Annotated in this window: 62 protein-coding genes (1 of these 62 cut by a window edge); 34 read left to right on the top strand and 28 right to left on the bottom strand. The window is 61.9% G+C overall.

Translation table 11 applies throughout. From position 1 onward, the window contains the following. Positions 1–976 carry the 5' portion of an amidase gene (locus BLS57_RS15475; protein ID WP_093743623.1) on the bottom strand. Its footprint begins 359 nt before the window's first position, so 976 of the gene's 1,335 nt are visible here — the first part of the coding sequence; the start codon lies at positions 974–976; its stop codon lies beyond the left edge, outside the window. Between the two features lie 85 nt (positions 977–1,061). Here BLS57_RS15475 and BLS57_RS15470 point away from each other — a divergent pair, with 85 nt between their 5' ends. Next, positions 1,062–2,288: a UbiH/UbiF/VisC/COQ6 family ubiquinone biosynthesis hydroxylase gene (locus BLS57_RS15470; protein ID WP_093743622.1), complete on the top strand. Its 1,227-nt coding sequence runs from the start codon at positions 1,062–1,064 to the stop codon at positions 2,286–2,288. A gap of 1 nt (position 2,289) precedes the next feature. On the opposite strand, the gene BLS57_RS15465 is transcribed toward BLS57_RS15470, so the two are convergent. The 5 genes from BLS57_RS15465 to BLS57_RS15445 form a co-directional block, all read right to left on the bottom strand. Next, entirely contained in the window at positions 2,290–2,481 is a 192-nt protein-coding gene (locus tag BLS57_RS15465) for a Trm112 family protein (RefSeq protein ID WP_093743621.1), read from the bottom strand. Further along, the gene (locus tag BLS57_RS15460; protein ID WP_093743620.1) at positions 2,478–3,122 is read right to left on the bottom strand and encodes an LON peptidase substrate-binding domain-containing protein; all 645 of its coding nucleotides are present in this window, start codon (positions 3,120–3,122) and stop codon (positions 2,478–2,480) included. The genes BLS57_RS15465 and BLS57_RS15460 overlap by 4 nt, the downstream gene beginning before the upstream one ends. A 27-nt stretch (positions 3,123–3,149) precedes the next feature. Then, positions 3,150–4,070: a thioredoxin gene (gene trxA / locus BLS57_RS15455; protein ID WP_093743619.1), complete on the bottom strand. Its 921-nt coding sequence runs from the start codon at positions 4,068–4,070 to the stop codon at positions 3,150–3,152. A 54-nt stretch (positions 4,071–4,124) separates the two neighbouring features. Beyond that, entirely contained in the window at positions 4,125–4,913 is a 789-nt protein-coding gene (locus tag BLS57_RS15450; RefSeq protein WP_093743618.1) for an exodeoxyribonuclease III, read from the bottom strand. A 428-nt stretch (positions 4,914–5,341) separates the two neighbouring features. Then, positions 5,342–6,028, bottom strand: coding sequence for a response regulator transcription factor (locus BLS57_RS15445; RefSeq protein WP_093743617.1), 687 nt, complete (start codon positions 6,026–6,028; stop codon positions 5,342–5,344). Positions 6,029–6,190: 162 nt separating this feature from the next. Between BLS57_RS15445 and ribA the strand changes: the two genes are divergently transcribed. Both ribA and BLS57_RS15435 read left to right on the top strand, forming a co-directional pair. Further along, positions 6,191–7,282: a GTP cyclohydrolase II gene (ribA, locus tag BLS57_RS15440; protein WP_093743616.1), complete on the top strand. Its 1,092-nt coding sequence runs from the start codon at positions 6,191–6,193 to the stop codon at positions 7,280–7,282. Further along, complete coding sequence (locus BLS57_RS15435; protein WP_093743615.1) at positions 7,279–7,773, top strand: L,D-transpeptidase family protein; 495 nt, start codon at positions 7,279–7,281, stop codon at positions 7,771–7,773. The genes ribA and BLS57_RS15435 overlap by 4 nt, the downstream gene beginning before the upstream one ends. On the opposite strand, the gene BLS57_RS15430 is transcribed toward BLS57_RS15435, so the two are convergent. Together BLS57_RS15430 and BLS57_RS15425 are read right to left on the bottom strand one after the other, a co-directional pair. Continuing rightward, on the bottom strand, positions 7,763–8,416 hold the full coding sequence (locus tag BLS57_RS15430) for a YggS family pyridoxal phosphate-dependent enzyme (protein WP_093743614.1): 654 nt from the start codon (positions 8,414–8,416) through the stop codon (positions 7,763–7,765). The genes BLS57_RS15435 and BLS57_RS15430 overlap by 11 nt on opposite strands. Before the next feature lie 102 nt (positions 8,417–8,518). After that, entirely contained in the window at positions 8,519–9,439 is a 921-nt protein-coding gene (locus BLS57_RS15425; RefSeq protein WP_093743613.1) for a porin, read from the bottom strand. A 278-nt stretch (positions 9,440–9,717) separates the two neighbouring features. On the opposite strand from BLS57_RS15425, the gene BLS57_RS15420 reads away from it, so the two are divergent. The 5 genes from BLS57_RS15420 to BLS57_RS15400 all read left to right on the top strand — a co-directional run bounded on the left by BLS57_RS15420 (position 9,718) and on the right by BLS57_RS15400 (position 15,042). Continuing rightward, on the top strand, positions 9,718–10,212 hold the full coding sequence (locus BLS57_RS15420) for a DUF3576 domain-containing protein (protein ID WP_093743612.1): 495 nt from the start codon (positions 9,718–9,720) through the stop codon (positions 10,210–10,212). An 82-nt stretch (positions 10,213–10,294) separates the two neighbouring features. After that, positions 10,295–12,949: a leucine--tRNA ligase gene (leuS, locus tag BLS57_RS15415; protein WP_093743611.1), complete on the top strand. Its 2,655-nt coding sequence runs from the start codon at positions 10,295–10,297 to the stop codon at positions 12,947–12,949. Beyond that, positions 12,936–13,436: an LPS assembly lipoprotein LptE gene (lptE, locus tag BLS57_RS15410; protein ID WP_093743610.1), complete on the top strand. Its 501-nt coding sequence runs from the start codon at positions 12,936–12,938 to the stop codon at positions 13,434–13,436. The genes leuS and lptE overlap by 14 nt, the downstream gene beginning before the upstream one ends. Further along, positions 13,433–14,431: a DNA polymerase III subunit delta gene (holA, locus tag BLS57_RS15405; protein ID WP_093743609.1), complete on the top strand. Its 999-nt coding sequence runs from the start codon at positions 13,433–13,435 to the stop codon at positions 14,429–14,431. Before lptE ends, holA begins: the two co-directional genes overlap by 4 nt. Positions 14,432–14,448: 17 nt before the next feature. Next, a complete protein-coding gene (locus BLS57_RS15400) occupies positions 14,449–15,042 on the top strand; it encodes a glutathione S-transferase family protein (protein ID WP_093743608.1) in 594 nt (197 codons plus the stop codon). On the opposite strand, the gene BLS57_RS15395 is transcribed toward BLS57_RS15400, so the two are convergent. From BLS57_RS15395 to BLS57_RS15385, 3 genes are read right to left on the bottom strand one after another with little or no spacing between them, the layout of a single operon-like run. After that, complete coding sequence (locus BLS57_RS15395) at positions 15,039–16,217, bottom strand: TIGR03862 family flavoprotein (RefSeq protein WP_093743607.1); 1,179 nt, start codon at positions 16,215–16,217, stop codon at positions 15,039–15,041. The two genes, BLS57_RS15400 and BLS57_RS15395, sit on opposite strands and share 4 nt — an antisense overlap. Next, positions 16,214–16,858: an enoyl-CoA hydratase/isomerase family protein gene (locus tag BLS57_RS15390; protein ID WP_093743606.1), complete on the bottom strand. Its 645-nt coding sequence runs from the start codon at positions 16,856–16,858 to the stop codon at positions 16,214–16,216. The genes BLS57_RS15395 and BLS57_RS15390 overlap by 4 nt, the downstream gene beginning before the upstream one ends. Further along, positions 16,855–17,604 (bottom strand): SDR family oxidoreductase, encoded by a 750-nt coding sequence (locus BLS57_RS15385; RefSeq protein ID WP_093743605.1) that lies wholly within the window; start codon positions 17,602–17,604, stop codon positions 16,855–16,857. The genes BLS57_RS15390 and BLS57_RS15385 overlap by 4 nt, the downstream gene beginning before the upstream one ends. A gap of 145 nt (positions 17,605–17,749) precedes the next feature. Here BLS57_RS15385 and BLS57_RS15380 point away from each other — a divergent pair, with 145 nt between their 5' ends. The 6 genes from BLS57_RS15380 to lpxK all read left to right on the top strand — a co-directional run bounded on the left by BLS57_RS15380 (position 17,750) and on the right by lpxK (position 24,048). Then, positions 17,750–19,279: a hypothetical protein gene (locus BLS57_RS15380; RefSeq protein WP_093743604.1), complete on the top strand. Its 1,530-nt coding sequence runs from the start codon at positions 17,750–17,752 to the stop codon at positions 19,277–19,279. Positions 19,280–19,401: 122 nt separating this feature from the next. Then, entirely contained in the window at positions 19,402–20,748 is a 1,347-nt protein-coding gene (locus BLS57_RS15375; RefSeq protein WP_093743603.1) for a TldD/PmbA family protein, read from the top strand. Further along, a complete protein-coding gene (locus BLS57_RS15370) occupies positions 20,735–21,517 on the top strand; it encodes a 3'(2'),5'-bisphosphate nucleotidase CysQ (RefSeq protein WP_093743602.1) in 783 nt (260 codons plus the stop codon). Before BLS57_RS15375 ends, BLS57_RS15370 begins: the two co-directional genes overlap by 14 nt. A 63-nt stretch (positions 21,518–21,580) precedes the next feature. Beyond that, entirely contained in the window at positions 21,581–21,823 is a 243-nt protein-coding gene (locus BLS57_RS15365) for a DUF4170 domain-containing protein (RefSeq protein WP_093743601.1), read from the top strand. A gap of 6 nt (positions 21,824–21,829) precedes the next feature. Beyond that, positions 21,830–23,062, top strand: coding sequence for a 3-deoxy-D-manno-octulosonic acid transferase (locus tag BLS57_RS15360; RefSeq protein WP_093743600.1), 1,233 nt, complete (start codon positions 21,830–21,832; stop codon positions 23,060–23,062). After that, positions 23,062–24,048, top strand: a complete 987-nt coding sequence (lpxK, locus tag BLS57_RS15355) for a tetraacyldisaccharide 4'-kinase (protein ID WP_208597586.1) — start codon at positions 23,062–23,064, stop codon at positions 24,046–24,048. The genes BLS57_RS15360 and lpxK overlap by 1 nt, the downstream gene beginning before the upstream one ends. Here the strand turns inward: lpxK and BLS57_RS15350 are convergent. The 3 genes from BLS57_RS15350 to BLS57_RS15340 are packed head-to-tail and all read right to left on the bottom strand — an operon-like array spanning position 24,045 to position 26,396. Continuing rightward, complete coding sequence (locus tag BLS57_RS15350; RefSeq protein WP_093743599.1) at positions 24,045–25,163, bottom strand: CaiB/BaiF CoA transferase family protein; 1,119 nt, start codon at positions 25,161–25,163, stop codon at positions 24,045–24,047. The genes lpxK and BLS57_RS15350 overlap by 4 nt on opposite strands. Continuing rightward, the gene (locus tag BLS57_RS15345) at positions 25,163–25,849 is read right to left on the bottom strand and encodes a DsbA family protein (protein WP_093743598.1); all 687 of its coding nucleotides are present in this window, start codon (positions 25,847–25,849) and stop codon (positions 25,163–25,165) included. The genes BLS57_RS15350 and BLS57_RS15345 overlap by 1 nt, the downstream gene beginning before the upstream one ends. A 37-nt stretch (positions 25,850–25,886) precedes the next feature. After that, positions 25,887–26,396: a DUF721 domain-containing protein gene (locus BLS57_RS15340; protein WP_093743597.1), complete on the bottom strand. Its 510-nt coding sequence runs from the start codon at positions 26,394–26,396 to the stop codon at positions 25,887–25,889. Between the two features lie 83 nt (positions 26,397–26,479). On the opposite strand from BLS57_RS15340, the gene BLS57_RS15335 reads away from it, so the two are divergent. The 3 genes from BLS57_RS15335 to BLS57_RS15325 all read left to right on the top strand — a co-directional run bounded on the left by BLS57_RS15335 (position 26,480) and on the right by BLS57_RS15325 (position 29,254). Beyond that, entirely contained in the window at positions 26,480–27,544 is a 1,065-nt protein-coding gene (locus BLS57_RS15335; RefSeq protein ID WP_093743596.1) for an A/G-specific adenine glycosylase, read from the top strand. Positions 27,545–27,610: 66 nt separating this feature from the next. After that, the gene (locus tag BLS57_RS15330; RefSeq protein WP_093743595.1) at positions 27,611–28,759 is read left to right on the top strand and encodes an alkane 1-monooxygenase; all 1,149 of its coding nucleotides are present in this window, start codon (positions 27,611–27,613) and stop codon (positions 28,757–28,759) included. 69 nt (positions 28,760–28,828) lie between these two features. Then, positions 28,829–29,254: a response regulator gene (locus tag BLS57_RS15325; protein WP_093743594.1), complete on the top strand. Its 426-nt coding sequence runs from the start codon at positions 28,829–28,831 to the stop codon at positions 29,252–29,254. A gap of 58 nt (positions 29,255–29,312) precedes the next feature. Here the strand turns inward: BLS57_RS15325 and BLS57_RS15320 are convergent, their stop codons facing one another. From BLS57_RS15320 to BLS57_RS15300, 4 genes are all read right to left on the bottom strand, one after another. Continuing rightward, complete coding sequence (locus BLS57_RS15320; RefSeq protein ID WP_093743593.1) at positions 29,313–30,044, bottom strand: class I SAM-dependent methyltransferase; 732 nt, start codon at positions 30,042–30,044, stop codon at positions 29,313–29,315. Between the two features lie 509 nt (positions 30,045–30,553). Next, entirely contained in the window at positions 30,554–31,654 is a 1,101-nt protein-coding gene (locus BLS57_RS15310; RefSeq protein ID WP_093743591.1) for a site-specific DNA-methyltransferase, read from the bottom strand. Positions 31,655–31,741: 87 nt separating this feature from the next. Then, positions 31,742–32,371, bottom strand: coding sequence for a ribonuclease HII (locus BLS57_RS15305; RefSeq protein WP_093743691.1), 630 nt, complete (start codon positions 32,369–32,371; stop codon positions 31,742–31,744). Positions 32,372–32,495: 124 nt separating this feature from the next. After that, on the bottom strand, positions 32,496–33,056 hold the full coding sequence (locus BLS57_RS15300) for a hypothetical protein (protein WP_093743590.1): 561 nt from the start codon (positions 33,054–33,056) through the stop codon (positions 32,496–32,498). Between the two features lie 203 nt (positions 33,057–33,259). On the opposite strand from BLS57_RS15300, the gene BLS57_RS15295 reads away from it, so the two are divergent. From BLS57_RS15295 to BLS57_RS15285, 3 genes are all read left to right on the top strand, one after another. Beyond that, positions 33,260–33,553, top strand: a complete 294-nt coding sequence (locus tag BLS57_RS15295) for a hypothetical protein (RefSeq protein ID WP_093743589.1) — start codon at positions 33,260–33,262, stop codon at positions 33,551–33,553. 1 nt (position 33,554) lies between these two features. Next, positions 33,555–34,229 carry a hypothetical protein gene (locus BLS57_RS15290; protein ID WP_093743588.1) on the top strand — a complete coding sequence of 225 codons (675 nt, stop codon included), beginning with the start codon at positions 33,555–33,557 and terminating at the stop codon, positions 34,227–34,229. A gap of 108 nt (positions 34,230–34,337) precedes the next feature. Next, positions 34,338–35,360 (top strand): aspartate-semialdehyde dehydrogenase, encoded by a 1,023-nt coding sequence (locus BLS57_RS15285; protein ID WP_093743587.1) that lies wholly within the window; start codon positions 34,338–34,340, stop codon positions 35,358–35,360. A 139-nt stretch (positions 35,361–35,499) separates the two neighbouring features. Here BLS57_RS15285 and BLS57_RS15280 read toward each other — a convergent pair whose 3' ends face one another. Both BLS57_RS15280 and BLS57_RS15275 read right to left on the bottom strand, forming a co-directional pair. Continuing rightward, a complete protein-coding gene (locus BLS57_RS15280) occupies positions 35,500–35,841 on the bottom strand; it encodes a VOC family protein (protein WP_093743586.1) in 342 nt (113 codons plus the stop codon). Between the two features lie 147 nt (positions 35,842–35,988). Next, on the bottom strand, positions 35,989–36,639 hold the full coding sequence (locus BLS57_RS15275; RefSeq protein WP_093743585.1) for a carbonic anhydrase: 651 nt from the start codon (positions 36,637–36,639) through the stop codon (positions 35,989–35,991). A 153-nt stretch (positions 36,640–36,792) separates the two neighbouring features. Here BLS57_RS15275 and BLS57_RS15270 point away from each other — a divergent pair, with 153 nt between their 5' ends. The 3 genes from BLS57_RS15270 (at position 36,793) to BLS57_RS15260 (ending at position 39,399) form a co-directional block, all read left to right on the top strand. Beyond that, complete coding sequence (locus BLS57_RS15270) at positions 36,793–37,170, top strand: hypothetical protein (RefSeq protein WP_093743584.1); 378 nt, start codon at positions 36,793–36,795, stop codon at positions 37,168–37,170. A 64-nt stretch (positions 37,171–37,234) separates the two neighbouring features. Next, positions 37,235–38,617, top strand: coding sequence for a leucyl aminopeptidase family protein (locus BLS57_RS15265; RefSeq protein ID WP_093743583.1), 1,383 nt, complete (start codon positions 37,235–37,237; stop codon positions 38,615–38,617). Then, a complete protein-coding gene (locus BLS57_RS15260; protein ID WP_093743582.1) occupies positions 38,614–39,399 on the top strand; it encodes a C40 family peptidase in 786 nt (261 codons plus the stop codon). The genes BLS57_RS15265 and BLS57_RS15260 overlap by 4 nt, the downstream gene beginning before the upstream one ends. On the opposite strand, the gene BLS57_RS15255 is transcribed toward BLS57_RS15260, so the two are convergent. Continuing rightward, positions 39,396–39,743 (bottom strand): DUF2794 domain-containing protein, encoded by a 348-nt coding sequence (locus tag BLS57_RS15255; protein WP_093743581.1) that lies wholly within the window; start codon positions 39,741–39,743, stop codon positions 39,396–39,398. The genes BLS57_RS15260 and BLS57_RS15255 overlap by 4 nt on opposite strands. Before the next feature lie 129 nt (positions 39,744–39,872). On the opposite strand from BLS57_RS15255, the gene paaI reads away from it, so the two are divergent. Continuing rightward, positions 39,873–40,310: a hydroxyphenylacetyl-CoA thioesterase PaaI gene (gene paaI / locus BLS57_RS15250; protein WP_093743580.1), complete on the top strand. Its 438-nt coding sequence runs from the start codon at positions 39,873–39,875 to the stop codon at positions 40,308–40,310. Continuing rightward, positions 40,310–41,620: a phenylacetate--CoA ligase PaaK gene (paaK, locus tag BLS57_RS15245; RefSeq protein WP_093743579.1), complete on the top strand. Its 1,311-nt coding sequence runs from the start codon at positions 40,310–40,312 to the stop codon at positions 41,618–41,620. The genes paaI and paaK overlap by 1 nt, the downstream gene beginning before the upstream one ends. On the opposite strand, the gene BLS57_RS15240 is transcribed toward paaK, so the two are convergent. Next, positions 41,617–42,111 carry an I78 family peptidase inhibitor gene (locus BLS57_RS15240; protein WP_167356442.1) on the bottom strand — a complete coding sequence of 165 codons (495 nt, stop codon included), beginning with the start codon at positions 42,109–42,111 and terminating at the stop codon, positions 41,617–41,619. The two genes, paaK and BLS57_RS15240, sit on opposite strands and share 4 nt — an antisense overlap. 171 nt (positions 42,112–42,282) lie before the next feature. Here BLS57_RS15240 and mbfA point away from each other — a divergent pair, with 171 nt between their 5' ends. From mbfA to BLS57_RS15210, 6 genes are read left to right on the top strand one after another with little or no spacing between them, the layout of a single operon-like run. Beyond that, on the top strand, positions 42,283–43,257 hold the full coding sequence (gene mbfA / locus BLS57_RS15235; RefSeq protein ID WP_093743577.1) for an iron exporter MbfA: 975 nt from the start codon (positions 42,283–42,285) through the stop codon (positions 43,255–43,257). Between the two features lie 49 nt (positions 43,258–43,306). Then, positions 43,307–44,236 carry an AEC family transporter gene (locus BLS57_RS15230; protein WP_093743576.1) on the top strand — a complete coding sequence of 310 codons (930 nt, stop codon included), beginning with the start codon at positions 43,307–43,309 and terminating at the stop codon, positions 44,234–44,236. 28 nt (positions 44,237–44,264) lie between these two features. Further along, positions 44,265–45,098, top strand: a complete 834-nt coding sequence (gene fghA, locus BLS57_RS15225; RefSeq protein ID WP_093743575.1) for an S-formylglutathione hydrolase — start codon at positions 44,265–44,267, stop codon at positions 45,096–45,098. Between the two features lie 3 nt (positions 45,099–45,101). Next, the gene (locus BLS57_RS15220) at positions 45,102–45,554 is read left to right on the top strand and encodes a YaiI/YqxD family protein (RefSeq protein ID WP_093743574.1); all 453 of its coding nucleotides are present in this window, start codon (positions 45,102–45,104) and stop codon (positions 45,552–45,554) included. A gap of 24 nt (positions 45,555–45,578) precedes the next feature. Continuing rightward, positions 45,579–46,199, top strand: a complete 621-nt coding sequence (locus BLS57_RS15215; RefSeq protein WP_093743573.1) for an HAD-IA family hydrolase — start codon at positions 45,579–45,581, stop codon at positions 46,197–46,199. Next, positions 46,196–47,113, top strand: a complete 918-nt coding sequence (locus tag BLS57_RS15210) for an ornithine cyclodeaminase family protein (RefSeq protein WP_093743572.1) — start codon at positions 46,196–46,198, stop codon at positions 47,111–47,113. Before BLS57_RS15215 ends, BLS57_RS15210 begins: the two co-directional genes overlap by 4 nt. Here BLS57_RS15210 and BLS57_RS15205 read toward each other — a convergent pair. Next, entirely contained in the window at positions 47,110–48,351 is a 1,242-nt protein-coding gene (locus BLS57_RS15205) for an MFS transporter (protein WP_093743571.1), read from the bottom strand. The two genes, BLS57_RS15210 and BLS57_RS15205, sit on opposite strands and share 4 nt — an antisense overlap. 139 nt (positions 48,352–48,490) lie before the next feature. On the opposite strand from BLS57_RS15205, the gene BLS57_RS15200 reads away from it, so the two are divergent. After that, positions 48,491–48,922, top strand: coding sequence for an Lrp/AsnC family transcriptional regulator (locus BLS57_RS15200; protein ID WP_093743570.1), 432 nt, complete (start codon positions 48,491–48,493; stop codon positions 48,920–48,922). A gap of 3 nt (positions 48,923–48,925) precedes the next feature. Here the strand turns inward: BLS57_RS15200 and BLS57_RS15195 are convergent, their stop codons facing one another. The 4 genes from BLS57_RS15195 to BLS57_RS15180 are packed head-to-tail and all read right to left on the bottom strand — an operon-like array spanning position 48,926 to position 51,889. Next, positions 48,926–49,879 carry an OmpA family protein gene (locus BLS57_RS15195; protein ID WP_093743569.1) on the bottom strand — a complete coding sequence of 318 codons (954 nt, stop codon included), beginning with the start codon at positions 49,877–49,879 and terminating at the stop codon, positions 48,926–48,928. Continuing rightward, complete coding sequence (locus tag BLS57_RS15190) at positions 49,876–50,445, bottom strand: peroxidase-related enzyme (protein WP_093743568.1); 570 nt, start codon at positions 50,443–50,445, stop codon at positions 49,876–49,878. Before BLS57_RS15190 ends, BLS57_RS15195 begins: the two co-directional genes overlap by 4 nt. An 11-nt stretch (positions 50,446–50,456) precedes the next feature. Next, a complete protein-coding gene (locus tag BLS57_RS15185; RefSeq protein ID WP_093743567.1) occupies positions 50,457–51,173 on the bottom strand; it encodes a GNAT family N-acetyltransferase in 717 nt (238 codons plus the stop codon). Continuing rightward, entirely contained in the window at positions 51,170–51,889 is a 720-nt protein-coding gene (locus BLS57_RS15180; protein WP_093743566.1) for a competence/damage-inducible protein A, read from the bottom strand. The genes BLS57_RS15185 and BLS57_RS15180 overlap by 4 nt, the downstream gene beginning before the upstream one ends. Before the next feature lie 47 nt (positions 51,890–51,936). Here BLS57_RS15180 and sfsA point away from each other — a divergent pair, with 47 nt between their 5' ends. Further along, positions 51,937–52,644 carry a DNA/RNA nuclease SfsA gene (gene sfsA / locus BLS57_RS15175; RefSeq protein WP_093743565.1) on the top strand — a complete coding sequence of 236 codons (708 nt, stop codon included), beginning with the start codon at positions 51,937–51,939 and terminating at the stop codon, positions 52,642–52,644. A 51-nt stretch (positions 52,645–52,695) separates the two neighbouring features. After that, on the top strand, positions 52,696–53,526 hold the full coding sequence (map, locus tag BLS57_RS15170; RefSeq protein ID WP_093743564.1) for a type I methionyl aminopeptidase: 831 nt from the start codon (positions 52,696–52,698) through the stop codon (positions 53,524–53,526). A 12-nt stretch (positions 53,527–53,538) separates the two neighbouring features. On the opposite strand, the gene BLS57_RS15165 is transcribed toward map, so the two are convergent. Further along, a partial coding sequence (locus BLS57_RS15165) for a transposase (RefSeq protein ID WP_208597585.1) occupies positions 53,539–53,833 on the bottom strand: 295 nt, incomplete at its 5' end.

The raw sequence follows: 53,833 nt of genomic DNA, 5'->3' as shown, positions 1-53,833 counted from the left end.
CGAGGATTTCGTTGAACATTGCATCAGGGTTGGCGTCGATCACATCGCGCCAGAGGCCATAAGCCTCCGTCGTATAAAGGCAGGAGCTAAGCGGCATTGCCTCGTCGACTTCGGGCACTTCGATGTAGTCCACCGTAGCCCCCGCCTCCTTTAAATGCTCTACGGCTGCGTCGAAAGCAGCTTTTGGCTCGTCGGTGAGGTCGTCCATCACAACGTTGGTCAACACCGCGAAGTGGCAGCCCTCCAGTTCGCTTTCCTGCAGATCGGCAGGTTTCTCGCCCTCAAGCAGCGCGAGCAACAGCGCTGCATCTTCCACCGAACGGCAGAGCGGTCCGACCGTGTCGAATTTCGCCGCCAGTGGCACCGTCCCCGCAAGAGACACCCGCCCTGCTGTCGTTTTCAGGCCTACCAGATCATTCCACGCCGCCGGGATCCGCACCGAGCCGCCGGTGTCAGACCCGATGGCTGCCGCTGCCAGTCCGAAGGCCACCGAGGCGGCAGCACCAGAGGAGGAGCCGCCCGAAACGCTGTCCGGCTCATTGATGCAAGGCGGTGTCGCGGTGCTCGGGTTATGACCAAGGCCCGAGAAAGCCAATTCGCTCATATGGGTCTTGCCCAAGCAAACGAGCCCCATCGCGGTCGCATTGGCCAAAACTTCGGCGTCACGCTCTGGCACCCGGCCTTCGAGCAGTTTGGTCCCGGCCTCGGTGGCCGTGCCTGCGGTATCAAAAAGGTCTTTCCAGGAAATCGGGACCCCATCGAGCAGCGACAGGCGCTGTCCGTCGCGGGCACGTTCCGCCGCCGCGGCCGCTTCGGCGCGGGCGCGGTCGGGGGTGACGCGGGCATAGATACGGTCGCGCATCGGATGCGCCTCGATCGCATCGAGGTATGTATCGCAGAGCGTCACCGGGTTGATGTCCCCCGCCGCGATCCCGCGTCCGAGGTCCGCCGCCGTCATTTCCAACCATTCGCGCATGTCGTACCCCTTGCCGCTGTTTGTCGCGAACCTAGCGACCGTTCGGCGCATGGACAATCCCTGCGGACGGGTCATATCTAGGACCATGGAATTCGACCACGATATCGCGATCATCGGCGGCGGGCTGAACGGCCCTGCTCTCGCCTTGGCCCTGTCCCGCGCGGGGCTGCGGGTGGCTTTGATTGATGCGCTGCCTGCGCAGAGGTTTGAGGATGCCGCGTTCGACGGACGCGCCTATGCGCTGGCGCTGACCTCGGTGCGGCTGATGGAAGGCATTGGCATCTGGCCCGAGATCGCGGATGTCGCCCAGCCGATGCTCGAGATCAAGGTGACCGACGGGCGGGCAGGCGAAGGCCCGTCTCCTATGTTTATGCATTTCGACCATGCCGAGATCGAAGAAGGTCCGATGGGTCACATGGTCGAAGACCGCCATCTGCGCCGCGCTTTGCTGGATGCGGTAAAGGCCGATCCGGCGGTTACGGTATTAAACGAGACACGCGTCACGGCTCAAACGGTGGCGCCCACCGGCATTACCCTCACGCTCGATGGTGGCAAAACACTGCGTGCGCGCTTGGCAGTCGGCGCCGACGGACGCGGCAGCGGCACGGCTGAACGCGCTGGCATCAAGCGGATTTCGTGGTCCTATGCGCAGACTGCGCTGGTCTGTGTGGTCAACCACGAAAAACCGCACCACGGTATCGCGCATCAGTTCTTTATGCCCCCCGGCCCGCTGGCAATCCTGCCGCTGACGGGCAATCGTTCGCTGATTGTCTGGAGCGAGAGCACCGCTAATGCTGCGGCGATCAACGCCCTGCCCGACGCCGAATACCTCGAAGTCCTGCGCCCGCGTTTTGGCAGCTTCTTGGGCGATATTTCCCTGACCGGCGCGCGCTACAGCTACCCTCTTGGCTTGTCGCTGGCCCATTCCATGACCGCCCCGCGCGTCGCGCTGCTCGGCGATGCCGCACATGGGGTGCATCCGATTGCGGGCCAAGGGCTGAACGCGGGGCTGCGAGATGTGGCCGCCTTGGCAGAGGTTATTGCAGACGCCGTGCGTCGTGGCGAAGACCCCGGCAACGATGCCGTGCTGGCGCGCTACCAGGAATGGCGGAGGTTCGACAATGCGAGCCTCGCGCTGGCGACCGACAGTTTCAACCGGCTGTTTTCGAATGACAACGCGTTGGTTCGGCTGGCCCGCGACGTGGGCATGGCTGCCGTGAACGCCCTACCCGGCTTGCGCCGTAGCTTTATTCGTGAGGCTGCAGGTCTGACGGGAGAGCTGCCGCGCTTGATGCAGGGCAAACCGCTCTAATTTAAGGGTCTATCCGGCGAGCCTCATCCGGCAGCATGACCGGGATTCCATTGCGGATCGGATAGGCCAAACCAGCGGCTTTCGACACCAGCTCCTGCTTTTCGGCATCATAAGTCAGTGTCGTCTGACTGCGCGGGCAGATCAGCGCCTCTAACATCCGACGGTCGAACTGAACTGTTACTGGCTCGGTCATTGCATCAATCCTTCTTCCTGACCGCCGCGCATGGCGAATTCGATCAAGGTTACCAATGTCTCGCGCCGGGTCTCAAGCGATGGCGCTTCGAGCAGCGCCTGTTTGTCCTCGGCCTCAAATTCCAGCATCATCGACAGCGAGTTGATCAGCAACTCATCGTCCGCTTCTTTCAACGTATCCCAATCTGCTGACAAGCCCTTGGTGTCGAAATAGCGGCCAAGCAGGTCAAGAAAGCGGGGGCGGTCAAAGCTGCCATCGACCTCATCACTGCCCAGATCACGGTCAAAGCCAGACCAGTTCACGTCGCAGCGGCGGTAGGGGCTGAAGCCCTCGATCTCGTTCACCACGCGGAACCGGGAGACGCCGCCTAGCGTCACCATATAGCGGCCATCTTCAGTCTCGGAAAACTGGGTGATGCGACCGGCGCAGCCGATGCTGTGCAGCCCTGTCCCCTCTCGTCCGGGGACCTCATTGGGCTGCACCATGCCGATCAGCCGGGTGTCGGTCTTGAGCGCGTCTTCGATCATCTGAAGATAGCGCGGCTCAAAGATATGCAGCGGCAGGCGCGAACGGGGCAGCAGCAGCGCCCCTGCCAACGGAAAGATCGCGATAGTCTGAGGCAATTCGGCTGGCTTGATCATGGTGAGGGACGTAGTGCGCCCGCCCCGTCAGGCAAATATCATTGACGAGAGTTTGCGACGCCCGTTCAAGACCACCGGATCATTCGGCTTAAGCGCTTCAAAAATGGTGAAAAGCTGCGCCTTGGCGGCCCCGTCGTTCCACTCGCGATCCCGGCGGAACAGTTCCAGCAGGTGATCGACAGCCGTCTCTGCATCGCCATTGGCGTAGAGCGCCTGGGCCAGATCAAAGCGCGCCTGATGGTCGTCGGGGTTCGCCTCGACCTTCTCGGTCAGCTCCGCCACCGGTCCTGCATCAGCGGCCTGATGCGCCAGTTGCAATTGCGCATGGGCCGCTTCCAGCTCCGGCGCTTTTGAAATTTCAATGGGCGCACCGTTCAGCAGGGCTTCGGCCTGATCTAGCTCACCCATCGCGATATGGGCGCGCACCATCCCACCATAGGCCGGCGCGTTCATCGGGTCTTCTTCAAGGATCGCGGCAAAGGTCTGAGCAGCATCCGCAGCGGCACCCTCGGTCAGCATTTCTTCGGCAGCTTCAACCGCATCGGCCAGCGTATCGCCGGGGGCCTCACCACCGCCGGCCTTCACCACGCGGTCCACAAAGGCCTTGATCTCGGACTGCGGCAGCGCGCCTTGGAACCCATCGACCGGCTGGCCTTTGTAGAAAGCATAGACCGTTGGGATCGATTGGATCTGCAACTGTCCCGCGATAGCTTGGGCCTGATCGACATCGACCTTGACCATCTTCACCGCGCCCTTAGCCGCACGCACAGCGTCTTCGAGCATTGGGCCCAGCGTTTTGCAGGGGCCGCACCAAGGCGCCCAGAAATCAACGATCACCGGCACGGTCTGCGAGGCCTCGACCACATCGGCCATGAAGGTCGCTTCGGTCGTGTCCTTGATCAGATCGGCATCTGCCGGGGCGGCGGGGGTCAGGTTCAGGTCGGTCATCGTATCATCCTCGCTATTCGCGTTTGGCTTTATATGGACGCGCAGCGGCGTGATTCAAAGGTCAAAACTGGCAAAAACTGGCGCGTGATCGCTGGGTTTCTCCCATCCGCGGGCATCGCGGACGATATGGCTCGAGTGGCCCGCCTGCGAGATGTCGGACGTGGCCCAGATGTGATCGAGCCTGCGGCCCTTGTCGGCGGCGTCCCAATCGGCGGCGCGGTAGGACCACCAGCTATAGAGATTGCCCTCCGGCACATCTTGCCGGGTGATGTCGACCCAAGCGCCAGAGTCTTGCACTTCACCAAGCGCTTCGACTTCGACAGGCGTGTGGCTGACGACCTTCAGGAGTTTCTTGTGGTCCCAGACGTCATCTTCGCGGGGGGCAATGTTGAGGTCGCCGACGAGGATCGACTTCTCCGGCTTCTCGGCATGGAACCAGTCGCGCATCTCGGACAGATAGTCGAGCTTTTGGCCAAACTTTTCGTTGATCTCGCGGTCGGGTTTGTCGCCGCCTGCGGGGACATAGAAGTTGTGGATCGTCGTGCCGTTTTCCAGCTTCGCCGCCACATGGCGGGCATGGCCGAGCATCGCGAAATCCTGATCGCCCGCATCCAGCAGCGGTAGTTTGGACAGGATCGCCACGCCGTTGTAGCCCTTCTGCCCCCGCGCAACCATATGGGTATAGCCCGCCGCCTTGAACGCCTCGACCGGGATTTTGTCGACCGGGCTTTTGCATTCTTGCAGGCAGAGCACATCTGGCCCGTGTTCGGCCAGCAGCTTCAGCACCAAAGGCTCGCGCAGGCGGACAGAGTTGATGTTCCAAGTGGCGAGGGAAAAGGACATGGGGCAGGCTCCGGTCTGGGGGTAGGCGGGCACAATAACGCGGGCGGCTTGGGGGTGCCATGAGGAAATCTGGCGGGAGGGCCATCGCCTGCCCGCGGGTTGGCGATGCGACGGGGCATGGTGCCACTTTATTTTTCAGCTTTGATGTGCGTTAGCGAAAGCGCACCTAGCCTCACCAAATCGCCTACCCGTCCGGGCGGGCAGGCGATGGCCCGGCGCCTGCGGCTTGATTCCGGGCTATGGTGGCACCGACAACCGGCGCGAAGGCCCAGACAAAAAAACGGCCGGGCACAGAGGCCCGGCCAGTCCAACAGGGAGGTATGTACCATTTCCCGGGTACAATCTTCGGGTTCAAACCGAGTAGCGGGTCATGAAAACCCCGCCTCTCAGGGACTCCAACCACGGGCGGCTGGAATTGGTTCCCGGATTTAGGCCATCAATCGATAACCACCGGATTCTGTTACCAATAAACGGGCGTTCGAGGGATCAGGCTCGATCTTCTGCCGCAGACGGTAGATATGGGTCTCCAACGTATGGGTCGTAACCCCGGCATTATAGCCCCAGACCTCATGCAGCAGCACGTCACGCGGCACCACGCCATCATTAGACCGGTAAAGGAATTTCAGAATGTTGGTTTCCTTCTCGGTCAACCGCACCTTCTGATCATCTTCGGTCATCAGCATCTTCATCGCTGGCTTGAAGGTATAAGGCCCAAGCTGGAACACCGCGTCTTCGGATTGTTCATGCTGGCGCAATTGCGCACGGATGCGCGCCAGCAGCACGGGGAACTTGAACGGCTTGGTCACATAGTCATTGGCACCCGCATCAAGGCCAAGGATCGTGTCGGCATCCGTGTCATGGCCAGTCAACATCAGGATCGGGCTCTTGACCCCCTGCTTGCGCATCAAGCGACAAAGCTCGCGACCATCGGTGTCAGGCAGGCCGACGTCCAAGATCACCAGATCATAGAGCGCCTCTTTGGCGCGGCTCATCGCATCGGTGCCGTTGGCAGCTTCAAAGACGTCAAAATCTTCGGTCATGATAAGCTGTTCGCTCAGGGCTTCGCGCAGGTCATCGTCGTCATCGACAAGCAGAATTTTCTTTAGCTGGGCCATATGGTCCTCCGTCTGTTGCTTCAAACATGCGCCTCAAGGGGGCGTCCGACAAGGGATGCAACAGTGCTTTCACGCCCTCGTGTCGCCAGAGCGGCAAATGTTTCAATTCCTTGCTGAATATCTTAAATAACCGGGGAAGCCTTTGCGGAGTTGCACCAGATCATGAGTTTCGCCCCCGATATTACCGAACAACTGGCGCGTGCGCGGGCCGATCTGCGCATGGGCGTGCCCGTGGTGCTTGCAGGCGAAGGCCAAGCGGCCCTGGTGATGGCGGCGGAGACGCTGACCGCGCAGCGGCTTGCCGATGTGCTGGCTCTAGGCGGCGCACCGGTGCTGGCGATCACAGCGCGGCGGGCAGAGACCTTGAAAGCCCGCGCCTATGACGGCAGCCTTGCGCGTGTCCTGCTCCCGCCGGGCGCGACACCCGCATGGGTACAGAGCATCGCTGACCCGGCGGACGACCTACGCGCCCCGATGAAAGGCCCACTGCAAACGGCACGGGGCGGTGATACCGCCGCGCATAGCGCCGCGCTGGATCTGGTGAAGGCTGCGCGGATGTTGCCCGCCGCCCTCGTGCTCGACCTGCCGCAGGGTGCAGACTTCGCGCGGCAATACGGGCTGACCCTGATCGACCTCACCGCCGCCGCCCCCATTCTGGCCCGCCGCAGCGCCTTGCACCCGGTGGTTAACGCCCGCCTGCCAATGGAAGTCTCCGAAGCAGGCAGGCTACATATTTTCCGCCCCGAGGACGGCGGGGAGGAACATTACGCCATCGAAATCGGCCGCCCGGCCCGCAACACCCCGGTGCTCTGCCGGTTGCACTCGGCCTGTTTCACCGGCGATCTGATGGGCAGCCTGAAATGCGATTGCGGCCCGCAGTTGCGCGCTGCCCTTGCGCAGATGGGGGGCGAGGGCAACGGCGTGTTGCTCTACCTCAATCAAGAGGGGCGCGGCATCGGGCTGGCCAATAAAATGCGGGCCTATTCACTGCAGGATCAGGGCTTTGATACCGTGGAGGCCAACCACCGTCTGGGGTTCGAGGATGACGAGCGGGACTTCCGGCTTGGAGCCGACATCCTGCGTTCCATGGGCTTTTCCGCCGTGCGGCTGCTGACCAACAACCCGCGCAAGGTCGGCATGATGGAGCAAAGCGGCATCAGCGTCGTCGAACGCGTGCCGCTGGCCGTCGGGGAGAACCGCCACAACAGCGCCTATCTTGCGACCAAAGCGGCGAAATCCGGGCATCTGCTGTGACCCCGAACGACATGGTCCTGACCCCTACCGGGTTGCGTTTCCAAGGGCGGCGCTACGCTTGCAGCATCGGCAAAGGCGGCCTGACGAACAACAAGCGCGAAGGTGATGGCGCCACGCCGCGGGGGGCGCACCGCTTGGTGGGGATGCTCTTTCGTCCCGACCGCATGACGGCGCCGAGCGCTTGGGCACAACCTATCCTGCCCGGCGATCTGTGGTCCGACGCGAGCGGGCAGCCTGACTACAACCACCTTGTGCGCGCCCCCTACCCCCATAGCCACGAAGCACTGCGCCGTGCCGATCCGCTTTATGATCTGGTGATCCTGACGGATTGGAACTGGCCCGAGGCCGAGGCGGGTCGAGGCTCGGCGATCTTTATCCATCAGTGGCGGCGGCCGGGCTATCCGACAGAAGGCTGCGTCGCCTTCTCGCGCCGCGACCTGCATCAGATCGCCGCGCAGATCGGCCCCGCGACCCGGCTGATTATTGGCTAACCCGCTCACCAAAAATGGCAGAGCCGACCCGCACATGGGTCGCGCCGAGGGCGATGGCTTGCTCAAAATCGCCGCTCATGCCCATCGAAAGGCCCGTTAGGTCATTGCGTGCAGCGATTTTGGCCAGCAAAGCGAAATGAAGCGACGGCGCTTCATCTACCGGCGGGATGCACATCAGCCCCTTCACCGGCAGGTCCAGCCCCCGGCATTCGGCGATAAACTCGTCTGCGTCGCGTGGCAAAACGCCAGCCTTCTGCTCTTCTTCGCCGGTGTTGACCTGAATGAAAAGGTCCGGGCAATGCCCCATCTCCTGCGCCAACCGCGCCAAAGTCTTCGCCAATTTGGGACGGTCCAGCGTATGGATTGCCTGCGCAAGCTCCATGGCCTGACGGGCTTTGTTGGTTTGCAGCGGGCCGATTAGATGCAGGTCAATGCCATCGAAATTTTTGCGGAAATCGGGCCATTTGCCGGCGGCCTCCTGCACGCGGTTCTCACCAAAGCAGCGGTGGCCCTCGTCCAATACAGCACGCACGCGGGCGTCGGGCTGCACTTTGCTCACTGCGATTAGCTTGACCGACCCCGCCGTGCGGCCCGCAATGGCCTCGGCTTTGGCAATACGGTCTTGGATGTCGCTTAAGCTCATGATGGGGCCTCCTTTTGAGAGGCGCAGAAAACACCAGCACCGCGCAAAAGAAAAGGGGCAGACCGAATGGCCTGCCCCAATATTCAGAGTATGTCGTTCAACTTAGAAGTTGAAGCGAACACCCGCGTCGGCAACGGTGTTGCCGTTGATGCGCTTGGCCACACCACCGCGCAGCGAGACACCGCCGCCGAGGTCGTGGTTGAAGTCAACGCCGTAACCGGTGTCCGCGCCACCTTCCTGGTCAGCAACATAGACTTCCATGTCTGTTGCTGCGCCGACGTCGAAGCGGCCGGTCAGAACGGTGCGATCGCCATTGGTACCGTTGTCAGCATAGGCCAACGTCACGTCGGCGATGCCGAAGGAACCACCAGCCGTTGCTGTCCACTCGGTGTCACCCGCGTTGTCGGAATCCTGAGCACCAACTGCGAAGGTCCAGCCGCTCCATGTGTAGGCAACGTAGCCTGCAACGCGGTCATCGGTGTCGGAAGCCGACACGTGAACCGACAGGTCGCCAGCGGAGTACATTACTTCGACGCCGTTGTCGCCGGAGTTACCCAGACCGCCGGAGGAGTAAAAGTCGCCGTTGAACTGGTACGCTGTGTAGTCATAGCCCAGTCCGGTCAGGCCGAGGTCGAGGTCGATGGGGTACTGACCCGGCATGGAATCCAGAGCGCCGAAGATGTTGCCAACGCCGACTTCAAAGCCGCCGGAGCGAGCGAAGAAACGCGCGCCATTGGTCATGCCCGTCTCGCCTTCGTTCTGCTGGATGCGAACGCGTGCACCAACTACAACGCCCGCGTCGGATTCAGCAGTCGCGTCGATCTGCAGGCGGAAGCGGCTTGTGACGTCGGTGGAGCTATCGAATGCCCCGACAAAGTCGTCAGCTGTGCCAGCAACGCCATCAGCGCCGGCATTCTCAGAGTAGTAGATCCCGAAACGGCCGTAGCCGCCGAATGTAACGTCTGCTGCTGCAACGCCGGCGGTCGCGACCAGGGCGGTTGTAGCGAAGAGAACTTTTTTCATGAGTTTTCCCTCGGTTTGAATTCATATGCCCAGACCGGGGAATCCGGTAAGGGTATGAAGGGTGTTTGCCCCCGATGACCCGCTCTTGGCAAGGTTCACGCAGCCCCCAGCTTCATTGCCGCCCCGGCTGGTGCAGCTATGCCACAGTTTTGCCGCCCCGGCGGATGGTTAGGCCGGAAACAGCCGAATTCAGCCTCGCTATATACACATGACATAGACCTTGCCGATATGGCCCTGCTTGGATAGACCAGAGCGCAAACAGGCAAAGGAAAGCTGCAATGGCCCTTCGTACCGCTTGCAAGATGGCGATCTCCGTTCTGGCGCTCAGTGCGCTCACCGCCTGTGGTGGGGGCTTTGGGTCTCCGGCCACGGATCGGCCTGCGCAATACTCGAACCCGAACAACCCCAACAACATTGAGACCGATCCAGAGAACACCATCTGGTCGATCTTTAACCGGGGCAGCAACGATACCAAGGTCTCGGTAAACAAGTATCTCTGGTCGGCTTCCCTTGAAGTTCTGAACTTTCTACCCGTGCAATCGGTCGATCCGTTCACCGGTGTCATCGTCACCGGCTACGGCACCCCGCCCGGCGGTGGCCGCGCGTATCGCGCCACCGTATTGATCGACGATCCGGCGCTGGATGCTCGCTCGCTGAATGTTGCGCTGCAGTCCAGCGGCGGCCGCCCGGTGAGCAAAGCCACCTCCCGCGCTGTCGAAGACGCCATCCTCAGCCGGGCGCGCGAAATGCGCATTTCAGACAGCAAGTTCTGAGCCCGCCGAACTCAACACGTTTCCAACGCCGGGCCTTGTGAAAGCAGCAGCCCGGCGTTTTTCATGTCATAAGGTCCCCGTCATGCCCCGCTACACCCCCGCCGAGATCGAAACCCGCTGGCAGCAAGCCTGGGAAAAGGATGGCGTCTTTCAGGCCACCCGCAACGCCGACAAGCCGAAATACTATGTGCTTGAGATGTTCCCCTACCCCTCAGGCCGCATCCACATGGGGCATGTGCGCAACTACACGATGGGCGACGTGATCGCGCGGTACAAGATTGCCACCGGGCATAACGTGCTGCACCCCATGGGCTGGGACGCCTTTGGCATGCCCGCCGAGAATGCCGCGATGGCCATTGGCGGCCACCCGGCAGATTGGACCTATGCCAATATCGCCGAGATGAAAAAACAGATGAAGCCGCTCGGCCTGTCGATTGACTGGAGCCGTGAGATCGCCACCTGCCACCCCGGCTACTACGGGCAGCAACAGGCGCTGTTTTTGGATTTCCTGAAAGAGGGTTTGGTCTACCGCAAGAACGCCGTGGTGAACTGGGATCCGGTCGATATGACCGTGCTGGCCAACGAGCAGGTCGAAAACGGCTGCGGCTGGCGCTCTGGCGCGCCGGTGGAGCGGCGGGAGTTGACGCAGTGGTTCTTCAAGATTTCGGATCACTCCGAAGAGCTGCTCTCGGCGCTCGACAGTCTCGACAACTGGCCCGCCAAGGTGAAGCTGATGCAGGCCAACTGGATCGGCAAATCGCGCGGCTTGCAGTTTGCCTTCTCGACCATCGAAGCCCCTGAAGGTTTTGACCGGATCGAAGTCTACACCACCCGCCCCGACACGCTGCTGGGCGCGTCCTTTGTCGGCATCTCCCCCGACCACCCGCTGGCCAAAACGCTGGAACGGGACGACGAGGCCGTCGCAGCTTTCTGCGCCGAATGCCGCAAAGGTGGCACCACCGAGGAGGCCATCGAGACCGCCGAGAAGCTGGGCTATGACACCGGCATCCGCGTGCGCCATCCCTTTGATACGGCGGCTGAACTGCCGGTCTATATCGCCAACTTCATCCTGATGGACTATGGCACCGGCGCGATCTTTGGTTGCCCCGGCCACGACCAGCGCGATTTCGATTTTGCGACCAAATATGATCTGCCGATCATCTCGACCTTCCTGCCGTCCGAAGACGCCTCGCCCAAACTGTCCGAGGCCTATGTGCCGCAGAAGTCTGAAAAGGTATTCTACAACCGTGGCTTCGCGGGCGACCAGTGGCAGACCGGCGAAGAGGCCGTCGATGCCGCCATCGCCTTTTGCGAGGACAACGGCATTGGCCAAGGCGTCACCAAATTCCGCCTGCGCGACTGGGGCCTCTCGCGCCAGCGCTACTGGGGCTGCCCGATCCCGGTTGTCCATTGCGACGACTGCGGCGTGGTGCCCGAAAAGAAAGAAAACCTGCCCGTCGAACTGCCCTATGATGTCACATTCGACACCCCCGGCAACCCGCTCGACCGCCACCCGACATGGCGCAACTGCGCCTGCCCCGCCTGTGGCAAGGACGCCCTGCGCGAGACGGACACGATGGATACCTTCGTGGACAGCTCGTGGTACTACGCCCGCTTCACCGCGCCGCGTGCCGACACGCCGACCGATCTCGAAGAAGCCGCCTATTGGATGAACGTCGATCAATATATCGGCGGTATTGAGCATGCGATTCTGCACCTGCTCTATGCCCGCTTCTTTGCGCGCGCCATGCAGATCACTGGCCACCTGCCCGAAGGCGCGGCCGAGCCTTTCGACGCGCTTTTCACCCAAGGCATGGTGACGCATGAAATCTACCAGACCCGTGACGGCAATGGCCGCCCGATCTATCACCTGCCCGAAGAGGTCGAGAAGCTGACGTTTCAGGACAAGTCGGTGTATGTCCTTAAGTCCAAACTCACGGAAGAGGGGTATTTTAAGGAAGGTCAGGAACCGTCATTTCGAAATAGCATTGCAAAGGCATACACTTCATTTCCTCACCACGCAGTTGAGGTGATCCCCTCCGCCAAAATGTCGAAATCCAAGAAAAACGTCGTCGATCCGCTGCACATCATCTCGAACTACGGCGCCGACACCGCGCGCTGGTTCGTGCTCAGCGATTCGCCCCCCGAGCGCGATGTGGAATGGACCGCCAGCGGCGCCGAAGCGTCTTACAAACACCTGTCGCGCGTCTGGAACATCTGCGACCGCGTGGGCGAGATGGACCGCGAAGCGGCGGGACAAGGCGACGAAGACCTCCTGCGCGCCATGCACAAGACGATCCATGATGTGACCATGGGCGTCGAATCCTTTGGCTTCAACGCCGCGATTGCCAAGCTCTATGCCTTCACCGCCACCTTGCAGAAGTCTAAGGCAGGCTACGCCGCACAGCGCGAAGCAATCATGACGCTGGCGCAACTGATGTCTCCGATGACCCCGCACCTCTCCGAAGATATCTGGGCGCATTTGGGCGGCGAGGGGCTGATCGTCAACGCGCCTTGGCCCAAGGCTGATGAGGCAATGCTGGTCGATGACACCGTGACCCTGCCCATTCAGATCAATGGCAAACGCCGGGCGGAAATTCAGGTGCCCGCCGACATGCCGAAGGAAGAGGTTGAAAAAGTCGCGCTGGCGCATGAAGCTGTCATTCGAACGCTGGACGGGGCCTCCCCGAAAAAGGTCATCGTCGTGCCCGGACGGATTGTGAATGTCGTTGCCTAAAGCCATCCCCTCGCGCCGCCTCTTCCTAGCGGCCCTGCCCCTGCTGGCCCTCGCCGCCTGCGGGTTTGAGCCGGTCTATGGCCCCGGCGGCGCGGGCACGGCTTTGCAGAACCGCGTTCTGGTCGACGCGCCCGAAGACCGCTTTGGCTATTTTCTGGTGCGTGAATTGGAAAGCCAGTTGGGACGCGCCAGCACCCCCGCCTGGGGGTTGGCGCTGACCACCACAACCAGCGAAGATGGGCTGGCGATTGACAGCGAAGGCAACACGCGGCGCTACAACCTGCTGGGCACGACTTCTTATGCGCTGCGCGACCTGTCGAGCGGCCAGATCGTGACCTCGGGCAAGGTCGAAAGCTTCACCGGCTATTCCGCCACCGGCACCACCGTGGCCACCCGTGCAGCAGAACTCGACGCGCAGGAACGGCTGATGGCGATCTTGGCAGACCTGATTGTGAGCCGCCTTTACGCGGCAGATCTCTCGGAATGAAGCTCACCCCTCGCGACGCCAAGCCTTACTTTGCGCGCCCTGATCGCACGCGCACCGGATTGCTGATCTATGGCGGCGACGCGATGCGCGTGGCGCTGAAACGGCAAGAATTTCTAAAAAACCTGCTTGGCTCCAACGCCGAAGAGGAAATGCGCCTCAGCCGGATGCCCGCGGGCGAATTGCGCCGCGATCCGGCGATGCTTTTGGATGCGATCAAGGCGGTCGGCTTCTTCCCCGGCCCCCGCGCCGCGCTGGTGGAAGAGGCAAATGACAATATTGCCAAAATCCTCCTCGACGCGCTGAAGGAGTGGCAGCCGGGCGATGCGCAGATCATCGTCACGGCGGGCGATCTGAAGAAGACGTCTAAGGTTCTCAAGGCGTTTGAGAGCCACCCCAACGCCTATGCCACGCCGATCTACGACAACCCGCCCGACCGGGCTGAGATTGAACAGATGCTGAAAGACGCGGGCCTCACGCCCGAGGCCGACGCCATGGCAGCACTCAGCGATCTCGCGCGTACGCTCGATCCCGGCGATTTTCGCCAGACGCTGGAAAAGATCACGCTCTATAAGCTGGGCGACACGACCCCCATTGGCCTCGACGACATCGCCGCCTGCGCGCCGACCTCGACCGAGGCCGAGGTGGATGACATCCTGCATGTCGTCGCTGAAACCCGCTCGGCCGAGATCGGCCCGGTGATGAGCAAGCTGCAGGGCCAGGGCGTCAATGCCGTCACCCTGACCATCATGGCCACCCGGCATTTCCGTACGCTCTACCGCATCGCCGCTAACCCCGGCGCGCCGATCTATGGCGTGCGCGACCGCGACCGCGCCATGCGCCAAGCCCGCAACTGGGGCGCGGTGAAACTGGAAACGGCGCTGGCGGTGCTGACAGAAACCGACCTCAAACTGCGTTCTGCGGGCCAACACGCCCCGGCACTGGCGCTGGTGGAGCGGGCCTTTATCCGCCTCGCGATGCTGGGCGCGCAACGATAATTTTGAAAGGGAAACCCATGTACACAGTCATCGGCGGCACGAAATCCCGCGCTTTTCGCGTCATGTGGATGCTCGAAGAACTGGGCCAGCCCTATGAGTTGAACCCGGCAGCAGCCCGCTCCGAAGAGGCGCGCAAGTTCAATCCGTCCGGCAAGATCCCCGCCTTTCTCGATGGGGATGAGGTGCTGACGGATTCCACAGCGATCATGACCTACCTCGCGGACAAACATGGCAAGCTGACCGCCCCCGCAGGCACGCCCGAGCGCGCGCGGCAGGATGCGATGACCTTTTGGCTGATCGATGAGTTCGACGCGGTGCTCTGGGCCGCCGCGAAACACAGCTTTGTCTTTCCCGAAGAGGCCCGCGTGCCCGCGATCAAGGAGAGTTTGAAGGCCGAGTTCGAACGCTCCGCTAAGGTGCTGTCAGACCGCCTCGACGGACCGTTCCTGATGGGCGACCAGATCACCTTGCCCGACCTGCTGGCGGTACACTGCATCAACTGGTCGATCGGCGCGAAATTCCCGCGCGTGGATGACAAGTTGAACCAATGGGCAAAATCCCTGCGCGAGCGGCCCGCCTTCGTCGCGGCGATGGCCAAAGAAAACGGTTAACGCCGCGCCCAATCGACAGCATGGCGGCCTGCCCAATGGCCGGTCGCCAAACAGCCGTTGATGAGATAGCCGCCCGTCGGCGCTTCCCAATCCAGCATTTCCCCGGCGACAAATACCCCCGGTATGTCGCGCAGCATCAGCCCTGTGTCGAGCGCATCTAGCCGCACACCGCCCGCCGTGGAAATCGCCTCGTCCATCGGGCGCAGCCCGGCATGGGCGATGGGAAGGGCTTTCAGCAAATCTGCCTGCGCTTTTGCATCCTGCGGCAGAGGTCGCGCCATCTCCTGCGCCAAGGCGATCTGCGCCGGACTCAGCTTGAGCCGCTTGCGCAGGTGATTGGCCTGACTGTCCTTGCCGCGCGGTTTCGCGAGACGGGCCGCAACTTCGGCATTGCTCAGATCGGGCAGCAGATCCAGCGAAAGCCCGTACCCTTCGCGCATGCCACGAGAGACAGAATAAATGCCACCGCCCTCCAGCCCTTTGGCCGAGATCACAGCCTCCCCGCGCGAGTGGTAAGGGCCGGCCGTCCAAGCCACACCTTTCAACGCCGCTCCGAAGTGCCGCGCCATATGCGACGACCAGTCTACCAGCACCCCGACGTTCGCCGGGGCGAAATCGCGCAGAGCCACACCGCGTTCAGCCAACACAGGCGCCCATGCGCCCGTCGCGCCGAGGCGCTGCCAACTGGCGCCGCCAAGGGCCAACACGGTTACATCCGCTTCAATTGTCTGGCGGCCCGCGGGCGTGTCAAAGACACGCGCATCGCCCTCCCAGCCTTGCCACTGCCAACGGGTGTTTATCTGTACGTCGCGTTCCGCCAATCGCGCCAACCATGCGCGGAGCAGCGGGGAGGCCTTCATCGCGCGGGGAAACACGCGGCCTGTGGAGCCGGTGAAGATATCTTGCCCCAAGCCTTCGGCCCAATCCTGCACGGCTTGGCTGTCGAAGGCTTCTAAGATCGGGCGCAGCGTCGGTGCGGCCTCTTCGAACGCCGCCAGAAAAGGATCGAACGGCTCTGCCTTGGTCAGGTTCAACCCCGATTTCCCGGCCATCAGGAACTTGCGGCCGATCGACGGCTTTGCTTCGCACAGAGTAACGGACAGGCCCGCGCCCGCCATGACCTCTGCCGCCATCAGCCCGGCGGGGCCGCCGCCAATGACGACAGCGCGGCTCATCTGCGGGTTTGCGGATCGAAAACGCCGCCCTCGGGCGCGCACATTTCTTTGATGCCGCTGGCGATCTCGGCAGGCGCGGCCAGCGTATCCGCCGCAAGTTCGGCCGCGTGGGACAACAGGTCATCGCCTTCGACAATCCGGTCGATCAAACCGAATGACAGCGCCTCGTCCGCCGTGATCTTTTGCCCGCCCATCAGCATGAGCTTGGTCCGCGCGGGCCCGATCAGTGCCGCCATTCGCGCGGGATCCGAGGGTTGGGGCAAGAAGCCAAGCTTCATCACCGGATAGAAGAACTTCGCCTCCGGCACAGCAATGCGCAGATCGCAGGCCAGTGCCATGCCCATCGCACCCCCGGCCAGCGTGCCGTTGAGCGCGGCGATGCTCAGCCCCGGCAAAGCCGCCACCGCGCCCGACAGCCGTTCCCAGACGTCAGACTTGGCAAGCCCGGCGCGGGCCTCTTCCAGATCGGCGCCTGCGCTGAACACTTTGCCGCGCCCGGTCAGGATCACCGCGCGGGCGGTTTGCGCGGCCTCCATGACCTCAGCCAGTTCGACCAGCATGGCGTGGGTCAGCGAGTTGGCTTTGTCAGGGCGGTTAATGGCCACTGTCCAGACGTCATCGGTGCGGTCGAGCTCGATCATATCAGGCCTACCGCCTTACGAATGTTCTCATCCCGGAGCGAGATTTCATCGCCGAGAAAGCGATCCGCTTCGGGCCCGCACATCCAAAGCAGCGCGCGCGCGGGCCAATCGGCGGGGATATGCACGTCCCAGTCCAACTGGCTCACCGGGTTCACGCCGCTGTCTTTGATATCGCGCTGCATATCCGTGGCCACGGTGCCGGGCGAAAGGCCGATGGCGCGGATACCGTGGCCGCCTTCTTCGTGGTGCAGACATTGGGTCAGCATATTGGCAGCAGCTTTGGAGGCGCAGTAGTGGCTCCATGCCTCCACAGGACCATGTGCCGCACCGGATGAAATGGTCAGCACCGAGCCGCCGCCCTGTGACTTCATCACCGGCAGCGCCGCCCGCATGCCATTGAAAACACCTGTGACGTTGATGTCGATTGCCTTGGCCCAATCCGCCGGATTGGCTTCGCCCAACAGTGAGATCGGGTCAATCACCCCGGCGTTGTTGATCAGAACATCCAGCCCGCCAAAAGCATCCTGCGTTGCTTCCACCGCTGCGGCCATTTCTTCGTAACGCGTTACATCGCAGGGAATGGCGAGGGCCTTGTCGCCCAACTCGCCAGCCAATTCGGCCAGTGCACTTTGGCTGCGTGCGAGCAAGGCAACATTCGCGCCCGCTTCAACAAAGACCCGCGCCGCAGCGGCGCCGATGCCACGGCTCGCCCCGGTTATCATGATCGTCTTGCCCGTCATATCCATCGCTCTGATCCTTCCGCCATCTTTGTACATTGCGCCCGGCCTGTGGTAATCTGCCGATGCCTCTTGGTCCAGCCTTCCATCGCTTGACCCGCTGCGGTGATTAACAGACGCTGCACGCAACCATTTGCCGTAAAGGATTTTTCCGATGTCCCGTCTTCGTTCAGCTTCCCTCTGCCTTGCCCTCCCCGCCACGCTCATCGGCCAAGCCGCTTGGGCCGATCTAACCCCCGCGCAGGTCTGGGGAGATTGGCGCCAATATATGGAGAATATGGGCTACACCATTGAGGCACAGGAGACGGCAGAGGGCGACGACCTGACCGTCAGCGATGTGACCATGCGCATGCAGATGCCTGAGGACGGTGGCGCCTTTTCGATGTCGATAGGCACGCTCAACTTTGTACAGGCCGAAGACGGCGCCGTGGACATTCGCATGCCCGAAGATATGCCGATGACCATCGACATTGCCCCGGAAAAACCCGAGGACAAGCCCGTCTCGATGGTGCTCAACTACGGGCAAACCGCCCCGCAAATGACCGCGAGCGGCACGCCAGAGGCTCTGCAATACGATTATACGGCTGAGGCAATTTCGGTAACGCTCACTGGGCTGACGGTTGACGGCGAGAGCTATGGTGAAGACCGGGCAAAGTTCAACCTGACCGGCAGTGGTGTCACTAGCCGGACGGAGATGACTGTCGGCGAGCTGCGCAGCTACTCGCAAACAGGTCAGATCGAGAACCTGCAGTATGATGTGCTGATGGACCCGCCAGACGAACCTGCGACGCTCGCGCTCAAAGGCGGATTGGCCCAGATCAGCTTTGACGGATCAGGCGAACTGCCGGTGCTTGACGCCGCAGACGACATGGCCGCGATGCTGCGCGCAGGTCTCGCTTTTCAAGGTGGCTTTAGCGCCGGAGCAGGCAACACAGATATGAAGGTATCGGACCCCGAAAACGGTGATTTCGGCCTGATCTCGACCTCCGGCGGTGCCAAGCTGAACGTCGCTATGGGGCCGGAGGGCTTGGCCTATGACGGCAGCCAGCAGGACATTGCGGTAGATGTGACCGCCGCTGAAATGCCCTTCCCGATCAAGTTCAGCATGGCGGAAACAGGCTTTAACCTGAAACTGCCGATGAAGAAGTCCGAAGAGCTTCAGGATTTTGCCTTCGGCGTCACCCTCGATCAGTTCAAAATGTCTGACATGATCTGGGGTATCTTTGACCCGACAGGGCAGTTGCCCCGCGATCCGGCGACGCTGGTGATCGATTTGACCGGCAAGGCCAAGGTGCTGTTCGACATGATGGACCCAGAAGTTGCCACCCGCATGGGGGATCAGGAACCGGGCGAACTCCATGCTTTGACTGTGAATGAAGTATCTTTGAAAGCAGCCGGTGCCGCGTTCGATGCATCGGGCGATATCACCTTCGACAATGGCGATATGGAGACCCTGCCCGGCATGCCCAAACCTGTTGGCGTGCTTGACCTGTCGCTGGTTGGCGGCGTGGCATTGATGGACAAGCTGGTTTCCATGGGGCTGCTGCCGCAAGAGCAGGCCATGGGTGCGCGGATGATGATGGGGCTCTTTGCCGTGCCTGGCGAAGGTGAGGATTCCCTGACCTCCAAGATCGAGTTCACCGAAGAGGGCGCGATCCTCGCCAATGGTCAGCGGGTCAAATAACCCGCCCGTACTCCCCGCGAACATGATTAAGCGGCGCGGCGCGATGTAAAATTTGCGCCGCCACCCTTGCCCCATCGGGGGTGGAGGGCTACCCCTCTTGGAACCCCAATCGGAGCCTATTGATGTCCAAAGCCCTTGATGCGTTGACCAAGTCCCTGTTGCAGGCCGCCACTCGTGCCGGTGCAGATGCCGCTGACGCAATGGCAATCGACGCGAGTTCGCTCTCGGTCGATGTGCGCGGCGGTGTGCTGGAACAGGCGGAACGTGCTGAGGGGACGGACATCGGTCTGCGGGTGTTTGTTGGCCATCGTTCGGCCAATGTCTCGGCCTCCGACACCTCGACGCGGACCATTGAAGAGATGGCCGAACGCGCGGTCGCCATGGCCCGCGAAGCCCCTGAAGACCCAAATGCGGGGCTCGCTGATCCCGATCAGCTGGCGGCCGATCGTTCAGCCGAGGGGCTGGAGCTTTGCGACCCTTCTGCCGAGCCTAGTCCTGAAGCATTGCAAGACGATGCCGCGCGGGCTGAAGCAGCGGCTCTGGCCGTAAAGGGTGTCAGCCAAGTGCAATCTGCAGGCGCAGGCTACGGGGCGCAGCAGATTTACCTCGCGGCGACCAACGGCTTTGAGGGCGGCTATGCCCGGAGCGAGCGCGGCCTGTCCTGCGTTGCTATCGCGGGCAGCGGGCTGGGGATGGAACGCGACTACGACGGCGACAGCCGCATCTTCCAGGCCGACCTGCGCGATGCAGAAGACATCGGCACCCGCGCTGGCGAACGCGCCCTCGCCCGGCTGGATGCACGCAAACCGCCGACCGGCAGCTACCCGGTGCTGTTCGACGAACGCATCGCCTCTTCCCTCATCGGTCATCTACTTGGCGCGATCAACGGTCAGGCCATCGCACGCGGCGCGTCTTTCCTGCGCGATGCGATGGGCGAACAGGTACTGCCCAAGGGTCTGTCGCTGATCGAAGACCCCCGTCGCGTCCGCGCTACCGGCTCGCGCCCCTTTGATGCCGAAGGCCTGCCGACAACGCGCCGGGCGATTGTTGAAGATGGCATCTTGCAAGGCTGGACGCTCGACCTCGCAACCGCGCGCAAACTTGACCGCGCGCCGACAGCGAACGCCGCCCGCGGCACAAGTTCTGGCCCGCAGCCGTCGAACTGGAATATCGCGCTGACCCAAGGCACGGCCAGCCGTGACGACCTGATCCGGGACATGGGAACCGGGTTGCTGGTCACCTCCATGATCGGCAGCACGATTAACCCTAATACCGGCGACTACTCGCGCGGAGCCTCGGGCCTGTGGATTGAAAATGGTGAGATCACCCACGCAATCAACGAATGTACGATCGCTGGCAACCTGCGGGACATGCTGTTGAACCTGACGCCCGCGAATGACGCACGCACGCATCTTAGCCGCGTGGTCCCGTCGCTGCTGGTCCCGGGAATGACCCTTGCCGGCGCCTGAGCACGACCTCGCCCTGCTGATCGACGCCGCGCGGCAGGCGGGCGCTATCGCGTGCCGCTATGTTGGCGCTACGGCAAAACGCTGGGACAAACCTGATAACGCCGGTCCGGTGACCGAAGCCGATCTGGCGGTCAATGACCTGCTATTGAGGGAACTGCGCGGCGCGCGTCCGGACTATGGTTGGCTGTCTGAGGAAACCGAAGACAACGCCGACCGGCTCTCGCAGGACCGGGTTTTCATTGTCGATCCGATCGACGGCACCCGCAGCTTTGTTGCGGGCGAGGACACGTGGGCCCATTCCTTGGCTGTTGCAGAGGCAGGCGAGGTGACGGCGGCGGTGGTCTACCTTCCCATGCGCGACATGCTCTATGCGGCGAGCCGGGGCGGTGGCGCCACGTTGAACGGCGCGCCGATCCGCAGCTCGGCTCTGACCGATTTGGGGGAAGCCACCGTCCTCGCTGCCCGTCCTGCGCTGGTGGCTGAACGCTGGCATGGGGGCGAGCCGCCAGTCTTCAAACGCAGCTACCGCCCTTCGCTCGCCTACCGCATGGCGCTGGTGGCTGATGCCTCTTTCGACGCGATGATCACCCTGCGACGCACCTGGGAATGGGACATCGCCGCAGGCACGTTAATCGTGAACGAAGCCGGCGGCACCTGCACCACCACCAAGGGCGGGCCGGTACGCTTCAACAACCCCGATCCGCGCATTGACGGCATCGTTGCAGGCGGCCCGGCGATACAGGCCGCATTGATCGACGCCCTTGCGTGACGGGCCTCATCTGCTAGGCAAAGACAGCAGCACCGCAGCTTTGACAGATCAAAGGACAGCCCAATGACCCAACGCTTGCACCTTGTTTTCGGTGGCGAACTTGTCGACCCGACCAAGAATGCGTTCAAGAATGTGGACGACATTCGTGTCGTCGGCATCTTCCCCGATTACGCCAGCGCCTATGATGCGTGGAAATCCGAAGCGCATCGCACTGTGGACAACGCCCATATGCGCTATTTCATCGCGCATCTGCACCGTCTGCGCGATGAGGAAAAGCCTGCCTCCCCCACCGAAGAGCTGGGCTAAATCACCATGGCGCCACGGTCGCTCGGGCTGACGGCCTATCGTGCGCTTGTGCGGCGCGGCGGCGCAGAGCCTGCCGCGTCTTACCCCACGCGCCCGAACGGCGAGCTTGTCTGGTTGCACGCCGCCGAGCCGGGCAATGCCTTGGCCGTGCTCGACCTTGCCAAGCGTCTGATGACCATGCGCGACCGCCTGTCGGTGGTGATCACCCTGCCCGAGCGCGCGGCCCCTTCCGACCCGCCCCCTTGCACTGCCGACAATATCTTCATCACACGCGTCCCCGGCGAACACCCGGACAACGTCGATGCCTTCCTGTCTCACTGGCAGCCAAATTTCTGTATCTGGACGTGGGGCGGGTTGCGTCCCAATCTGGTTCTGGACACCGCTGAGCGTCGCTGTCCCATGGTGATGATTGACGCAGATACCGCTGGGTTTGATGGTCGACGCGACCGCTGGCTGCCTGATCTCACGCGCAGGCTGCTAGGGTCATTCGAGTTGACGCTGGCCCGTTCGGACGCCGCTCTGCGCCGCTTGGTGCAACTTGGCCTGCCTCGGGAACGGGGGGAGGTGACCTCCCCACTGCTTGCAGGGGGCCAAGCGTTGAACTGCGCCGATTCCGACCTTGTTGATATGTCCGCCGCACTTGGCGGGCGCCCGGTCTGGTACGCGAACCAAATTCTGCCCGAAGAGATTTCCGTCGTGCTCGGCGCACATCGGCAAGCGCTTCGCCTATCGCATAGGCTTCTGCTGATCCTGCACACTCATGACTATGCCACTGCCGAAGAAGCGCTTGAGCGGGCAAAGGCACGTGGTTTCAATGCAATTAGATGGGGCGAAGACCCCTACCCCGATGAGACCACACAAGTGATGGTCGCAGATGATCCGGGCGACCGGGGGCTGTTCTTCCGGGTGGCGCCGGTTTCCTTCCTCGGCTCGTCCCTGGTGGCCGGTCACGGCGGTTGTGACCCGTTTGAGGCCGCGGCCCTCGGCTCTGCGGTGCTTTATGGGCCAAAGGTCCGACACTACCTGCCGTCATACGGGCGGCTGGCCAATGCCGGTGCGGCGCGGATCGTGAATGATGCAGGCGCGCTTGGCAATGCGGTGTCGCGGCTGATCGCACCGGATCAAGCCGCTGCCATGGCGCATGCGGGGTGGGACGTAATCAGCGAGGGTGCCGCCTTGGCAGACAGAGTGATCGACCACGTGCAGGACCGGCTCGACGATCTGGCGGGAGCAGCCTGATGCGCGCACCTGATTTCTGGGACCAACCCCGGCCCGACTGGCGGGCGCGCTTGCTGCAACCGTTAGGCGCGCTCTATGCGCAGGCCACCTCGCGGCGGTTGGCAAGCGGTTTGCCGGAGCGCTTGGCCGTGCCGGTCGTCTGTGTGGGCAACATCAACGCCGGTGGCACAGGCAAGACCCCGACAGTGATGGCGGTGGTGCAGCATCTGCAAGCACGCGGTCACGGCCCGCATGTGGTGTCGCGCGGCTATGGGGGTTCTCTGGCGGGGCCGGTTCAGGTCGACCCTATCAAGCACACCGCTGAGGATGTGGGCGATGAACCCCTGTTGCTGGCAGCCTTCACCGATGTCTGGGTCGCACGGGATCGCGCGGCTGGAGCGCGCGCGGCAGCGGCTGCGGGGGCCAGTGTGGTGGTGCTCGACGACGGGTTCCAGAACCCCGCCTTGGCGCAAGATCTGAGCATTGTCGTGGTGGATGCCGTCAAAGGCTTTGGCAACGGCCTCTGCCTCCCTGCCGGACCGCTGCGCGAGCCGGTGGCGACCGGGTTGGCGCGTGCAGACGTACTGTTGTCCATAGGAGACGGGACCGCGCAGGAGCGCTTCGCCGCTGGCCTGCCGAAGTTTGCCCTGCCCCATGTGCGCGCCGAACTAACGCCACTGCAGACCGGTATGGATTGGTCGGATTCTCAAGTGCTTGCGTTTGCCGGGATCGGCCACCCGGAAAAGTTCTTTGACACCCTCCGCGGCCTTGGTGCCACGATCCTGCATGCCGAAGCCCTGGAGGATCACCAGCCGCTGACGTCGCGGCTGATGCTGAGGCTGGAGGCCGAAGCGGCGATGCGGGGGGCGCAGTTGGTCACCACCGAAAAAGACGCGGTGCGCCTGCCTCTGGATTTCCGCGCCAAGGTCCTCACCCTGCCGGTGCGCCTTTCCCTGCCCGAAGGCAATGCGCTGCATGCGGCGCTGGACAGGCTGCCACCACCCTAGGCGTCGTTGTCTTCGCCCAGTTTGGGCGCGGGACGGTGCAGAGCAAGCTCGGCCCCCGAAAAGGTAAAGGGCGAGCGCAAGCCCGGCACACCGTCCAACTCGATCTTCATGCCGCGCGCCTGCACCTGCGGGTCGGCGATCATATCGGCCATGTCGTTGATCGGCCCGGCGGGCACGCCATGCGCCTCGCAGGCGGCGAGCAGATCATCACGGTTGCGCAGGCAGGTGGCCCCGGTCAAGCGACGGATCATCTCAGGTCGGTTGGCGACACGGTCAGCATTTTTCAGATACTCCGGCGCAGTGGCCATGTCGTCGAGCCCGAGCAACTGGCACAGCCGTTGGTATTGGCCGTCATTGCCCGTCGCGATGATGAGATGCCCGTCGGCGCATTCAAACACCTCATAGGGCGTGAGGTTTGGATGCGCATTTCCCATGCGCGTCGGTGCTTTGCCGGTGGTCAGATAGTTCATCGCCTGATTGCCGGTGATCGCCACGGCGCAATCGAGCAGCGCCATGTCGATATGCTGGCCAACGCCACTGTTGTGGCGCTGGTGCACTGCCGCCAGAATCGCGGTGCTGGCATAGATGCCGGTGAAGATATCGGTGATCGCCATGCCGGATTTCTGCGGCTGGCCATCCGGCTCGCCGGTGATCGACATCAGACCGGACATGCCTTGGATGATAAAATCATAGCCCGCACGATGCGCATAAGGCCCGGTCTGGCCGAATCCTGTGATGGAGCAATAGATCAGCTTGGGGAACTGCGGCGCGAGACTGGCGTAGTCGAGCCCATATTTCGCCAAACCGCCGGTCTTGAAATTCTCGATCAGGATATCGGCATCGGCCAAGAGTTCCTTGACCTTAGCCTGCCCCTCTTCGGTTCGAAAATCGACGGTGACCGAGGCTTTGCCCCGGTTGGTCGAATGGAAGTAGGAGGCAGTCACATCCTCGTCGCGGGTGACAAAGGGCGGCCCCCATTGGCGGGTATCATCCCCCGCCGGGCTTTCCACCTTGATCACCTCGCAGCCGAGGTCCGAGAGTGTCTGACCGGCCCAAGGGCCGGCCAGAACGCGGGCCAGTTCAACAACTTTCAGCCCTGCAAGCGGCGCGCTCATTAGCCCGCCAGCGCGTCGTCGAGGAGTTCCTTCATGTCCGCATAGGACATGTTGGAGTGCTTTTCGCCGTCGATGACAAAGCTCGGCGTGCTGGAGATATCGTCGGTCTCCGCGTTCTCGGTGTACCATGCGACCAGCGCTTCGGCCTTTGCGCCGTCTTTCAGGCATTCATCCAAAGCTTCATTGTCGAGACCCGCGAGACGACCGATCTTGCGCAGCTCGTCAACGATCGCAGCCGGCTCACCGGCGCGGGTCCATTCGCTTTGCGACTTGTAGATCAGATCGGCGATGCCAAAGAACTTCTCTTGCCCGCCGCAGCGCGCAACCATCGATGCCCAGAGGCCGTAGCGGTCGAAATAGACTTCGCGGTAGATGAACTTCACCTTGCCGCTGTCGATGTAATCGGCCTTTAGCTTTTTAAAGACTTCGTTGTGGAAGGTTGCGCAATGCGGGCAGGTGAACGAGGCGTATTCGATCATCGTCACTGGCGCGTTTTCGTCCCCCATAACCATCTCAGTGATGCCCGACGTATCCACATCGCCCTCAGTCGTTTGCGCGTTGGCGGCACCAACCATTGGGGTTAGCGACGTGCTGCCAAGAGGGGAGCTGCCGAAAGTGTTCGCAGCATACCAGCCACCAACGCCGAGCGCGGCAAGGCCGCCAAGAATTACAGTTCTGCGGTTCATAGAGTGTTCCTTTGTCATTTTCGTCAGCTTTAGGTGGTTAGCTTTGGTTCTTGTTCAATACATTCTCGCCCAGACGTGCAAGGGCTTCGCGCAATCCTTCGTCAGCCACGGGCCGGGCGGCTTCGGCGGCCTGCCGTTGCAGTTCCGGGCTCGGGGCGGCTTTTTCGGCTTTGGGTTTGTGCTGAAAGGCCACCTGCCCTTCGGCAAAGCCGCTTGACGCTGTCTGGGTAATTCGCACCCGCGCAATGGCGCTGTAGCCGTAGACCGAGTTCACCCGTTCGCGCAGTTGCTCCTTTTGCATCTCCAGCATCGGCGCATTGGCCCCGTTGGTGAGCAGGGTCAGCGTGGCGCCCATCCCGTCTTTGCGGCCATAGCTCACCTCAACAGGGCGCGAGATCGCCGCTGTGGCGTCGCCAACAATCTCAGCCCAATGTGTCAACAGGCGGGACTGCGCAAAGCCACGGGTTTCGCTCGCCTTGCGAATTTGCCCCGACAACAGACTGTCGGTGCGTTTGAACCCTTTTGTACTGGTACGGCGTGGCGGCATGACTATGTTTCCCGAATGTCTCAACCTACATAACAATTTGCCCCTGCGTAACCAGCCCTCAGCGCCCGGAAAGGCCATAAACATTGTGTGAAAACCGATCTGTCAGCGACCTGCCGCCGATCTTGCTAGACTGGTACGACACCCACGCTCGCGCCTTGCCGTGGCGTGTGTCACCAGCCGAGCGCAAGGCAGGCGTGATGCCGGACCCCTACCGCATCTGGTTGAGCGAAGTCATGTTGCAGCAGACTACGGTGGCGACGGTGAAAGACTATTTCGCCCGTTTCACCGCCCGCTGGCCCGATGTGGCAGCGCTGGCGGCGGCAGAGGATGCCGATGTGATGGCCGAATGGGCGGGCCTTGGCTACTACGCCCGCGCCCGCAATCTGCTGAAATGCGCGCGGACGGTGGTGGCGGAGCATGGCAGCACCTTCCCGGCGAACCATGACGCGCTGCTCAAACTGCCGGGGATCGGACCTTATACGGCGGCGGCGATCTCCTCCATCGCGTTTGACCTGCCGCATGCGGTGCTGGACGGCAATGTCGAGCGGGTGATGGCGCGGGTCTATGACATTCACACGTTTCTGCCCGCGGCGAAGCCTGAATTGATGGCCCGCGCTGCTGCCCTCACGCCGCAGGACCGCCCCGGAGATTACGCCCAAGCAGTGATGGATCTGGGCGCCACGATCTGCACGCCGAAGTCCCCCGCCTGCGGCATCTGCCCATGGCGCGACCCTTGCCTTGCGCGGGCAGAAGAAACAGCAGCGGTGCTGCCAAAGAAGACCCCGAAGAAGCCGAAACCGATCCGCCACGGCACCGTCTATCTCGCGCAGCGTGAGGACGGCGCTTGGCTGCTAGAGACGCGGCCAGACAAGGGGCTGCTTGGCGGTATGCTTGGCTGGCCGGGATCTGACTGGATCGACACAACAGAGCCGCGCCCCGAAGGCAGGCCACCCCTCGCAGCGGATTGGCAGCCCCTGCCCGGCGAGGTGCGCCATACTTTCACGCATTTTCACCTGATGCTGACGGTCCAGCATGCGCGCGTCGGCCACAACGTCTCGCCCGAGGCCGGAGAGTTTATCGGCCAAAACCAGTTCAGCCCCAGCGATCTGCCCACCGTGATGCGCAAGGCGTTTGACCTCACCCGCTAGCGCGGCGTCAGGCTTTGTGCCCCCGACGTTCTGCGGTATATCTGTCGCGAAACAGTGAGGGAACTCATGGCCAACCGCATCATCGCCCCGCAAGACCTTGCCCGCCTGAGCCGCGCCCTGCCGTTTTGGCTGTCGCTCTTGCTGATCCCGCTGGCGTGGTTCTGCGCTACGCAAGGCGGCTGGACCATTGCGCTGCTGCCGCTGGTGACGTGGTATCTGTTTTCCCTCCTCGACGCGGTGCTGGGTCTGAACCTCGACAATGCGGACCTAGAGGCGACTGAGGCTGACCTCTACTGGTACCGCCTCGTCACGCTGATCTGGGCGCCGTTGCAGTTCCTCACCGTCTTCGGTCTGATTTACTATGCCACCCGCGCCGGACATTTGGGCACGGCAGAGCGCATCATTCTGTTCTTCGGCGTCGGCGTCATCACAGGCACGATTGGCATCAACTACAGCCACGAATTGATGCACCAGCGGAACAAGACCGAACGCTTCCTCGCCGATTTTCTGCTCGGCATGGTGATGTATTCCCACTTCCGCTCCGAGCATTTGCTGGTCCATCACCGCCATGTCGGCACGCCACGAGACACGGTCACGGCGCGCTATAACGAAGGGTTTCACCGTTTCTACCCGCGTGTGCTGCTGGAATCGCTAACTTCGGCCTTCCATGCCGAGAAAAACATGCTGGCCCGTAAACGCCTGCCTTGGACCGATCCAAGCAACCCGTTCTTCAAATACTGTGCGATGCAGTCCGCCTTTCTCCTGCTCGCGCTGCTGCTCGGCGGTTGGAGCGGGCTGGGCCTGTTTCTCGTCCAAGCCGGTGTCGCGATCTGGCAGTTGGAACTGGTCAATTACATCGAACACTACGGGCTGACGCGCAAACATTTGGGCGGTGGCAAATATGAGCATGTCCAGCCGCGCCATTCGTGGAACGCGTCACATAAGGCGTCGAACTGGCTGCTGATTAACCTGCAACGTCATTCCGATCACCATTACAAGCCGGACCGCCGCTTTCCGGTGCTGCAAACCTACGGCGCCAGCGACGCGCCGCAGTTGCCTTATGGCTATCCGGTGATGACCATGGCGGCGATGGTGCCCCCGCTCTGGCGGCGCATCATGAACCCCCGCGTGCGCAAATGGCGCGAGATGTACTACCCCGAGATCACCGACTGGAAAGCCTACAACAAGGCCAGCAATCCGTTACCGCGCCTCTGACCGCCGCAACGCTCTGTTAAACCTTCCCTGTCATACCCTCCCCCGGGCGTGACCAGTGGAGTGGTATAGATGCAGCAACAGACAATAACCCCGAAGGCGGGCCGTGATGGCACCTGCCTGATCGTGGAAGACAGTGAGTTCGACCGCGAGAAACTGCGCCGCATCCTCGCGCGGGCTTACGGGGGCATGCGGATCGAATTCGCCCCGAGTATTGAGGCGGCGCGTCGGGCGTTGGAAAGCGGAGACAAAGCGCTGATCCTGCTCGACAACAATCTGCCCGACGGGCTGGGCGCGAATTTCGCGCTGGAACTGGCATGCGATGACCGCCACGCCGAGACGCCGGTGATCATGGTCAGCGACTGGCCCTCGCCCTTTATGTGGGAAAAGGCGGCCTCGGCTGGGGTGCTCTACGTGGTCAATAAATCCGAGTTCGACGCCCGCTATATCGAAGCGGCGCTACGGCAGTTCAAAGGCCGTAAACGGCGAGTTAACTAACCTCTGCTTTCGCGCCTGTATACGCCGCCCGACCATAGAGGACAGGCGGCGCATGACGTTACGCCTTGGTGGCTGAAATCATCACCATCATCGGGCGTTCCATCTCCTCGGCCAGCTCTGGCGCGGCGTCGATCTGCTCAGCCGTCGGCGCGAATTCCTCAATTCGGCGCAGGGCAAAGCCCGCATCGATCAGCGTATTGAGCGTGGTTGCCAAGGTCCGGTGGTGTTTCACGACGCCTTCGGTGAACCAATCAGTGCGGCGTAGACCTTCTTTGGAATAGCCGTTGACCGGCCAGGTCTTGCGGCCATCCTCGTCTTGCGTCCACTTGGGATGCGCGGCGGCCATGAAAATCGGGTGCTCAATGGTGAAAACCAAATCCCCGCTAGGCGTCAGTGCTCGGTGGAGCATATTCATCAACCGCTGAAAATCCTCCACATAGTGAAACGTCAGCGCGCTGTAGATCAGATCAAAGGACGCCTCCGACAACTCAAGCCTGTCTAAATCAGCGATCTGATAGGTGACGCCCTCGTCTTCGGTATCAGCGCGCGCTCGGTCGATCATGTTTTGCGACAGATCGAGGCCAAGGACGGAATCCGCCCCCTGCTCGCGGAACCAGCGCGCGGCCCAGCCGAACCCGCAGCCGAGGTCGGCCACATCCTTGCCCGTCAGATCAGGAAGCAATGCCCGGATCGCGGGCCATTCCGGCGCGCCCTCCAGCCCTTTCACTTGCCGAGGAAGCTGGCTGTAGCCAGCGAAGAAGTCCGGATCGTCGTAGATATTCTGTGCCATAGTGGTCTCCAAAAATTTAAGGGAGGACGAGGCACATTCTCACGCCAAAAACCTCGTCCAAAAGGGCGAGGCCAAGAGCGAAATCAGCGTGTTTAGGTCGCGTGATCGTCGTCCCGGCATCCCGCCAATGCAATTCCGCCGGTGAAGGGGTAGGACTGAGGGCCATCGGCTGCCCGTGGGGTGGCGATCGCATCGGTGATCCGTCCCACTTTATGGTTCAGCGCTTACGCGACCTTTAAGACTTCCGCCCAGCCTCACCAAATCGCCAGCCCGCCGGGACGGGCAGGCGATGGCCCGGCGCCTGCGGCTTGATTCCGGGCTTGGTGGCGTCTTTCTCAACCATGCAGCCTGCATCGCTGGAAGCGGCAGCGATGTCAACTTTGCCGCCACCGCCGAGTGTCCCAACAAAAAAACCCCGCCAGAGGGCGGGGTCAAGGTAGGCACCCGTGTAGGTGCCCCCCACGCAGGGGGGCCACGGGTGCCGGCGGTGTTCGATTGTCGGGAATGGATCAGTTGGCCATTTCGGCCCTGATCTGCTGACGCAGAATGTCGATGGGGACATTCTTGCCGTCTTTCTTGTAGCACCAGTAGGTCCAGCCGTTGCAGCTTGGCGCTTTCTCATAAGCGGCGCCCACCTGATGGATCGACCCTTTGACATCACTGCCGATCAGGGTGCCATCGGCACGGACCTTGGCCTTGTGGCGGCCATTCATGGAATAGAGGTTCTCGCCCGGACGCAGCATGCCACGCTCGACCAACTGGCCAAAGGGCACACGCGGCTCGGCACGTTTTGAGGTCGTGGTTTGCAGCGCTTCGTTGTCGAATTTACGCACCATAGCGATGCGCTTTTCGGCGACCTTGCGATAGGCTTCTTCACGCTCGATCCCGATGAAATCACGGCCCAACATCTTGGCGACAGCGCCGGTGGTGCCGGTGCCAAAGAACGGGTCAAGGATCACATCGCCGGGGTTGGTCGAGCCAACCAAAACGCGGTGCAGCAGGCTTTCGGGCTTTTGCGTCGGATGCGCCTTATCGCCCGCATCGTCTTTCAGCCGCTCGTGGCCGGTGCAGATCGGCAGCACCCAATCGCTGCGCATCTGGATGCCTTCGTTCAGCGCCTTAAGCGCTTCGTAGTTAAAGGTGTATTTGCTGTTTTCGCTCTTACCGGCCCAGATCATCGTCTCATGGGCGTTGGTGAAACGCTTGCCGCGGAAGTTCGGCATGGGGTTGGACTTGCGCCACACCACATCGTTGAGGATCCAGAACCCCTGATCCTGCAAAGCGGCACCAACACGGAAGATATTGTGGTAGCTGCCGATCACCCAGATCGCGCCATCGGGCTTTAGCAAACGCCGCGCGGCCTTGAGCCATGCGCGGGTGAAATCGTCATAGGCTTTGAAGCTCGCGAACTGGTCCCACTCGTCGTCAACTGCGTCGACTTTGGAGTTGTCGGGGCGATGAAGATCGCCGCGCAATTGCAGGTTATAGGGGGGATCCGCGAAGATCAGGTCGACGGACTCCGCCGGAAGGGCGTTCATTGCCTCAATGCAATCGCCCGCAATAATAGTGTTCAAGGGAAGCGCCTCAGCGCCCTTTGTCATCGTTTTCATATCTCTGCCTCTGCCCTGGCGCTTATGCGCTCTGTGGTTGGGTACAGAATGAGTCATGGACGATTCGTGGTCAATTTCTTTTTTGAATCAATCAGTTAAGAAATTGTCTTGATACAAGATATTGTGTACCGGTTTGAACAAACGTCTATGGTGTGGGGTCACCCCAAGATTTTGAAGCGCGGCGATGTGGCTTTTTGATCCATAGCCCATATTGGTTTCCCAGCCATAGCCAGGATGCTGTTGCGCCAAGTCCACCATGAGGGTATCTCGCGCCGTTTTGGCCACGATAGAGGCAGCGGAAATCGACAGACAGCGGGCGTCACCCTTCACCACAGGTTGCGCTGGAAGCGTCAGATCGCGGGGCAGCATGTTACCGTCGATGAGCGCGTAATCCACCGCGCAAGACAATCCAGCGAGGGCACGGGTCATCGCTAGATGGCTGGCACGCAGGATATTGTGCTCTTCGATCTCCTCGACAGTGGCATGCGCCACGCAGACCACCGCAACTTCCATGATCTCATCGCAAAGCCGCTGCCGTGCGCGGGCGGTCAGCTTCTTTGAATCGTTCAGCCCTTCGGGGATGCGGTCTTCGGTAAAGACAACGGCGGCAGCGGTAACCGGGCCGGCCAGCGGGCCGCGGCCTACTTCGTCAACTCCGGCGATGGTGCCAAAGCCCTGCGCCAAAGCGCTGCGTTCGAATTCATAGTCCGGAATCATGGGATCGGTGAAACCGCAAGGCGCATGGCGATGCAATAGAAAAGAGAAAGGGGAGGCGCCCGAACACCCCCCCTTTCAAAACCCGAGCGACAGGGACGTGCCGCTCGGCCAAGGCACGTCGGATTTACCGACGGGCCAAGCTGTAACCCGTGTCGCGCAGGCAGCGGGCATCATAGCCGTAGCGTGCACCTTCCGCCGTCTTTACGCGCTTGGCGCAATACTTGGGCAGTTTGTCGACATGGGTGTAATTCTTCTCAAGGCAGGGTTCCGCGAACATCATCACCTTGCCGTCTTCGCCATCAAAGCTGCGGAAGCACTGCTGCGGCAGCAGCTTGCGGTCGACACGTTCTGGCAGCGGGCGCACTTCGCGCTCTGGATAGATCGTCTCGCGGCGATGCGGTTTGGGGCGCGGATCGACATGGGGGCGCAGACGGGGGCGCTCAGATACGGTGGGGTAATAGCGTGGCGCCTCATAGACAGGTGCTGGACGGCGGCGTGTCACAGTTTCCTGCTCGCGTTCGCGCTTCTTATTATTGTCGTAGATCATCTTACCGACGATCGCGACGCCAGCGATGGCGGCGAGCGTGCGGAGAACTTCCTTTTCATCGGCAGCGGCCGGACGGGAGCCGAAAGCGGTGATGGCAACCGACAGGGCGGCGATGGTAGCAATGAACTTGCGGTACATGGGTCTGGTCCCTTCTCGTTAGTGACGCGTTTCGCAGCGCCCTTGATCTTTCTCGGCCATATCGGGGGCCGTGTTTCTGTTGGTGTCACAAAACTGGGGGCAGGGCCAAAGACAGGCAATAACAGGGGGTCGCTATCCGATAACAAGGTGGGTTTTCGCCTTTGGTTATTGAATATCAGCCGCCAAGAGCGCATCAAAAGCACATGAGAACATCATATCTTTCCTTGCTGACCGCGCTGGCGGTCACCCTGGCCCTGCCCGCTGCGGCAACGGCTGGCTGCTATGCCGATTACAAGGCAAAGCAAGACGATCCTCTGCGCCTCCATTACGGGGTGGCGCAGATCAACGGTGCGTGTGATGCCGCCGAAGCCAAGGCCGAACTCTCGCCGCGTCTTGCGGCGGAAGGCTGGACATTGTTGAATGTACTGTCCGTATTCGGTGACGAAGGCCTGGATCAAAGGAAAGACAGTGCAGGAAAATTCCACCTCCGCTTCTGACATGCGCAGATTTGGCGGGCGTTTCGTGGGCGGTGGCATTGCTGCCGTCGCATTCGTTTTGTTGGCTGGGGCGGCGCTGCTGCTTTGGGCGCTGCCCGATGCCAATGTGTTTAACGCGCGGGTCGAGCGCATCTTTATCGAGAACAACGATCTGACCTCGCAGGCCGAGATCAAATTGCTCGAAATCCTCGCGCAATCGGGCACCGCCTTTTCCGAGACCCTTGCCAGCTACCGTATCGTCATCATCGTGCTGCTGGTCTTTGCCGCCGCCATGCTGGCCGCGGCAATGGTGTTTCTGATTATGCTCATCGGCTTCAACCGCCGCATGGCGCAGATTGAGCGGACGGGGATTCAGGTGTCTTCCCTGCTCATCAGCCGAGAGGAAAACACCGTTTACCTCAACAACCTCGGCTTCAAACTGACCGGCGCCGCGATGGAGACGATGTCTGTCCTTGCCGAGGCGCGGATGGATGATGACGTGCTTTCTGGCTCTGAGATCGAAGGCATGATCTCGGGCCGCAGCCCTGCCGATTGTGACGAGGCCGCCGGGGCCACCCGGATCAAACGCCTGCGCGATACGCTAGGTAATCAGTTGGTATCGGAGCTTCTTGTCAAAAACATCGCCCGGCGCGGTTATATGCTGGCGATCGACAAGGACGTCATCAAAGTCCTTTGACCCCGGCAAGAGCCTGCCCCGAGCGGCTCAGGCGCGGCGGGCCCTAGCCAATGCTGCGCAAGCACGGTAAACGGCAGCCAACTGAATTAGACAGACAGGAGTACTCAAATGGGTTATCGCGTCGCCGTTGTAGGCGCCACAGGCAATGTGGGCCGTGAAATGCTGAACATTCTGGCCGAGCGCCAGTTCCCCGTGGACGAGATCGTGGCGCTTGCCAGCCGCCGTTCGCTGGGGTCCGAGATCAGCTTTGGGGATAAGACCCTGAAGTCCAAAGACCTCGACACCTTCGACTTCACCGGCTGGGACATCGCGCTCTTTGCCGTGGGCTCGGAAGCCACCAAGAAATACGCCGCCGCCGCCGCCAAAGCGGGCTGTGTGGTGATCGATAACTCATCGCTCTACCGCTATGACCAAGACGTGCCCTTGATTGTTCCCGAAGTGAACCCCGAGGCCGTGCACGGCTATTCCAAGAAGAACATCATCGCCAACCCCAACTGCTCGACCGCGCAGATGGTTGTGGCGCTGAAGCCGCTGCATGACCGTGCAGGCATCAAGCGTGTTGTCGTCTCGACCTACCAGTCGGTCTCCGGCGCGGGCAAGGAAGGCATTGATGAGCTTTGGGACCAGACCAAGAGCATCTACAACCCAACCGACGACAAGCCTGCCACCAAGTTCACCAAGCAGATCGCCTTCAACGTGATTCCGCATATCGACGTCTTCCTTGAGGACGGCTCGACCAAGGAAGAATGGAAGATGGTCGCCGAGACCAAGAAGATCATCGACAGCAAGATCAAGGTCACCGCGACCTGTGTGCGTGTGCCGGTTTTCGTGGGCCACGCCGAAGCGATCAACATCGAGTTTGAAGACCACCTTGATGAAGCCGAAGCCCGCGACATTCTGCGCGAAGCGCCAGGCATCATGGTGATCGACAAGCGCGAAGACGGTGGCTATGTCACCCCCGTCGAATGTGTCGGCGACTTTGCCACTTTCATCAGCCGCATCCGCCAGGACAGCACCATCGACAACGGCCTGAACCTGTGGTGCGTCAGCGACAACCTGCGCAAGGGTGCCGCCCTGAACGCGGTACAGATCGCCGAACTGCTGGGCCGTGAGGTGCTGAAGAAGGGCTGAGGTTTAGCCACAGCTATGGAATGCAAAAGGGGGTCAGCGGCCCAGCCCTTTGCGTTTCATCGTAGCGCTAAAGGCTCCCGGAAAGATTTTCGGGAGCCTATTTGATGTCTTCTAAGCGGGACGAAGTTGACGTTCACAGCTAATGCTTTGGCTCTGCCATCACTACGGTATTGCCGTCCGGATCGCTCAACTGCGTAAACGATGCAAAATCCCCGACAACAATTTTACCTACCTTCAGGCCAGCCTTCACTAGCCGCTCATGCTCGCTCGCAAGGTCGCTTACTATCAGCGTCATCGAACCGTGACCTGCCAAATCGGGGTTGGTAACGAGTTGAAAGCCTGAGTCCGCTCCGTGATGCCATTCCTTGAGGCCGCCCATAGGGTCGGCGTCGCTGCGTCTGCCAAACAGCTTCTGATACCAATCCGCACTCGACTTGGTGTTGGTGCAATTCAGTTGAGCATAAATCTTGCGTATCGCCATGCCGTGAGCTTTCCACAATGAGGCTGTCAAAGCAACGTTGGGCTCGAAGCGAACATTGCGCCCCGGGCCCTAACCCCTTTCCAGCATCACCTAATGCAAAAGGGGGCCAAGCGGCCCCCTTGTCGTGTCTGCGCGTCGGATGCAGCGTTAAACCGGCTCAAATTCACCCGACTTCGCATCGTAATATTCCAGACTGCCTTCGCCGATGTCCGTCCAAAGACCGTGCAGGCTCAGCGTGCCGTCCTCGACCTTTTCCTTGATCCACGGGAAGGTCATCAGGTTCTCCAGCGATGTCATCACCGCCTGCCGCTCAAGTTGAAGCTGCTGCTCTGCCGGGTCTTCAACATTCTCGACCTTCTCGTATTTCGGGCGGAGCAGGTCCATCCAGCGGCCCACGAAACTGTCCTGGCCCTCAAGCTCGGGCGCTTTGCCCTGACACATCTGGATGCAGCCCGCGACGCCGCCACAGCTGGAATGGCCCAGTACGATCAAATGCGCGACCTTGAGCGCATTGACGGCATATTCAACCGCCGCCGAGGTCCCGTGCTGCTTGCCATCCGGCTCATAGGGCGGCACGAGGTTCGCGATATTGCGGTGGATAAAGAACTCACCCTGATCTGCGCCAAAGATCGAGGTGACATGCACGCGGCTGTCGCAGCAGGAGATCACCATCGCACGCGGGCGCTGACCCTCGGCGGCCAATCGGCGGTACCAAGTCTGGTTTTCCGCATATCCGGTGGCTTTCCAGCCCTGATAGCGTTGCAGAAGATACGACGGCAGAGCCTTGGCATTGTTCATCTGTAAACATCCTTTGAGACCGTAAGGGTATTAGCGCAGATAGCGCAAATATCTGGCGAATTCGAGAGAAAAGACACAGCCATCGCAACCCTTTGCACATCTTCATAGCCCATGGTGCACCAAGGCCGTGGGGGCTGAATGAAGGGTGACGACATGCAACTTGTGCAAATACGACCGACCGAGCAGGTCTCTGTCGATCAAGAACGTCTTGGGCTGCTTTACACGCAGCTGGGCGAAGTGGGGGCCGAGGATGTCGTCTGCCGTGCGATGGAGGAACTGGCGCTGCGCATGGCGCATTGTGACCGGCTTTACCGCACACGGGATCAGGCAGGTCTGCGCAAAAGCGTGCATACCCTGATTGCCATCGCTGATCAGATCGGCATGGCGCTGGTATCTCAGGTGGCGGAGGATGTGATCCTCTCGATTGACCAGTCTGACGATACCGCGGTCGCGGCGACGCTCTCGCGGCTGTTGCGGATTGGCGAACGCTCGCTGACCGCAATCTGGGACATGCAAGACATCACGATCTGATCGCTTGCGGGTGGCGGTGGAAGGTTTAGGCTGCGCGGCAAATCCAGATTTGCAAAGGTTTGCCATGTCCGCCGAATTCGCCACCGCCTCCGATACTACCCTGCCGCTGCATGTCTTGAGCGAGGACGCTTTAGAGAAATGGCGCGCAGAGCAGGACGCCTCAGTGCAGGCCTGGGTCGAGGCCAGTGGGTTCACCGGCGGTCTGGGGCAAGCGCTGGTGGTGCCGGGGGCGGAAGGCAAGCCGGTGGTGGCGCTGGCAGGCTACGGAAATGACGCGGCGCGCCGTCGTGGGCGCTTTCACCTCGCCGGGGCCGCCGCGCGCTTGCCTAAAGGCGACTACAAAATCGAAAGCGGCTTGCCCGAAGATCAATCCGCGACCGAAGCGCTCGGCTGGCTGCTGGCGGGCTACCGTTTCGAGCGTTATCGCGATCAGATCCCAATGGCCGCAAAGCTTGTCGCGCCCGAGGGGATCGATGCCGCCCACATCGCCGCAGTGGCACAGGGCGAGATGCTGACCCGCGACCTGATCAACACCCCTGCTTCTGACATGGGGCCACCCGATTTGGAAGCTGCGGCGCGCAAATTGGCCGAGCAGCATGGGGCGAAGATCGACGTGACCACCGGCGACGCCCTGCTGGAAAACAACCTGCCCATGATCCACACCGTTGGCCGCGCAGCCGATCGTGCACCGCGCCTGATCGACATGCGGTGGGGCGATGCGGGGCCGAAGCTCACACTCGTCGGAAAGGGTGTCTGCTTTGATACCGGCGGGCTGAACCTCAAACCCGGTGCCTCAATGGGATTGATGAAAAAGGACATGGGCGGGGCTGCCGCCGTCTTGGGGCTGGCGCATATGATCATGGCCACCGGCCTTGCCGTACAGCTGCGCGTGCTGATCCCAGCGGTGGAGAACTCGGTCTCCGGCAATGCCTTCCGCCCCGGTGACATCCTGACCTCGCGCAAGGGGCTGACGGTTGAGATCAACAACACCGACGCCGAAGGCCGCTTGGTGTTGGCCGACGCGTTGGCGCTGGCGGATGAAGACGCGCCGGATCAAATCATCTCAATGGCCACACTAACCGGGGCCGCACGGGTGGCCGTGGGGCCAGACCTCGCGCCCTATTACAGCGACGAAAGTGCCTTTGTCTCCGCGCTCGAAACCGCCGCCAACAGCGCCGCCGATCCGGTCTGGCGGATGCCGTTCCACGACGCCTATGAAGCCCTGATCGAGCCCGGCATCGCAGACCTCGACAACGCGCCCAAGGGCGGCTTTGCCGGATCAATCACCGCCGCCCTCTTCCTGCGCCGCTTTGTGACCGAGAGCAAATATGCACATTTCGATATCTACGGCTGGCAGCCGTCGGACGCCCCGGCCCGGCCCAAAGGCGGCGCGGGCCAAGGTACGCGTGCGCTGCTTGCCGCTTTGCCCAAGCTGCTGGACCTATGAGCGATCCGCGCCTTACGCCCGACCCGGCACTGGTGACAACCCGCCGCGCCGCGCAGATCGGCGTGCCGGTGGCTGACCTCTGCCGCAGGCCCCATGGCCCGCGTGATCGGCAAGTGCTGTTTGGCGAGACCGTGACCGTGTTGAATGAGGCGTCAGGCTGGGCCTATGTGCAGGCCGAAAAGGACGGCTACTGCGGGCATGTTTCGCAAAGCAGTCTTACCGTGCCGCGCGTGGCAACCCACCGGGTCAGCGTCCCGGCCACGCACGTCTATGCGAATGCAGACCTCAAAACGCCTGACCTGCTGAGCCTAAGCTACGGCGCGCCCGTCACGGTCACCACCCAGACCAAGGATTTCGCCGAGACGGCTCAAGGCCATATCCCACGGGTTCACCTCGCGCCAATTGACCAGATTGAGGACGACCCGGCAAAGATCGCCGACCTGTTTCTCGGCACACCCTATCTCTGGGGCGGCAACAGCCGTTGGGGAATCGATTGCTCCGGTCTTGTGCAGGCCGCGATGCTGTCCTGTGGCATCCCCTGCCCCGGTGACAGTGACCAGCAAGAAGCCACGGTCGGGAAACCCGTGAGCGGTGACTACCAGCGAAACGACTTATTGTTTTGGAAGGGCCATGTGGCGCTGGTCGTGGATGCCGAAACGATGATCCACGCCAGCGCGCATAAGATGGCCGTGTCCTATGAGCCGATCAAGGATGCCATCAAACGGATCGAAGCAGGCGGCGACGGGCAGGTGACCGCGCATCGGCGGCCCGAGCTTCCCTAGTCCACCGACCGGATCAGCTTGCGCTCCAGCACCCGCAGCACGGCCTTCAGATCATGGCCGCGCCGCAATATCTGCCCGCCGGTGCCGACCACCGCATACATCCCCTGCCGATTGCGCAGTTTGGGCCGCTTTTCGATCCGGTAGAGGGGTATCTCCGCCGTGCGGCGAAAGACCGAAAAGACAGCCACATCGCGCAGGTGCGAGATCCCGTAGTCGCGCCATTCGCCTGCGGCGACCATACGGCCATAGAGCGACAGAATTAGTGACAGTTCCGTGCGGTGAAAGGCGACCTGCTCGGGTTGGCGTTCAAAGGCCGAGACGGACGATGGGGGCTCAATGCTCATAATTGACAGTTGACCCTGCGGGGGGCCAAATCAAGCCCTGACGTGAACGAGGCCCGGTTTCAAACCGCTTGAGTAGCGTTACAAGAATGTGCAAGTTGACTGAAAAATGAAACACAAAGGCAAATTGGCATGACCCCAGAAGCCCGCGCCCGCAAATGCGCCGACGTGATGTTCGCCCAGGACGCGGCCTCTGCCGGGCTGGGCATGCGGATTGATGAGGTCACCCCCGGCGGCGCGGTCCTGTCGATGTCGGTGCGTGCGGATATGCTCAACGGCCACGGCATTTGTCACGGCGGTTTTATCTTCAGCCTTGCCGACAGCGCCTTTGCCTTTGCCTGTAACAGCTACAATCAAACCACCGTCGCACAGCAAAACCAGATCACCTATCTCAGCCCCGGCCAGCCGGAGGAACGGCTGACCGCCACCGCCCGCGAAGTATCGCGCAGCGGGCGCTCGGGCATTTATGATGTGACGGTCACGGGCGAGGATGGCCGCACGCTGGCCCTGTTTCGCGGGCTTTCCCGCACCATCAAGGGCCAGCTATTTTCTGAGGAGGAGCCGACCTGATGAAAGACCTAACCCCCGCGAAGGACACGCTCGACCCGATTGAGACCGCCAGCCGGGACGAGATCAGCGCCCTGCAATTGGAGCGGCTTAAATGGTCCCTAGGCCATGCCTATGACAATGTGCCCTTCTACAAGAAGAGCTTTGACAATGCGGGGGTGCATCCGGACGACCTGACAGACCTTTCTGACCTGTCGCGTTTTCCCTTCACGGTGAAAACCGACCTGCGCGACAATTACCCGTTTGGCATGTTCGCCGTCCCTCGCGAGCAGGTGGCGCGCATTCATGCGTCCTCGGGCACCACCGGACAGCCGACGGTCGTGGGCTACACCAAGGAAGATCTCGCCAACTGGGGCCAAGTCGTTGCCCGCTCTCTGCGCGCTGCCGGGATGCGCCCCGGCGACATGCTGCACAACGCCTATGGCTACGGGCTGTTTACGGGCGGTTTGGGCATCCACCTTGGCGCTGATGCGCTCGGCCTTACGACGACACCGATCTCGGGTGGCATGACCCCACGCCAAGTGCGGCTGATCGAAGATTTTCAACCCAAGGGCATCACGGTGACCCCCTCCTACGCGCTGTCGATCCTTGATGAATTCGCGGCGCAAGGCATCGACCCACGCCAGTCTTCGCTCGAAGTCGGCATCTTTGGCGCAGAGCCTTGGACCAACGCAATGCGGCTGGAGATTGAGCAAGCCTTCGACATGCATGCGGTCGATATCTATGGGCTGAGCGAAGTCATGGGGCCGGGTGTCTCGATGGAATGTGTGGAAAGCAAGGACGGGCTGCACATTTGGGAGGATCACTTCTATCCCGAAGTCATCAACCCCGAAACCGGCGCGCCTGTGGAGGATGGCGAAAGGGGCGAGCTGGTCTTTACCTCGCTCACCAAACAAGCCTTCCCGATCATCCGCTACCGCACCCGCGATCTGACCCGACTGCTCGCAGGCACCGCACGCTCCATGCGGCGGATGGAGAAAGTGACGGGCCGCAGCGACGACATGATCATCCTGCGTGGGGTGAATGTCTTCCCCACACAGATCGAAGAGGCGCTGATGGCCACCCCCGGCCTCGCGCCACATTTCCAGATTGAGCTATCGCGCCCTGACCGGATGGATCAGATGCGCGTGCTTTGCGAATGTGCGGATGCCAGTCTCCCCGCCGAGGCGCGCGCGGCAGCGGTCAAGGCGCTGTCCGCGCAGATCAAGCAGACGGTGGGCATATCGGTCAAGGTCGAGGTCATGGATGTGGGCGGCGTTGCCCGCTCTGAGGGCAAAGCCGTGCGCATTCTCGACAAACGTCCAAAAGACTAGCCGCAGGTGACCTTGGCGATCTTGCCTTCGGCATCGAGCACGATGTTGGTCCGATCCGGGTTGTTGTCCATGGTGACAGAGTCGCCCTCGGTATAGACCCGCTTCGGCTCAGACACGATGCTGGCCGCCGAACGCGGGCGACCGACCAGACCCCACCAGCTGCCTTCGTTGCAGCCTTCGACCTTTTCGCCCGTCGCGACCTGAGTTTCGGCCTCACTGCTACTGTCGCTGTCGGAGGTTGTGCTGTCACTGGATGGGTTGTTGACCGCCTCCGTCACGGAACGCGGCAGCGGTTTGGGCTTAGGCGAACTCGAAGAGGTTTCCGATCTTGCGGGTGTGGTCTCTGCCGGTTTCGGGGGCGTTTGGCTGCGAACCGGCTCGACCGGGGCCGGACGCGCCACGGCGGGGGCCGGAATCGGGTTCTGCACGGCCGTGGCTGGCGGTTCGACGCAGCCTGCCAAAATCAGGGGTGCCAGAAAAACTACTCTCATGTTCCAAACCTCGTCTTTTCGCATGACGCCGGGACAAGCCGACATTTGAGGCCCAAGAGGTAGAGCCCCTATGGCCGCTGCCAAGTCCCCTCGCCACGCGCCGTATTCGGCTTTTAATTTGCCCCCGCCGGCACCGCCGCCTAAGTTCGTCACAGACAAAGGGGCCAAGCCATGGGTTTTTCGTTTAACCGCAAACGTTTCAAGGATCTTAGCGAACAAGAAGTGCTGGCGCTTGCCATCTCTTCCGAAGAAGACGACGCGCAGATTTACCGCGACTATGCTGAGCGCCTTCGTGCTGATTACCCCGACAGCGCCGCCGTCTTTGACGGGATGGCGGCCGAGGAAGACGAGCACCGCCGCCTGCTGATCGCCCTGCACCGTGACCGTTTTGGTGAGGTCATTCCTCTGATCCGGCGCGAGCATGTTTCAGGCTACTACGCACGCCGTCCGGTCTGGTTGGTCAAAAACCTGTCGCTGGAGCGCATCCGCGAAGAAGCCGCCGCGATGGAACAGGAAGCCGAAAACTTCTATCGCACCGCCGCCGCACGCACCACTGACGCGGCGACCCGGCAGTTGTTGGGCGATCTGGCCGCTGCTGAGGCCGGCCACCAAGACAGCGCCCATGACCTCTCCGCCCAGCATCTAAGCGAAGACAACCGCAGCGACGAAGACAGCCGCGCGCATCGGCAGTTCCTGCTGACATGGGTGCAACCGGGATTGGCGGGACTGATGGACGGTTCCGTGTCCACCCTCGCGCCAATCTTTGCCACAGCCTTCGCCACCCATGACACGTGGACCACGTTTTTGGTGGGCCTCGCCGCCAGCGTCGGGGCGGGCATCTCGATGGGCTTTACCGAAGCGGCCTCGGATGACGGCGAGTTGTCGGGCCGTGGCTCTCCGATCAAACGCGGCGTGGCCTCGGGCGTTATGACCACCGTCGGCGGGCTGGGCCATGCGCTGCCCTATCTCATCACCGATTTCTGGACGGCGACCGTGGTGGCGATCATCGTGGTCTTTGTTGAGCTTTGGGCCATCGCTTGGATTCAAAACAAGTTCATGGAAACCCCCTTCTTCCGTGCGGCCTTTCAGGTGGTGCTGGGCGGCGCGTTGGTATTCGCGGCAGGGGTGCTGATCGGCTCGGGGTAAGACATACCAGCCATTGCACCCCGGGGACGGGCTGGCTAATGCTTGGCGCATGCTCGCGATCTTCCTGAAAACTCTGCCGTTCTTCGCGCTTATCGGCCTCGGCTACTGGGCGGGGCGGACACGGTTTTTCAGCGCTGAGGCGACTGCCTATCTCACGAAATTCGTCTTCTACTTCGCACTATCGGCGATGCTGTTCCGCTTTTCGGCCAATCTATCGCTGGCCGAGGTCTGGGATGGACGTTTGGTCGCCGCCTACCTTTGGGGCACGGCGTTCGTCTATGCCATCGCGAGCCTCGTAGGCTTCCTACGCGGCTTGGACGTGGCGACCAATGGGATCGAGGCGCAATGCGCGGTGATCGGCAACACCGGTTTCCTCGGCGTGCCCATGCTGACCCTGCTGCTGGGGCCAGAGGCGATTGGCCCGGTCTTGATGGCCCTTGCGGTCGACCTGATTGTCTTTTCCAGCCTCATTGTGATCCTCATCACCGGCTCGCGCGAAGGGCAATTGCGGCTTTCGACCCTGCGCATCGTGGGAGTGGGACTGCTGAAAAACCCGATGATCGTTGCCATTACTTTGGGCTTCCTATGGTCCGGCCTGCAAATTCCGATCCCGGTCCCGGTAAACGAATTTCTCGCCATACTGGGCGGCGCCGCCACCCCCGGCGCGCTCTTTGCCATCGGCGCGTCCCTCGCGTTAAAATCTGCCGAAAGGATCGAAATTGCGGGTTGGCTTACCTTCTGTAAGCTGGTGCTGCATCCGTTGTTTGTAGCTTTTGCCGCGCTGTTTCTCTTTGGCGTCGACCCTTACAAAGCCGGGGTCATCATCGCCGCCGCCGCTCTGCCGGTCGCGGGAAACGTTTATATGCTCGCCCAACACTACAGCGTCGCGCCACAGCGCGTTTCCGCCGCCATTCTTGTTTCAACTGCGGCCAGTATCGTAACAGTCAGCCTTGTCGTAGGCTGGGTCTCGGCTCTGTGACACACTCAAATTCGAAAGGAACGCCGCCATGAAAACGATCTCGGAAAACGCCTGTTTCGGTGGCACGCAAGGGGTCTACTCCCACGGCTCAGACGCCTGCAATTGCGAGATGACATTCGGCCTGTTCCTGCCCGCCGAGGCCCAAGACGGCCCGGTGCCGGTGCTGTGGTATCTTTCGGGCCTGACCTGCACCCATGAGAACGCCATGACCAAAGCAGGCGCGCAGCTTTGGGCCGCCGAGCATGGCATCGCACTGGTGTTTCCTGATACCTCGCCGCGCGGCGAGGATGTGGCGGATGATGAGGCCTATGATCTCGGCAAGGGCGCGGGTTTCTACGTCAACGCGACCCAAGACCCTTGGGCCAAACACTATCAGATGTGGGACTATCTGGCCGAGGAACTGCCCGCCTTGCTGGGCGAAAACTTCGCCCTCGACATGGAGCGCCAAGGCATCACTGGCCACTCCATGGGCGGCCACGGCGCGCTGACGCTGGCGATGAACCTGCCCGGGCGCTTCCTCTCGGTTTCGGCCTTTGCGCCAATCACCCATCCGACGTCGAGCGACTGGGGCAAGAAGCAGCTCAGCGCCTATCTCGGCACGGATGAGGCCACATGGGCCAAGCACGACAGCACCCTGCTGATGCGTGAAAAGGGCTTCGACGGCCCGATCCTGATCGACCAAGGCAGCAGCGACCAGTTCCTCGACCTGCTGCAACCCGAAGCGCTGGCCGAGGCGATGGCCGCCAAACGACAGCAAGGCACTTTCCGCATGCAGCCGGGCTATGACCACAGCTACTTCTTCGTCGCGAGCTTCATGGAAGACCACGTCGCCTTCCACGCCGACGCGCTCTATGCGGGCTGAGCTATGACCGCGCTTTACATCGACGCCGACGCCTGCCCCGTCAAAGCCGAGGCCGAGCGGGTCGCGACGCGGCACAGGGTCACCATGTACCTCGTCTCGAACGGGGGCCTTCGCATGTCGCAAAATCCGCTGGTCGAGGTGGTGATCGTGCCAGATGGGCCGGACGTGGCCGACATGTGGATCGCCGACCGCTGCGGGCCGGGCGATGTGGTGGTGACCGGGGACATCCCGCTGGCCGCCAAATGCGTCGAAGCGGGCGCGCGGGTGCTCAAACACAACGGCGAAGCGCTGACGGCGGCTAACATCGGCAACGTGTTGGCGACCCGCGACCTGATGACTGACCTGCGCGCCGCCGACCCCTTTCGCCAGGGCGGCGGCAAGGGGTTTACAAAGGCCGACCGCTCCCGTTTCCTCGAAGCGTTGGAGCGGGAATTGCGCGCTGCGGCACGGGGTTAGCCCGAGAGTGAAGGAACGAACAGAATGACACCGCAAGCCGTGGTTTTCGACATTGGCAATGTGCTGATCGAATGGCAACCCGAGCGTTTTTACGACAGCGCCATCGGGGAGGTTCGCCGTCGCGCCATGTTCGACGCCGTCGATCTGCACGGCATGAACGACCGCGTCGACAGCGGCGAAAACTTTCGCGACACGATCTATGCCGAGGCCGAGGCGACGCCCGATTGGCGCGACGAAATCCGCCTCTGGCACGACCGTTGGATCGAGATGGCAGCCCCGGTGATCGACCATTCGCTGCGGCTGATGAAAGCGCTGCAAGCCCGCGATGTACCGGTGTTCTCGCTCACCAACTTTGGCATCCAAAGCTACGACCTCGCCGCGACGCACTACCCCTTCCTGCGTGAATTTGACCGTGATTTCATCTCGGGCCACCTCGGCATGATCAAACCCGCGCCTTCGATCTATGAAGCGGTCGAGCAAGGCAGCGGCCTGCCGGCGCAAGCGCTGCTTTTCACTGACGACCGCGCCGACAACATCGCCGCCGCTGCCGCCCGCGGCTGGCAGACGCATCACTTCACTGGCCCGCAGGGCTGGGCCGACCGTTTGGTGGCCGCAGGGTTGTTGAGCGAGAAGGAGGCCGCATGACCGATATTCCCAACATTTCCTTTGATGAGGGCGAAGCCCTACTCGATTGGCTCGCGCTGACCGATGCGCTGGCGGCAGGGCATGATCTGCCAAAGGCCGAGATCGGCGATACCTTCCTCTATCGCGGCAAAGACACGCTGCTCAGCCGTGCCGCGTGGATTGACGGGCTGGGCATCGCGGTGAAATCGGCGACGATCTTCCCCGACAATCCGAGCCACGAGGTGCCAATGGTCAACGGCGGCGTCTCGCTTTTTGATGACGAGACCGGAACGCTCGCCGCCCTCGTCGACTTCCACCTCGTGACAAAATGGAAGACCGCCGGAGACAGCCTCTTGGCCGCCCGCCGTCTCGCCCGCCCGGACAGCGAAAACATCCTGATCGTCGGCGCAGGCACCCAAGGCCGCGCCCTGCACGCCGCCTATTCCGCAGCCTTTCCAAACGCCCACTTCACCGTCTGGAACCGCACCGCCAAAAACGCCGAGGTCATGGCCGCCGAACTGCCCGGCCTCGCTGTAGCGACGGACCTTGAACAGGCCGTGCGCAAAGCCGACATCGTGACCAGCGCCACCATGTCCACCGAACCGCTGATCATGGGCGACTGGTTGCAACCGGGTCAGCACGTGGACCTGATCGGCGCCTACCGCCCCGACATGCGCGAGGTCGATGATTCAGCCTTGCTGCGCGCGCGGGTCTTTGTCGACAGTTTCGACACCACTGTGGGCCATATTGGAGAGATCAACATCCCGCTTGAAGCAGGCACCATCTCCCGCGACCACCTGATCGCCGATTACTACGACCTGCCCCGCTTCACCCGCCAAAGCGACGACGACATCACCCTGTTCAAAAACGGCGGCGGCGCGCATCTGGACCTGATGACTGCGCGCCACATCCTCGAACGCTGTCAGGCGCGTTAAGCCGTCACCAGCCCCTCCAGCCGCTTTTCGCGGATCGGCAGATGCACCACGGCGCTGAAGGCCCCCACTGCCACGCCGACCCACCAAACGCCGGTGTAGCTGCCGTAGATGTCATACATCCGCCCGCCCAGCCAAACGCCAAGGAAACTGCCCAACTGGTGGCTGAAAAACACGATGCCATAGAGCGTGCCCATGTAGCGCAGCCCGTAGATATGCGCGACGAGGCCCGAGGTCAGCGGCACGGTAGCCAGCCAAAGCGCGCCCATACCCACGGAGAACAGGATCACCGTCACGGGTGTGATTGGGAACATGATGAACAGCGCGGCGATGACCGTGCGTCCGACATAGATGGCCGCGAGAAGGTACTTCTTGGAGTATCGTTTGCCCGCCCAACCGGCCAGCAGCGTGCCCGCGATATTCGCCAAGCCGATGAGCGAAATGGCCACGGCACCGAGCGCGGAGGTGGTCGTTATGCCGATGTTATGCAGCACCCCTCCGGCAAGGATCGGGCCACACATCTCGGTCACAAAGGCCGGGAAATGCGCGGTGATAAAGGCGAGTTGATAACCGCAGGAAAAGAACCCCAGAAAGATCAGCGTATAAGACGGATCGCGAAAGGCTTTGCCGAGGATTTCCCCCATGGACTCCTCAAGCTCGGCCCGGCTGGCGATCGCGGGTGCGCGCATCATCGGCAGGGTCAGCAGCATCGCGAGGATCACGGCGGCGAAACTGACAAAGGTCATCTGCCAAGACATGAAACTCAGCATCCATTCCGCCACCGGCGCGCCGAACACTTGCCCCGCACTGCCCGCCGCCGTGGCAATCGCCAGCGACATCGAGCGGTTGTCATCAGAGGACGCCCGCCCCACCACCGCCAAGATCACCCCAAAGCCCGTGCCCGCGATGCCAAACCCCACCAGCCACGCATAGGTCTGATGCTCGATCGGCGTGGCGGAGTTGGCCGACAGCAGAAGCCCCAAAGCATAGACCACCGCGCCGATGATGATCGCTTTGCGGTCGCCGATCTTCTCGGCCAAGGCGCCAAAGATCGGCTGGCCGATGCCCCAAGCGAGGTTCTGGATCGCGATGGCGAGGGAAAATTCACTGCGCGCCCATGCGAATTCCTCGGCGATTGGGATCTGAAAGACCCCAAAGGAGGCGCGCACGGCGAAGCTGACCATGATGATGATACAGCCGACGATCAGGACCGGGGTGAAAAGAGGGGCGCGGCTTTGCATGGGGGTCTCCGGTCTGTTTGCGCGCAGATTATGGGTTTCCCCGGCCCCGTCAATCGCGCTTGCGTCCAGCGGTAAGGCTGGCCAGCGCCTGCCCCCTGCCCTAAACCTATGCGGCAGAACGGGAATTGAGGGTCGCCCTATGGACGAGATCGACAGCAAGATCATCGCAGAACTGCGCCGCGATGCGCGGATGTCCTATTCCGCCCTCGCGGCCATCACCGGACTGTCGCGGGTCACGGTGCGGGCGCGGGTGGAGCGGCTGGTGAACTCCGGTGCGATCCTTGGCTTTACGCTAATCCTGAAGGAAGACATGCAGCACAGCCCGATCCGGGGCCATACTTTGCTGGCCATCGAAGGAGCCGGAACCGACCGGATCAAACGCCTGCTGGCCGGGATGCCCGCCGTGCAGGCGATCCACGCGACCAATGGCAAATGGGATTTGATTGTCGAGACCGGGACCGAGACCGTCGAAGAACTCGACAGCGTGCTGGGAAAAATTCGCCGTATTCAGGGGGTAACGTCGAGCGAGACAAACCTGCTGCTCGCCACCCAGATGACTGTTACGAAATAACAGCTACTCCGCCGAGAGCAGCAGCACCTCAACCCGGCGGTTCTGTTCGCGACCTGCCTCGGTCAGGTTGCTGGCACGCGGGGCGAGGTAGCCCGCGCCCTGCGCTTCAACCCGCCCTGCCGCGATCCCGTGGCTGTCTACCAGCCGTTGCCGCACGGCTTCCGCCCGTTTGCGGGATAGGGCGATGTTGCCCTCGAGCCCGCCCACGGCATCAGTATGCCCCACCAAAGCCACCCGCAAATTTGGCTCAGCCTTCAGCAACTCGGCCAACTGCTCAAGCGTTTTGAACGGGCCAGCGCCGAGGTCGGATGTGCCCGTTTCAAAGTCCAACCGTTCCAGTACCAACTGCCCGTCACGTTTCAAGATAGAGCCCAGATCACCCGCGGCTGATGAGATCGGCGCCGCGGCGGTCGCCTCTGCCGTGATCGCGCTTCGCTCGGCCTCGGGCGCGTCGGCGCTGCTGGCTTGGATGATCTGCACATAGGCCGAGGTCGCAGCCGTGCTGGCGAGGATGCTGACGGCTTGGCTTGGTGTCCCCGCCTCGCTCCGGCGCAAGGCGGTGACCACGTGGAAAGACCGCAGGTTGACGTACATATTCGGCCCCGGCAGCACCTCAATGGCAAAGCGGAAATCGAAACCGCCGCATTCCTTCGCGGTGCAATCGAGCACGATCTCATAGCCCGCCTCGCTCAACTGTCGCCGCAGCGGGCGCATCACCTGCAAAGCCGTGAGCCCCGGCGTATCCAACCGCCATGCCGCCCGGCGCACGTCGCCGTCGATGTTGACCCGCGCCACCTGCCCTTCGGCATAGACCCCCACCGGCGCGGCGTAGCGGTCCGGGGCCGTGTTACGCTCAGCCGTAAGCCGCGCCGTGCTGGGCAGGGCAAGGTCGAGCGCGGCCACAGGTGCGGCAAACAACAGCGCGAAAAGGGCCGCGCTGAGGCCTCTGCGGATCATCGTGCCTGCGCGTGGTAGTCGTCGTTCGGACGCATGTCGGTGCCGCTGGCCACGCGGTTGGTCATGTTGAAGAACCCGGCCACGCTGGCGATGTCAAAGATGTCGCGGTCGGTGAAGCCCGCGTCGCGCAGGGCCTGCCGGTCGGCTTCTTCAACCTTGGCGCTGGCCTCGGTCAGCTTCACGGCGAAATCCAGCATAGCGCGTTGCTTTTCGGTGATCTTGGCCACGTGGTAATTCATCACCAGCGCCTCGCCCAGTTGCGGATCGCCCGACAACTCGCGCACCGCAGCACCGTGGGCGACGAGGCAGTAGTAGCATTTGTTGACCGACGATACCGCCACCGCGATCATCTCGCGCTCCAGCTTGCTGAGCGCGCTGTCGCCCAGCATCAGATCGTTATACATGGCCGCGAAGGCGTTGAGCTTGTCGATGTCAAAGGCATAGGCCCGCAGCACATTCGGCACCATCCCAAGCTTTTCCTGACAGACGTCGAAATATTTCTGCGTCGCCTCAGGCAGCGGATCGACCATCGGCAGGTCGAGGGCGGTGGGCATGTCTTTGGCCATGGACGGCTCCTTTATTCCGGGCATTGACGGTAATGATAGCGCCCGACCGGGGCAAAGCCCAGCTTGGCATAGAGCGCCTGTGCGCGGCTATTGGCCTCGACACAGAGCACCGACAGACGGTCAGCGCCCTGCGCCGCGCCCCAATGCGCCGCAGCGCGCATGATCCATGTGGCGACGCCTTGGCGCTGCTGGTGGGGCAAGACCTCAACCGCGTGAACCATGCAGATGCCCTCATACACGGCGGCAAAGGCAACACCGGCGGGTTTTTCGTTCCAACGGGCAAGGATGCCCGTCTTGGTCGCGGCGCGGTCCATCACGGCGAGGCGCGCAGGGCCGATACCGCCAGCCGCCCAGATCTCGGTCATGATGGCCAGCGGCTCCCAAATGCAAAAGGCCGTGACCGGGGGCATGGGCACGTCGGTCAGGTTGTGCAGCGGCATGCTCAGCACGGTGGTCGGGTCCAGCACGTTGTAGCCGCGCGCGGCGAGGAGATTGTCAAGCGCGGTCTCGCCTTCGCGCAGCATGAAGAGCGGTCGCTGGCCCATCTCGCGCATGGCGGCTTCGGCCTGAGGGATATCCGCGTCCGTGACCGTGCCATTCGCTGTGGCGGCCGAGACGCGTTTGCCCCCGCCCTGTCCTTCGCGCAGGGTCCATGGCCCGAGATCAATCCGCCGTGCCGCAGGCCATGTCCGATCCCCGGATTCGTAAAACGCATGTGCTTCGCTCATGCGAAAGCGGCCTTAAGCTTGTCCATCGCGGCCTCGACCATCCCCGGATCGCTGCCCCGGATCACCACATGGGCGCCATAGATGCCGTCTTTCTGAAACGGGTAACTGCCCATCGACAGATGCGGATATTCCTTGGCCAACACCCCCAGCGGGCCAGCGATGTCCCCCTCGCCCCAGTCGATGCGCAGGGTCTGGCTGATCAGGGGCCGCCCGCCCGTCAGCCCCGGCAGGACGCTGGCCACCATCGCCTCGAACACCGCAGGCACCCCGGCCATGACATGGACGTTTTCGACCACAAAGCCCGGCGCGGCGGAGACCGAGTTTTCGATCAACGCGGCCCCATCGGGGATACGCGCCATGCGCAGGCGGGCGTCGTTCAACTCGGTCCCGGCGCGGGCGTAGTGTTCGGCTAATATCTGGCGCGCATCGTCGCGCACGCCGATCTCGCGGTTAAAGGCGGCGGCAATGCAATCGGCGGTGATGTCATCATGGGTCGGCCCGATGCCGCCTGAGGTGAAGACGTGAGTATAGGCGACCGAGAGCGCCTGCACGGCGGCGATGATCGCCCCGTGATCGTCCGAGACCACGCGCACCTCTTTCAAATCAATGCCCACTTCGGTCAGCGCTCCGGCGAGGTGGTGCATATTGCTGTCGCGGGTCCGGCCCGAGAGGATTTCGTCGCCGATGACGATCATCGCAGCGGTGGGGTTCGACATGGGGCGGCTCCTTGAGGATGGCGTCTCTTCGGTATAGGCCGCCCCCCATGCGCTTTCAAACCCAACTTGTCCCCGCCCGGCTGATCCGCCGCGACAAACGCTTTCTGGCCGATTGCGTTTTGGAAGAAACGGGTGAGGAAGTGACCGCCCATTGCGCCAACCCCGGCTCGATGATGGGGCTGGCGGAACCGGGCAGCCGGATTTGGCTGGAGCCGAACGACGACCCTAAGAAAAAGCTGAACTACGGCTGGCGGCTGGTCGATCACGAGAACGGGCATTTCACCGGGGTCGACACCGCCCTGCCCAACCGCGCCATGCGGGCGGCATTAATCGCACGCGAGGTCGCGCCGCTGGCGGCTTACTCTGAGGTACGGCCCGAGGTGAAATACGGCGAGAACTCCCGCATCGACTTTCTGTTGCGCGGGGACGGACTGCCGGATGCCTATGTCGAGGTAAAATCAGTCACGCTCTCGCGGCAGGCCGGGCTGGCCGAGTTCCCCGACAGCGTCACCAAACGCGGGGCGAAACATCTGGGCGAACTGGCAAAGATGGCGCAGGCCGGGCACCGGGCCGTACTGCTCTATCTGGTGCAGCGGACCGATTGTACCGAGATGCAACTGGCCGCGGACATCGACCCCGCCTATGCCGCCGCCTTTGAGGCCGCCCGCGCCGCGGGGCTGGAAACCTATGCGATTGGCACCCATATCACGCCAGAAGCCGTGATTTTGGCCAAACCACTTACCCTTCTGGGTTGAGGCGCACTGGCCCTCCCCCAAAAGCCACGCTAGATAGGAGCGAACACAAGGATGGAGAGAGCGGTGAACAACGCACACCGAGGCCGCCAGACACGCGACGGCATTCGCATTTACGAACCCTCGGATCACGCGGGGATGCAGGCGGCTGGCCGTCTGGCCGCGACGATCCTTGATGAGATCGCCGAGCATGTCTTTCCGGGTCAGACCACGGGCACGCTCGACAAGTTGATCGAAGAGAAGGTCAATGCCGCCGGCGCGAAATCCGCGACCATCGGTTACAAGGGCTACCAGCACGCGAGCTGCATCTCGGTGAACCATGTGGTTTGCCACGGTATCCCGAGCGACAAGAAGCTCAAGGACGGCGACATTCTGAACATCGATGTCACGGTGATCGTCGATGGTTGGTTCGGTGACACCAGCCGCATGTATGTGGCAGGCAAATTGTCGCGTAAGGCGGAGCGGCTAATCAACGTGACCCATGACAGCCTGATGCGCGGGATTGAAGCGGTGAAGCCGGGCAATACCTTTGGCGACATCGGCCATGCGATCCAGACCTTTGTGGAAAGCCACCGTATGTCGGTGGTGACCGATTTCTGCGGCCACGGTCTGGGGCAGGTTTTCCACGCGCCGCCGAATGTGCTGCACTATGGCCGCCCCGGCACGGGCGCTGTGCTGGAGCCGGGCATGTTCTTTACCATCGAGCCGATGGTAAACCTTGGCCGGGCCGAGACCAAGACGCTGGCCGATGATTGGACTGCCGTCACCCGCGACAAATCACTGTCTGCGCAGTTTGAGCATTCCGTCGGCGTGACCGAAGACGGGGTCGAGATCTTCACCCTCTCGCCCGGCGGTCTGTTCCACCCGACCTATAGCCAAGACTAAAGCATTTCTAATTTAACCTGAGGCATATCCGGCAGCCTGAAAGTAGTTTGAACACTCCTGCGGGGAGTACATTGCGCAGATATCGCCAAGGGCTTCGAACACCGAGGTGAATGATCGCGCACTGATGCGTCTGAGGTGAGACTTCAATTTGGAGAAAGCCAACTCAATCGGGTTCAGATCTGGTGAATATGGCGGCAGATAGAGGAACCAGCACCCATGAGCCTTGAGCGCCGCAGCGGCTTCTTTGTTGCGATGGGTCGCGAGGTTGTCGAGAACGACTGCCGTGCCTGGCGCGATCTCGGGGATC

The organism is Sulfitobacter delicatus (assembly GCF_900102535.1).
Classification (GTDB): domain Bacteria; phylum Pseudomonadota; class Alphaproteobacteria; order Rhodobacterales; family Rhodobacteraceae; genus Sulfitobacter; species Sulfitobacter delicatus.
The sequence above is the reverse complement of the archived record's forward strand: the minus strand, read 5'-3'. Positions and strand labels throughout refer to the sequence as shown.

What these genes read in the sequence shown, in the direction of transcription:
- leuS (WP_093743611.1), top strand. Translation starts at nt 10,295, where the DNA reads ATGCCCCGCTACACCCCCGCCGAGATCGAAACCCGCTGGCAGCAAGCC.
- BLS57_RS15210 (WP_093743572.1), top strand. Translation starts at nt 46,196, where the DNA reads ATGACCGATATTCCCAACATTTCCTTTGATGAGGGCGAAGCCCTACTC.
- mbfA (WP_093743577.1), top strand. Translation starts at nt 42,283, where the DNA reads ATGGGTTTTTCGTTTAACCGCAAACGTTTCAAGGATCTTAGCGAACAA.
- BLS57_RS15240 (WP_167356442.1), bottom strand. Translation starts at nt 42,111, where the DNA reads ATGAGAGTAGTTTTTCTGGCACCCCTGATTTTGGCAGGCTGCGTCGAA.
- BLS57_RS15395 (WP_093743607.1), bottom strand. Translation starts at nt 16,217, where the DNA reads ATGAGCCGCGCTGTCGTCATTGGCGGCGGCCCCGCCGGGCTGATGGCG.
- BLS57_RS15285 (WP_093743587.1), top strand. Translation starts at nt 34,338, where the DNA reads ATGGGTTATCGCGTCGCCGTTGTAGGCGCCACAGGCAATGTGGGCCGT.
- BLS57_RS15200 (WP_093743570.1), top strand. Translation starts at nt 48,491, where the DNA reads ATGGACGAGATCGACAGCAAGATCATCGCAGAACTGCGCCGCGATGCG.
- BLS57_RS15450 (WP_093743618.1), bottom strand. Translation starts at nt 4,913, where the DNA reads ATGTCCTTTTCCCTCGCCACTTGGAACATCAACTCTGTCCGCCTGCGC.
- BLS57_RS15400 (WP_093743608.1), top strand. Translation starts at nt 14,449, where the DNA reads ATGTACACAGTCATCGGCGGCACGAAATCCCGCGCTTTTCGCGTCATG.
- BLS57_RS15280 (WP_093743586.1), bottom strand. Translation starts at nt 35,841, where the DNA reads ATGGCGATACGCAAGATTTATGCTCAACTGAATTGCACCAACACCAAG.
- BLS57_RS15385 (WP_093743605.1), bottom strand. Translation starts at nt 17,604, where the DNA reads ATGGATATGACGGGCAAGACGATCATGATAACCGGGGCGAGCCGTGGC.
- BLS57_RS15330 (WP_093743595.1), top strand. Translation starts at nt 27,611, where the DNA reads ATGGCCAACCGCATCATCGCCCCGCAAGACCTTGCCCGCCTGAGCCGC.
- BLS57_RS15425 (WP_093743613.1), bottom strand. Translation starts at nt 9,439, where the DNA reads ATGAAAAAAGTTCTCTTCGCTACAACCGCCCTGGTCGCGACCGCCGGC.
- BLS57_RS15460 (WP_093743620.1), bottom strand. Translation starts at nt 3,122, where the DNA reads ATGATCAAGCCAGCCGAATTGCCTCAGACTATCGCGATCTTTCCGTTG.
- holA (WP_093743609.1), top strand. Translation starts at nt 13,433, where the DNA reads ATGAAGCTCACCCCTCGCGACGCCAAGCCTTACTTTGCGCGCCCTGAT.
- BLS57_RS15320 (WP_093743593.1), bottom strand. Translation starts at nt 30,044, where the DNA reads ATGGCACAGAATATCTACGACGATCCGGACTTCTTCGCTGGCTACAGC.
- BLS57_RS15445 (WP_093743617.1), bottom strand. Translation starts at nt 6,028, where the DNA reads ATGGCCCAGCTAAAGAAAATTCTGCTTGTCGATGACGACGATGACCTG.
- BLS57_RS15275 (WP_093743585.1), bottom strand. Translation starts at nt 36,639, where the DNA reads ATGAACAATGCCAAGGCTCTGCCGTCGTATCTTCTGCAACGCTATCAG.
- BLS57_RS15345 (WP_093743598.1), bottom strand. Translation starts at nt 25,849, where the DNA reads ATGAACCGCAGAACTGTAATTCTTGGCGGCCTTGCCGCGCTCGGCGTT.
- BLS57_RS15390 (WP_093743606.1), bottom strand. Translation starts at nt 16,858, where the DNA reads ATGATCGAGCTCGACCGCACCGATGACGTCTGGACAGTGGCCATTAAC.
- fghA (WP_093743575.1), top strand. Translation starts at nt 44,265, where the DNA reads ATGAAAACGATCTCGGAAAACGCCTGTTTCGGTGGCACGCAAGGGGTC.
- BLS57_RS15305 (WP_093743691.1), bottom strand. Translation starts at nt 32,371, where the DNA reads ATGATTCCGGACTATGAATTCGAACGCAGCGCTTTGGCGCAGGGCTTT.
- BLS57_RS15255 (WP_093743581.1), bottom strand. Translation starts at nt 39,743, where the DNA reads ATGAGCATTGAGCCCCCATCGTCCGTCTCGGCCTTTGAACGCCAACCC.
- BLS57_RS15215 (WP_093743573.1), top strand. Translation starts at nt 45,579, where the DNA reads ATGACACCGCAAGCCGTGGTTTTCGACATTGGCAATGTGCTGATCGAA.
- BLS57_RS15380 (WP_093743604.1), top strand. Translation starts at nt 17,750, where the DNA reads ATGTCCCGTCTTCGTTCAGCTTCCCTCTGCCTTGCCCTCCCCGCCACG.
- BLS57_RS15360 (WP_093743600.1), top strand. Translation starts at nt 21,830, where the DNA reads ATGGCGCCACGGTCGCTCGGGCTGACGGCCTATCGTGCGCTTGTGCGG.
- BLS57_RS15430 (WP_093743614.1), bottom strand. Translation starts at nt 8,416, where the DNA reads ATGAGCTTAAGCGACATCCAAGACCGTATTGCCAAAGCCGAGGCCATT.
- BLS57_RS15290 (WP_093743588.1), top strand. Translation starts at nt 33,555, where the DNA reads ATGCGCAGATTTGGCGGGCGTTTCGTGGGCGGTGGCATTGCTGCCGTC.
- lpxK (WP_208597586.1), top strand. Translation starts at nt 23,062, where the DNA reads ATGCGCGCACCTGATTTCTGGGACCAACCCCGGCCCGACTGGCGGGCG.
- paaI (WP_093743580.1), top strand. Translation starts at nt 39,873, where the DNA reads ATGACCCCAGAAGCCCGCGCCCGCAAATGCGCCGACGTGATGTTCGCC.
- BLS57_RS15195 (WP_093743569.1), bottom strand. Translation starts at nt 49,879, where the DNA reads ATGATCCGCAGAGGCCTCAGCGCGGCCCTTTTCGCGCTGTTGTTTGCC.
- BLS57_RS15260 (WP_093743582.1), top strand. Translation starts at nt 38,614, where the DNA reads ATGAGCGATCCGCGCCTTACGCCCGACCCGGCACTGGTGACAACCCGC.
- lptE (WP_093743610.1), top strand. Translation starts at nt 12,936, where the DNA reads ATGTCGTTGCCTAAAGCCATCCCCTCGCGCCGCCTCTTCCTAGCGGCC.
- paaK (WP_093743579.1), top strand. Translation starts at nt 40,310, where the DNA reads ATGAAAGACCTAACCCCCGCGAAGGACACGCTCGACCCGATTGAGACC.
- BLS57_RS15420 (WP_093743612.1), top strand. Translation starts at nt 9,718, where the DNA reads ATGGCCCTTCGTACCGCTTGCAAGATGGCGATCTCCGTTCTGGCGCTC.
- BLS57_RS15185 (WP_093743567.1), bottom strand. Translation starts at nt 51,173, where the DNA reads ATGAGCGAAGCACATGCGTTTTACGAATCCGGGGATCGGACATGGCCT.
- map (WP_093743564.1), top strand. Translation starts at nt 52,696, where the DNA reads ATGGAGAGAGCGGTGAACAACGCACACCGAGGCCGCCAGACACGCGAC.
- BLS57_RS15265 (WP_093743583.1), top strand. Translation starts at nt 37,235, where the DNA reads ATGTCCGCCGAATTCGCCACCGCCTCCGATACTACCCTGCCGCTGCAT.
- BLS57_RS15220 (WP_093743574.1), top strand. Translation starts at nt 45,102, where the DNA reads ATGACCGCGCTTTACATCGACGCCGACGCCTGCCCCGTCAAAGCCGAG.
- BLS57_RS15205 (WP_093743571.1), bottom strand. Translation starts at nt 48,351, where the DNA reads ATGCAAAGCCGCGCCCCTCTTTTCACCCCGGTCCTGATCGTCGGCTGT.
- BLS57_RS15340 (WP_093743597.1), bottom strand. Translation starts at nt 26,396, where the DNA reads ATGCCGCCACGCCGTACCAGTACAAAAGGGTTCAAACGCACCGACAGT.
- BLS57_RS15270 (WP_093743584.1), top strand. Translation starts at nt 36,793, where the DNA reads ATGCAACTTGTGCAAATACGACCGACCGAGCAGGTCTCTGTCGATCAA.
- BLS57_RS15310 (WP_093743591.1), bottom strand. Translation starts at nt 31,654, where the DNA reads ATGAAAACGATGACAAAGGGCGCTGAGGCGCTTCCCTTGAACACTATT.
- BLS57_RS15465 (WP_093743621.1), bottom strand. Translation starts at nt 2,481, where the DNA reads ATGACCGAGCCAGTAACAGTTCAGTTCGACCGTCGGATGTTAGAGGCG.
- BLS57_RS15190 (WP_093743568.1), bottom strand. Translation starts at nt 50,445, where the DNA reads ATGGCCAAAGACATGCCCACCGCCCTCGACCTGCCGATGGTCGATCCG.
- BLS57_RS15350 (WP_093743599.1), bottom strand. Translation starts at nt 25,163, where the DNA reads ATGAGCGCGCCGCTTGCAGGGCTGAAAGTTGTTGAACTGGCCCGCGTT.
- BLS57_RS15470 (WP_093743622.1), top strand. Translation starts at nt 1,062, where the DNA reads ATGGAATTCGACCACGATATCGCGATCATCGGCGGCGGGCTGAACGGC.
- sfsA (WP_093743565.1), top strand. Translation starts at nt 51,937, where the DNA reads ATGCGCTTTCAAACCCAACTTGTCCCCGCCCGGCTGATCCGCCGCGAC.
- ribA (WP_093743616.1), top strand. Translation starts at nt 6,191, where the DNA reads ATGAGTTTCGCCCCCGATATTACCGAACAACTGGCGCGTGCGCGGGCC.
- BLS57_RS15180 (WP_093743566.1), bottom strand. Translation starts at nt 51,889, where the DNA reads ATGTCGAACCCCACCGCTGCGATGATCGTCATCGGCGACGAAATCCTC.
- BLS57_RS15230 (WP_093743576.1), top strand. Translation starts at nt 43,307, where the DNA reads ATGCTCGCGATCTTCCTGAAAACTCTGCCGTTCTTCGCGCTTATCGGC.
- BLS57_RS15300 (WP_093743590.1), bottom strand. Translation starts at nt 33,056, where the DNA reads ATGTACCGCAAGTTCATTGCTACCATCGCCGCCCTGTCGGTTGCCATC.
- BLS57_RS15295 (WP_093743589.1), top strand. Translation starts at nt 33,260, where the DNA reads ATGAGAACATCATATCTTTCCTTGCTGACCGCGCTGGCGGTCACCCTG.
- BLS57_RS15365 (WP_093743601.1), top strand. Translation starts at nt 21,581, where the DNA reads ATGACCCAACGCTTGCACCTTGTTTTCGGTGGCGAACTTGTCGACCCG.
- BLS57_RS15325 (WP_093743594.1), top strand. Translation starts at nt 28,829, where the DNA reads ATGCAGCAACAGACAATAACCCCGAAGGCGGGCCGTGATGGCACCTGC.
- BLS57_RS15375 (WP_093743603.1), top strand. Translation starts at nt 19,402, where the DNA reads ATGTCCAAAGCCCTTGATGCGTTGACCAAGTCCCTGTTGCAGGCCGCC.
- trxA (WP_093743619.1), bottom strand. Translation starts at nt 4,070, where the DNA reads ATGACCGACCTGAACCTGACCCCCGCCGCCCCGGCAGATGCCGATCTG.